This is a genomic window from Streptomyces lasalocidi, assembly GCF_005280215.1.
Taxonomy (GTDB): Bacteria; Actinomycetota; Actinomycetes; order Streptomycetales; family Streptomycetaceae; genus Streptomyces; species Streptomyces longwoodensis.
This window is the reverse complement of sequence record NZ_SZNQ01000001.1, coordinates 5,069,273-5,124,660: the sequence shown is the minus strand read 5'-3', so window position 1 is coordinate 5,124,660 and position 55,388 is coordinate 5,069,273. Positions and strand designations below refer to the sequence as shown.

The following is a 55,388-nucleotide window of genomic DNA, read 5'->3' as shown; positions in this document are numbered from 1 at the left end:
TCACCGACGGCACCGACCCCTGCGTGAAGCTGCAGGGCGTCGACGGCGGTGACGGGGGCGCCCACCTCGACCTCTGCGCCGAGGACGTGCCGGGGCTCGTCGAGCGGGCCCGGGCACTGGGGGCGCGGCCGGTCGCCCCGCACGACGACTGGACCGTCCTCGCCTCACCGGGTGGGCAGTTGTTCTGCGCGGTGCCGTGGCTCGGGGAGGCGGTACGGCCGCCGGTGGTGGCCGGCAGCCGCCTGGACCAGGTCTGCCTGGACGTCCCGCCGTCCGCCTACGACGCCGAAGTCGCCTTCTGGAGCAGCCTGTTGCCCGACTGGACGTCCCGGGCGGGGTCCCGGCCCGAGTTCCACGTGGTCGCGCCGCCCGCCGGACTGCCCGTGCGGCTGCTGCTCCAGCGGCTGGACGCCGAGCGCCCGGCCTCCGCCCACCTGGACCTGGCCTGCGGCGCGGACGTCGCGGGCGTACGGGCCCAGCACGAGCGGCTCGGCGCGGTCCTCGTCGCCGAGCAGCCGCACTGGACCGTGATGCGGGACCCGACGGGCGGCACCTACTGCCTGACCGGCCGCGACCCGGAGACCGGCGGCCTGCCGGCCGCCTCCTAGGGGGTGTCTTGTCGATCAGGCTGGATCAGGGAGCGGCGTCTGGTGCCGTGCATCGCAAGGCGGAGGAGGGCGGCGATGCGGAGCGGTGGGGGCCCCTCCCGCTCGAGCGGAGCCGAGAGCGGGGGAAACCGACGACAACGCGGCGAGGTGCGGTGCCAGACGCCGCGAGCCCGGCGTGATCGGCAAGACACTCCCTAGGGCCGGCCCGGCGGGGGTGCGCCCGCGGTCAGTGCCAGTCCTCCACCTCGACCACGGCGCCGACCGGGATCGGCCCGTAGACGTGCGGGAACTCCTCACCACCCGGCTCCACGGCCTCGTACACCAGCGGGACGTCCAGCCGGGCCGGGTCGACGACCAGCACCACCAGGTCGTCGGGCGCGTCCGGGGCGCCGTACAGGAAGGCGGCGACGCGCGGGAGCTGGGCGCGGGTGGAGCAGTGGATGAAGCCCTCCTCCTCCAGGGTGCGGCCCCGGGTGGACCACGTGTAGTCGCCCCGGTCGCGGGCCGCCTCCCAGAGCCGGCGCTCGGTGATGTGCAGGACGGGGGGCTCTTCGCTGGTCATGGGCGCACGCTACCGCGCGGGACGCGCACCGGGCGCCCGGGGCGGAACGGCACCGCGGCCGGTCAGGACCGCCCCGCCGCCTCCCCGTACGCCTCGGGCTCCACGGGCGGGTCCGGCTCCTCGGCACCCACGGGCCTGCGCTCCGGCTCGGTGTGCGGGGTGTGCGTGGCGTGCGGGGCGTCCTCGCCGTCCTCCGCCCGGTACGCCTCGCACCCGGGGTTGCGACACGGGCCGGGACCCCAGCGCGGCACCCAGGCGCCGAGGGTCTTGTACCGCCGCACGACCGTCTCGACGGACTGTCCGCAGGCCGGACAGACGCGCTCTTCCCTGTCCATGGCCCCAGCGTAGGACGGCCCGCGCCTCAGCGCTTCCTGCGGTACGTCCGCACCAGCGCGCCGTTGCCGAACGTGCGCACCCCGTCCAGCGCGAACGCGGTGGCGTCGACGCCGGACGTGCCGAACATCGGCATCCCGCGGCCGTAGACCAGGGGGTACGTCTTGATGACCAACTCGTCCACCTCGCCGAGCAGTTCACCGGCGAGCCGGGAACCGCCGCAGAGGTAGATGCCCAGGGCGCCCTCCTCCGCCTTCAGCGCGCGGACCGTGCCGACCACGTCGTCCGCGACGACTTCCACGGCCGGGTCGGGCGAGACGCCCAGCGTGCGGGAGGCGACGTACTGGCGGAGGTGGGCGTAGGGGCTGGTGATCCCCTCCTTCAGCCCGACCTCGTAGCTGCCGCGTCCCTGGATGACCGTGTCGAACCGCTCGTTCGGCCGGTCGTCGATGCCGAAGGCCCGCCGGGCGGCGGTGGGCAGGGTGTCCGGCGCCTCCGTGCGCAGGTACTGCAGGAACTCCTCGTCGAGGAAGGACATCATCGCCGTGGCGTCACCGTCGGGGTCACCGATGAACCCGTCGAGCGAACAGGCGACGAAGTAGGTGAGCTTTCGCAAGCGGATCTCGTTTCGTAGGCCGCACCCACAACCACTGCGGTTGTAGTGCTTCAGTTATAGTACTTCAGATGTAGTGGTGGCAAGGGCTGGGACGATGTTCCCCGCACGCACGAGATGAGGGGTGCCGCATGGCGGGCAATCCGGAGCGCAGGGCGGCCTTGGTGGACGCCGGGATCACGGTGCTCGCGCAGGAAGGGGCGCGCGGGCTGACGTTCCGCGCGGTGGACACGGCGGGCGGGGTGCCGGTCGGCACGGCCTCCAACTACTTCGCCTCGCGCGACGACCTGCTGCGCCAGATCGACGCCCGCCTGCACGCACGGCTCGCGCCGGACCCCGACGTGCTCGGGGAGCTGATGACCAGGCCCCGGGACCGCTCCCTGGTCACCGCGCTGATGCGGGACCTGATGTCCCGGGTGGTGCGGGACCGCACCGGCTACCTCGCCCTGCTGGAGATGCGCCTGGAGGCCACCCGACGCCCCGAACTGCGGACCTCGTTCACCGCGTCGGTGCGCGGGGAGGTGGACTTCGGCATCGCCTTCCACCGTGACGCGGGGCTGCCCGGCGGCGACGGCACGGTCGTCGTCCTCTACCTGGCCATGCTGGGGCTGATCCTGGAGCACCTGACCCTGCCGGGGGTGCTCGACGGGGTACTGCCCGGGGTGGAGGTGCCCGAGGGGTTGGTGGAGCGGATCGTGGCGACGGTGGTGCCGGAGGGCTGAGGTCCAGGACCCGCAAGCAGGGCTGAGCCCGGTGAGCCCCGCGACCGATGGGGATGCGCGGGACCCGCCGGTCCGGGTTCCCGGTGGCCGTGCGGTGTCAGGGCCGCACCGCACCGGAGGCCCGGGGTCGGGTGCCGGGCGTCAGACGCTGCGCCGGGTCACGAACTCCGCGAGGGCCAGCAGGCCGCCCGCCGTCTCCGGCTCCGGGATCGCCCGGGTCAGCTCGTACACCGCGCGGGCCATGCGGTCGGCGGCCTGGGCCTGCGCCCAGTCGCGGCCCCCCGCCCGCTCGACGGCCAGCACCGTGCGCTCCAGGTCCGCGGCCGCGTACGGCCGGGCGTACAGCTCGGCGAGTTCGGCCGCCGCCGGGGTGCCGGAGGTCAGCGCGGCCACCACTGGCAGGGACTTCTTGCGGACGGCGAGGTCGGCGCCGGCCGGCTTGCCCGTGTGCCGGGGGTCGCCCCATATGCCGATCACGTCGTCGATGAGCTGGAAGGCGAGCCCCGCTTCACGGCCGAACGCGTCCAGCGCGTCCACGTCCCCGGGCGCCGCCCCCGCGTACAGCGCGCCCACGGCGCAGGCGCAGCCCAGCAGCGCGCCGGTCTTGGCCTCGGCCAGGGTGAGCACCTCGTCGAGGGTGACCTCGCCGGGGTGGCGCTGCTCCAGGGCGGTGTCGACCTGCTGGCCCTCGCACAGCTCGACCACGCAGGCCGCGAGCCGTGCGACGGCCGCCGCGGACGCCGGGTGCGGATCGGCGGCGAGCAGTCCGAGGGCCCGGGCGTGCAGGGCGTCGCCGGCCAGGATCGCGTCGGGGACGCCGAACACCGTCCAGGCGGTGGGCCGGTGTCTGCGGGTGGTGTCCCGGTCCATCACGTCGTCGTGCAACAGCGTGAAGTTGTGCACGAGTTCGACCGCCGCGGCCGCCCGCGCGGCCGCCGCACGGGCCGCGGGACCGCCGAGCGCGGCCGCCGCGGTGAGGACCAGCGCGGGCCGGACGGCCTTGCCGGCGTTTCCCGTCGCCACGGTGCCGTCCGCGTGCTCCCAGCCGAAGTGGTAGCGCGCGACCCTGCGCATCCCGGTGGGCAGCGCGTCGAGCGCCGCGCGCAGCTCCGGGTCGACCGCGGTCCGGGCGCCGACCAGGATCGCGGTGGCTTCCTGTCCGTCCCAGGGGCTCGTCGGTCTGCTCTCCGAGACGAAGTCGGTCACGTGGTCTCCCTCGCAGGGTCCGCGGGCGGTGGCGCGGGCGGCGCCGGGGTACGGCACGGGCACCCGCGGTGCCCCCGCCCGGGGGGCGGGAGCGGGGCGCGCGGGCCGCGGGGGTCAGCGCCAGCGGCCCACCTCGACGTTCTCCAGGACGCCGAGGGCGTCCGGGACCAGGACGGCGGCCGAGTAGTACGCCGTGACCAGGTAGTTGATGACGGCCTGTTCGTTGATGCCCATGAACCGCACCGACAGGCTCGGCTCGATCTCGTCCGGGATGCCGGACTGCCGCAGGCCGATGACGCCCTGGTCCTGCTCGCCGAGGCGCATCGCGATGATCGAGGTGGTCCGGGCCTCGGTGACCGGGATCTTGTTGCACGGGTAGAGGGGCACGCCGCGCCAGGTCGGGATCCGGTTGCCGCCGACGTCGATGGTCTCCGGGACCAGTCCGCGCTTGTTGAGCTCGCGGCCGAACGCGGCGATCGCGCGCGGGTGGGCGAGGAAGAGCTTGGTGCCGCGCCGGCGGCTGAGCAGCTCGTCCATGTCGTCGGGGCTGGGCACGCCGTCGTGCGGCTGGATCCGCTGGTCGTACTCGCAGTTGTGCAGCAGGCCGAACTCGCGGTTGTTGACCAGCTCGTGCTCCTGGCGCTCCTTCAGCGCCTCGACCGTGAGCCGCAGCTGCTGCTCGGTCTGGTTCATCGGCTGGTTGTAGAGGTCGGCCACCCGCGTGTGGATGCGCAGCACGGTCTGGGCGATGCTCAGCTCGTACTCGCGCGGCCGGGCCTCGTAGTCCACGAAGGTATGCGGGAGATCGGGCTCGCCGGAGTGGCCGGAGGCGAGGGCGACCTCCTTCTCGCCGTGGCGGTTGGTGCGCTGCTCCGGGATCGAGCGCTGCCGCTGGACGTGCTCCCGCAGCGAGTCCGCGCGCTCCTGGACCTGTTCGAAGTCGCTGCGGGACAGGGTGAGCACGGTGCAGGCGGTGGCCGCGCGGGCGGTGTACTCCCAGATGGCGTCGGCGTCGAGGAGCGCCTGGTCGCCGAAGTGGGCGCCGTCGGCGAGGACGCCGAGCACCTGGTCGTCGCCGTAGGGGCCGGTGCCGACCTTCTCGACCCGGCCGTGGGCCAGCAGGTACACCTCGTCGGTCGGGCTGCCGAAGGAGGCGATGACCTCGCCGGGGCCGACCTCCCGCTGCCGGCAGCGCTGGGCGAGCTCGCCGAGGACGTCGATGTCGTCGTAGGAACGCAGCGCGGGGAGTTCGCCCAGCTCCGCGGGGATCACCTCGACGCGGTCCCCGGTCTTCACGAAGGTGATGCGGCCGTCGCCGACCGCGTACGTCAGGCGCCGGTTCACCCGGTAGGCGCCGCCGTGGACGTCGACCCAGGGCAGCATCCGCAGCAGCCAGCGGGAGCTGATCTCCTGCATCTGCGGTACGGACTTGGTGGTGGTGGCCAGGTTCCGCGCGGCCGCGGTGCCGAGGCTCTGCTGCGGCCTGCCCTGCTCCGTGCGGACCTCTTCGCCTACCGACATAGAGAACTGCCCTCCCGTGACGCACCTTCGCACCGGGGCCGTGCTGCGCCCGGTATCGATCTCCCCCTCAGCGTTCCAGCACGCACGGTGCCGGTGCTATTACACGAAAGAGCGGGGTTGGGCCGTCCGCCGACTGGGAAGACAGGAGGACCCGCCCTCTCCGCGGGCCCTTCCCCGGGCCGCTGGAACCCCCTCCGGCCTGCACGGATGCCGAGACTGTCCGTATCGGACCGGACCTGACCGAGCGAGGTGCCCGCCCCGGGCCGTCTCCGGTAGAAGCGCTACCAGGCGGCCGCGTCCCGCGGCCGCCGTGGGAACGGCACGAAGGAGGCGGCATGGCCACTCCCCTGTCCGCGGACGACTTCCTGCACCGGCTGAGGGCCGAGGGTGTCGACGTCGTCGAGGTCGGCGACTGGCGACACCACAACCGCAACCACAAGGGCCCCTGGGGGCCCGTCCACGGCGTGATGATCCACCACACGGTGACCCACGGATCCGCGCGGACGGTGGGGCTGTGCCGCACCGGGTACGACGACCTGCCGGGGCCACTGTGCCACGGCGTGATCACCAAGGACGGCACCGTCCACCTCGTCGGCCACGGCCGCGCCAACCACGCCGGGCTCGGCGACGACGACGTCCTGCGCGCGGTGATCGCGGAGAGGGGGCTGCCGCCGGACAACGAGGCGAACACCGACGGCAACCGCTACTTCTACGGCTTCGAGTGCGAGAACCTCGGCGACGGCGAGGACCCCTGGCCGCCGGCGCAGCTGGAGGCGGTCGAGCGGGCCGCGGCGGCGGTGTGCCGCCACCACGGCTGGACGGAGCGGTCGGTCATCGGCCACCGGGAGTGGCAGCCCGGCAAGGTGGACCCGCGGGGCTTCTCCATGACGTGGCTGCGCGAGCGGATCCGGGCCCGGCTGAAGTGACGCGGCCGGGACGGGGGACGCCCGTGGCCCGTCCCCGCCCCCGCGAGGGCGCGCCACAATGGGTGCGTGACCAGCGTCGACTCCCTCGCCCCGCGGCTGCCGTCCCCCTTGGAGGAGGTGGCCGACGAGCGGTTCGCGCGGCGCGGGGTGCGGCTGCTGCTGAAGCGGGACGACCTGATCCACCCGGACCTCGTCGGCAACAAGTGGCGCAAGCTCGTCCCCAACCTGCGGGCCGCGGCGGGCCGCCCGCTGCTCACCTTCGGCGGCGCCTACTCCAACCACCTGCGGGCCACCGCCGCCGCGGGCCGCCTCCTCGGGCTGCCCACGGTGGGGGTGGTGCGCGGCGAGGAGCTGGCCGGCCGTCCCCTCAACCCCTCCCTGGCCCGCTGCGCGGCCGACGGCATGCGGCTGCACTTCGTCGACAGGTCGACGTATCGCCACAAGCACGAGCCGGACGCGCTCGCCGCGATCCTGCGCTCGGCGAATGCCGGGGACGCCCACGTGATCCCGGAGGGCGGCAGCAACGCGGCGGCGGTGCGCGGCTGCACCGCGCTCGGTGAGGAACTGCGCGACCACGCCGACGTGGCCGCCGTCGCCTGCGGCACGGGCGGCACGCTGGCCGGACTCGCGGCCGGCCTCGGCCCCGGCCGGCGGGCGCTCGGCATCCCGGTCCTCAAGGGCGGCTTCCTCGCAGGGGAGATACGGGCGCTGCAGGCCGACGCATTCGGCGGTCCGCGCGGCGCGTGGAGCCTGGACGAGCGCTTCCACTGCGGCGGTTACGCGCGCACCACGCCCGCGCTCGCGTCGTTCGCCGCGGACTTCGGCCGGCGCCACGGCCTGCCCGTCGAGCCCGTCTACGTCGCCAAGCTGCTGTACGCCCTGCTGGTCCTCACCGAGGAGGGCGCCTTCGCCCCCGGCACGACGGTGGCGGCCGTGGTCACCGGGGCGCCCTTCACCGGCTGAGCGACGGCGCCGTCACCGCACGGGCCGGGCTACGTCGTCTCGCGGTACGCCGCCGCCTCCTCCAGGTCCAGCCTGCGCAGCAACGTGCGCAGCATCTCGTCGTCGATGTAGCGGCCGTCGCGCAGGCGGACGAAGACCGCGCGCTCGGCGCTGATCATCTCCCGGGACAGGCGGCGGTAGGTGTCGTCGACCGTCTCGCCGGTGACCGGGTTGGTCTGCCCGAGGCGCTCCCATACGGCGTTGCGGCGGCGCTCCAGGACCGTGCGCAGCCGGTCGGCGAGCGGGGGCGGCAGGGCGTTGCGCTCGTCGGACAGGAGTTCGCCGAGGTGCTGTTCGGCGGCCAGGGACGCCTGGGCCTGGGCGTTGGCCTCGGCGAGGGTCTCGGCCTGCCGGTCGCGGCCGGGGAACTTCAGCAGGTGGATCAGCGGGATCAGGGTCAGCCCCTGCACCACCAGGGTGCCGATCACGGTGGTGAAGGTCAGGAACAGGATGAGGTTGCGGTGCGGGAAGGCGCCCTCGCCGTGGTCCACGGTCAGCGGGATGGAGAAGGCGATGGCCAGCGACACCACGCCCCGCATGCCGGCCCATGAGATGACGACCGGTGCCCGCCAGGTCGGGTTCTCCTCGCGCGCGCGGATGCGTGCCGACAGCAGCCGGGGCAGGAAGGTGGCCGGGTACACCCAGGCGAAGCGCACCGCGACGACGACCAGGAACAGCACGACCGCGTACCAGGCGGCGTCCAGGCCCTCGTAGGCGCCGAGGCCCCGCAGGACGACCGGCAGCTGCAGGCCGATCAGGGCGAAGACCGCCGACTCCAGGACGAAGGCGACCATCTTCCACACGGCCTCCTCCTGCAGGCGCGTGGCGAAGTCGACCTCCCACGCGCGGTGGCCGAGGTAGAGCGCGACGACGACCACGGCGAGCACCCCGGAGGCGTGGAACTGCTCGGCGGTCGCATAGGCGACGAACGGGATGAGCAGCGAGAGGGTGTTCTGCATCAGCGCCTCGCGCAGGTGCGTGCGCAGCCAGTGCAGCGGTGCCATGAGGACCAGGCCCACGGCCACGCCGCCGACTGCGGCGATCAGGAACTCCTCGATGCCGCCCGCCCAGGACGCCCCCTCCCCCACCGCGGCAGCGACGGCCACCTTGTACGCGGTGATCGCGGTGGCGTCGTTCAGCAGGGACTCGCCCTGGAGGATCGTGGTGATCCGCGACGGCAGCCCGACCCGGCGGGCCACCGCCGTCGCCGCGACCGCGTCGGGCGGCGCCACCACGGCGCCCAGCACCAGTGCCGCGGTCAGCGGCAGCCCCGGCACGATCAGGTAGGCCGCCGCGCCGACGACGAGGGTGGCGAACAGCACGTACCCGACGGACAGCAGGGCCACCGGCCGGGTCTGGGCGCGCAGGTCGAGGTAGGAGCTGTCGACGGCCGACGTGTACAGCAGGGGCGGCAGCAGCAGCGGCAGCACGACCTCGGGGTCGAGGGTGTAGTCGGGCACTCCGGGCAGGTACGACACCGCCAGTCCGACCGCGACCAGCAGCAGGGGCGCCGGCACCGGGGTGCGCCGGGCCCCGGCGGCGATCGCCGCGCTCGCCGCCACCAGCAGAAGCAGTGGCATCACGTCCATGTCCAGCCCACCCTCGTTTTCCGCGCGGTCCTCCGCACGACCGTCGTAATCTGGCAATCATGAAACAGTGCACGCACATCGACGCGCTGCCGCACCCCGAGCCCGCACCGCTGAGCGAGACGTGCCCGGAGTGCCTGCGGGACGGTACCCACCCGGTGCAGTTGCGGCTGTGTCTGACGTGCGGGCACGTCGGATGCTGCGACTCCTCGCCCAACCGGCACGCCACCGGGCACCACGCCGAGACCGGCCACCCGGTGATGCGGACCTTCGAGCCCGGGGAGAGCTGGCGCTGGTGCTTCGAGGACCACGTCCTCGTGTGAGCGGAAGCGGCCGCACCGGGTACGGTTCGAGCGTCTGACGCCTGGGTACGTCAACCCGGCGCGCGCCATTCCCATTTGGGCCCGCAGACCCCCTAGACACGGAGCGTGTCCACAGCTTTACTGTGAGTGACACCAAGGGGTCGGGGTCCCGGGGACAGTACGGTCGGGAGCGCGATAGCGTCACGGCTGTACCACACTTCGCGTTACCCGGGGGGCGACCCCCGGCCCCGAACAGCTTGTACCACCTTGGAGGTGAGGGTGTCCCAGATCGCAGGCGAGCCCGTGGCGAACCAGGACTTCGTGGAAGTCCGGCTGCCGGCTGCGGGTGCCTACCTGTCGGTGCTGCGGACGGCCACGGCCGGCCTCGCGGCCCGTTTGGACTTCACCCTGGACGAGATCGAGGACCTGCGCATCGCGGTGGACGAGGCCTGCGCGATCCTGCTCCAGCAGGCCGTGCCCGGCTCGGTGCTCAGTTGTGTGTTCCGGCTCGTGGACGACTCGCTCGAGGTCACCGTCTCGGCCCCGACCACGGACGGGCACGCCCCTTCGCGCGACACCTTCGCCTGGACGGTGCTGTCGGCCCTCGCCGGCAAGGTGTCGTCGGCCGTCGACGAGGACCGGACCGTGTCGATCAGCCTGTACAAACAGCGCGGCGCCGGACCCGGCCCGGCGTGAGGGACGGGGACGGTCCGGTGCGGGACGAGGAGCGCGGCACACGGGAGCTGCCGGCCGCGGAGGAGACGGTCCCTCCGGGCGGTTCCCGACGCATGGCGGACGGCATCGACGGCATCCCCGAGCAGGCCCGGCCGCATCCGGAGGACACCTCCGCGCAGGCCGGAACCCCGGACCCGGACGCGCGGCACGAACGGCGGGGTGCCGTGCGGGCCGCGCCCCGGGACGGAGCAGACGGGGACGCCCCCGGCCGGTCGGGGGCGACGGCTCGACAGAGGGCGACGGGCGGGACGATGAGCGAGCACGAGCGAGACGACGAACCGGTGGTGCCGGGCACCCGGCACGAGCCTCACGATCGCAGCGGGGCGCGGGCACTGTTCGTCGAGCTGCGCGCGCTGAAGGAGGGCAGCGCGGAGTACGCGGAGCTGCGCAACCAGCTGGTCCGCATGCACCTGCCGCTCGTGGAGCACCTCGCGCGCCGCTTCCGCAACCGCGGTGAGCCGCTGGACGACCTCACCCAGGTCGCCACCATCGGCCTGATCAAGTCGGTCGACCGCTTCGACCCGGACCGCGGGGTGGAGTTCTCCACGTACGCGACCCCGACGGTCGTGGGCGAGATCAAGCGCCACTTCCGCGACAAGGGCTGGGCGGTCCGCGTGCCGCGGCGCCTCCAGGAGCTGCGGTTGGCGCTGACCACGGCCACCGCCGAGCTGTCCCAGCTGCACGGCCGCTCCCCGACCGTGCACGAGCTCGCCGAGAAGCTGGCCATCTCGGAGGAGGAGGTCCTGGAGGGCCTGGAGTCGGCGAACGCCTACTCCACGCTGTCGCTGGACGTCCCCGACACCGACGACGAGTCCCCCGCGGTCGCCGACACCCTCGGCGCGGAGGACGAGGCGCTGGAGGGCGTGGAGTACCGGGAGTCGCTCAAGCCGCTTCTGGAGGACCTGCCCCCGCGCGAGAAGCGGATCCTGCTGCTGCGCTTCTTCGGCAACATGACCCAGTCGCAGATCGCGCAGGAGGTCGGCATCTCGCAGATGCACGTCTCCCGGCTGCTGGCCCGCACGCTGGCCCAGCTGCGGGAGAAGCTGCTGGTGGAGGAGTAGGTCCCCCGCCCGGCAGCCGGGCGGGAGGGTGTCCGGGCCGGCCGGTGGGCCGGCCCTCGCGCGGCCTACTTGCGGCCCGCGCTCCTCTGCTGTCCGGCCGGCGGCTCCTCGTCCTGCGCCCGGCCCGGCCCCCGGATCCCCAGGGCCCGGGTCGTCTCGCGGTTGATGAGCAGGACCAGCGCCGCGATCGCCACCACCCCGAGGACGATGCCGGCCGGGATGGCCACGCTGTCGGCCTGGAGCAGGTTGTAGGCGACGGGCAACGCCATGATCTGGGTGATGACGGCCGGCCCCCGGCTCCAGCTGCGCAGGGCCAGCAGGCCCCGCGCGGCGAGCAGCGGCAGCAGCGCCAGCACGACGAGGGTGATGCCCCCGGTGACGGCCTGCTGCCGGTCGTCCGAGTTACCGGCGACGCCGAGCACCAGCATCCACAGCCCGGCGACGACCAGCGCCAGCCCTTCCAGGGCGACGAGCGCGGCGGCGTACGTCAGGCGGCGCGGGCGCTCTCCCGCGACGGGCGCGGTGGGCTCGGCGGGCGCGGTCCCGGGGGTCTGCGCGGGCGGGCCGGACCGCGCGGCGCGGCCGGTGCGCGGGGCGTCGGGGGTCTGCTCACTGGTCACCCTTGAAGGGTAGCCCTCGGCCCGCCAGGCCCCCAGGGCCCGGTGCCGTGCACCTCAGGGCCCGGTGCCGTGCACCTCAGGGCCCGGTGCCGTGCACCCCACTGCTCGACGCCGTGCGCCCCCGGCACCCGGCATCCTCGTGCGCTGAGCCCCCGTGTCGAGGGTCACGGCCCTATCTCTTACCCGTTCCCTACCCGGCCTGTGCCGGGTACCCCCCAGTAGGTACGCTGCCCTGCATGCGTGCACTTCTCGTGGTCAACCCGGCGGCAACCACTACGAGTGCCCGCACGCGCGACGTCCTCATCCACGCGCTGGCGAGCGAGATGAAGCTCGAGGCGGTCACCACGGAGTACCGCGGACACGCGCGCGACCTGGGCCGGCTGGCGGCGCAGAGCGACGACATCGACCTGGTGGTGGCGCTCGGCGGCGACGGCACGGTGAACGAGGTCGTCAACGGCCTGCTGCACGCCGGCCCCGACCCCGACCACCTGCCCGGCCTCGCCGTGGTGCCCGGCGGTTCCACCAACGTCTTCGCCCGCGCCCTCGGTCTGCCCAACGACCCCGTCGAGGCGACCGGCGCCCTGCTGGACGCGCTGCGCGACGGGCGGGAGCGCACGGTCGGGCTCGGTCTGACCTCGGGCACGCCGGGCACGGAGGACGAGGCGGTGCCCTCCCGCTGGTTCCTGTTCAACGCGGGGCTGGGCTTCGACGCCGGGGTGGTGGGGCGGGTGGAGCAGCACCGGGAGCGGGGGAAGCGCTCCACGCACGCGCTCTACGTCCGCCAGGCGATGCGCCAGTTCCTCGGCGATCCGCACCGCCGGCACGGGACGATCGTCCTGGAGCGGGACGGCGCCGAGCCGGTCACCGATCTGGTGCTGTCCATAGTCTGCAATACCGTTCCGTGGACCTATCTGGGCAATCGCCCGGTGTACGCGTCACCTAAGGCCTCGTTCGACACGGGTCTCGACGTACTCGCCCTCAGCCGCCTCTCCACCCCCGCGGTTGCCCGCTATGTGACCCAGTTGCTCCTTTCGTCCCCCGAGCGGGGACCCCAGGGCAGACATGCGGTGTCCCTGCACGACCTGACCCGCTTCACCTTGCATTCGAAGGTCCCCCTACCTCTCCAGATGGACGGAGACCACCTGGGACTGCGCACCAGCGTGACGTTCACAGGCGTACGCCGTGCACTGCGTGTGATTGTGTGAGCAGAAGGGGCGAAAGTCCTTTCACTCGAACGTTTAGACCAGGATCCACCCCATGGAAGTACGGCTGTGACCTAGTCGACACCGAGGAATCAAAAAAAACTTTCCGGAAGGGGTTGTATCCGCCGCTGAGGTTTGCGAGTCTCTACGTGGCGATCGGGACGGCCCGCAACACCGGCCTCCACTGATCACCGGAACCCCTCTTCACACACAGGACCACGCCGGGGAAGACTCGGCGGTCGGCCCTTCACTTGTTGAGGGATTCGTGAAAGCGTTCACATTCACAAGCTAACCTGCACAGTCATACCAAGGAGAGGTAGCAGCCATGGACTGGCGTCACAACGCCGTTTGCCGCGAGGAAGACCCCGAGCTCTTCTTCCCCATCGGCAACACCGGTCCTGCGCTGCTGCAGATCGAGGAAGCCAAGGCCGTCTGCCGCCGCTGCCCCGTCATGGAGCAGTGCCTGCAGTGGGCGCTCGAGTCCGGTCAGGACTCCGGCGTCTGGGGTGGTCTCAGCGAGGACGAGCGCCGCGCGATGAAGCGCCGCGCCGCCCGCAACCGGGCCCGTCAGGCCTCCGCCTGACACCCGCCCCGCACACAGCCTGAGCTTGGCGGCGCGTACACCGCGTACGCATCTCCCGCCCCCGAGCCGCAGCGCGCAGTACCCCCGAAGCGCTGAGTAACAGCAGCAGGGAGCACTAGCCCTGGACCTCACGGTCCGGGGCTCTTTGCTGTCCGGACGCAGGCGCGACGGGCGGTCCCGCCGGACCGCCCGGCCGCTGGGCCGCTCGCGCGCCGGGCCTCGGCCGCCGGGCCGCTCGGCCGCTACTTCTGCGCCCGCACCGGGACGTCGAGGACCACCTGCGTGCCCCGCTCCGGCGCCGGGACCATGTCGAAGGTGCCCCCCAACTCGCCCTCCACCAGCGTCCGGACGATCTGCAGGCCGAGGTTGCCGGAGGTGTGCGGGTCGAAGCCCTCGGGCAGGCCGACGCCGTCGTCCTGGACGGTGACCAGCAGCCGGGCCTCCTTGCTGGTGCCGCCGCGCACCGCCGAGACCTCGACCGTGCCCGTCTCCCCCTCGCGGAAGCCGTGTTCGAGCGCGTTCTGCAGGATCTCGGTGAGGACCATGGACAGCGGGGTGGCCACCTCCGCGTCGAGGATGCCGAACCGCCCGGTGCGCCGGCCGGTCACCTTGCCCGGGGAGATCTCGGCGACCATCGCGAGCACCCGGTCGGCGATCTCGTCGAACTCCACGCGCTCGTCCAGGTTCTGGGACAGCGTCTCGTGGACGATGGCGATGGAGCCGACCCGGCGCACGGCCTCCTCCAGGGCCTCCCGGCCCCGCTCGGAGTCGATGCGGCGGGCCTGCAGGCGCAACAGCGCGGCCACCGTCTGGAGATTGTTCTTCACCCGGTGGTGGATCTCCCGGATGGTCGCGTCCTTGGTGATCAACTCGCGCTCGCGCCGGCGCAGTTCGGTGACGTCGCGGAGCAGGACCAGCGAACCGATGCGGGTGCCCTTGGGTTTGAGCGGGATCGCCCGGAACTGGATGACCCCGTCGTGCGCCTCGATCTCGAACTCCCGGGGCGCCCAGCCGCTCGCGACCTTGGCCAGCGCCTCGTCCACCGGCCCCCGGGTGGGGGCGAGTTCGGCGGTGGTCACCCCCAGGTGCTGGCCGACCAGGTCGGAGGCGAGGCCGAGGCGGTGGTAGGCGGACAGCGCGTTCGGGGAGGCGTACTGGACGACGCCGTCCGCGTCGAGGCGGAGCAGGCCGTCGCCGACGCGCGGCGAGGCGTCCATGTCGACCTGCTGGTCGGGGAACGGGAACGACCCGGCCGCGATCATCTGCGCCAGGTCGGACGCGCTCTGCAGGTAGGTCAGCTCCAGCCGGCTCGGGGTGCGCACGGTGAGCAGGTTGGTGTTGCGGGCGATGACGCCGAGGACCCGGCCGTCGCGCCGGACCGGGATGGACTCCACCCGGACGGGGACCTCCTCGCGCCACTCCGGGTCGCCCTCGCGCACGATCCGGCCCTCGTCGAGCGCGGCGTCCAGCAGGGGGCGGCGACCGCGGGGCACCAGGTGGCCGACCATGTCGTCCTGGTAGGAGGTGGGGCCGGTGTTGGGACGCATCTGGGCGACGGAGACGTACCGCGTGCCGTCCCGGGTGGGCACCCACAGGACCAGGTCGGCGAAGGACAGGTCGGAGAGCAGCTGCCACTCCGACACCAGCAGGTGCAGCCACTCGAGGTCGGAGTCGTCGAGCGCGGTGTGCTGGCGTACGAGTTCGTTCATGGAGGGCACGTGGCGAGCGTACCCGGCGGTTCTCGGACGGCCGAAAAAACACCCGCGGGCCGCGGCGCCTGGGAGGGACCCTCAACCCTCCCGGCACCGCAGCCCGGAGCATTATCGGCCGTGGGGTGTGCGGTCCCGGTCGGCCGACGGTGAGGAGCCGGGGCAGTCAGGGCAGAGAGTCCCGGTCCCTCGGTCCGCCTTCCTGTGCGGGGAAGACGGAAGCTGTGCGGTTCACCGTGCGGTTCCCCTCCCTCGATTGTGGACTAGACCACTGTGCGTGTCCATGGAGAGAGAGGTGTTCGTTGTGTCAACGCAGCCTAACCCGTGCGGGTTCCCGTCCGGGCCCGCTCGGCGGCTCAATTTCGGGGACGCCGGCCGCCCGCCCCGGCGCCGAGGGCCCGAAATCTGGGAGGGGAGGCCCGATTCTGTTAGATTGGTCTACACCACATGACTCTCCCAGAACGGCAGGCCCAGCGTGGAAGTTGTCATCGTTCCGGACGCCGCGGCGGGTGGCGAGATCGTCGCCGAGGCCATGGCACGGCTGCTGCGGCGCAAGCCCGGCGCCGTGCTCGGCGTGGCCACCGGCTCCACCCCGCTGCCCGTCTACGAGGCCCTGGCCACGAAGGTGCGCTCCGGCGCCGTGGACGTCTCCCGGGCGCGGATCGCCCAGCTGGACGAATACGTCGGGCTGCCCGCCGACCACCCGGAGTCCTACCGCTCGGTGCTGCGCCGCGAGGTGCTGGAGCCGCTGGGCGTCGGCATGGACCAGTTCCTGGGGCCGGACGGCACGGCGGACGACGTGCAGGGGGCCTGCGAGGCGTACGACGCGGCGCTGGCCGCGGCCGGCGGGGTGGACCTGCAACTGCTGGGGATCGGCACGGACGGGCACATCGGGTTCAACGAGCCCTGCTCGTCGCTGGCCTCGCGCACGCGGATCAAGACGCTGACCGAGCAGACCCGGGTGGACAACGCGCGCTTCTTCGACGGCGACATCGAACAGGTGCCCCACCACGTCATCACCCAGGGCATCGGCACCATCCTGGAGGCGCGCCACCTGGTGCTGCTGGCGACGGGCGAGGGCAAGGCCGACGCGGTCGCCGCGAGCGTGGAGGGGCCGGTCGCCTCGGTGTGCCCGGCGTCCGCGCTCCAGCTGCACCCGCACGCCACGGTCGTGGTCGACGAGGCCGCCGCGTCCAAGCTGAAGCTGGCGGACTACTTCCGGCACACCTACGCCAACAAGCCCGACTGGCAGGGCATCTGAGCGACGGGGCGCGTCCCCCGCACGAACGGCAGGCGCCGGTGGCCATGGGGCCACCGGCGCCTGCCGTTCGTCGTACCGGCTAGCGGGCGGTCAGGACCTCCGCCGCCGCCTGGGCGCACACCCGGGCCGCGCCGTGCGTCGCCACGTGCAGGGCGCCGCGGGCGGGGGCCCGCGGGACGCCCATCTCGATGACGACCGTGTCGGGGCGGGCGGCGAGCAGGGTGTCCAGGGAAGCCGCCATCCAGGGGTGGCGGTGCTCGTCGCGGACCACGGCCACGACCCGGCGCTCCCCCGCCGCCGCCAGGGCCCCCGCCCCCGCGTCCGGGCCGGAGAAGTGGCCGCTCTCGGTGCCGGGCAGCGTCCGGGCCAGGTCGGCCGCCACGCCCCAGGGGGTCTCGTCGCCCACGGCGATGTTCGCGACCGGGGCGAACAGGGCGACGTACGGCGCCTCGGTGAGCGGGGTGAAGGTGCCGGCGCCGGTGACCCGCAGCGCGCGACGGGCGGCGGTGAGGCCGATGTCGGCGTTGCCCGCCGCACCGTCCGCCGAGGGGGCCTGCGCGGCCGCCCACCGGGCCAGGGTCCGTACGCGCTCGGCCGCGTCGGCGAGCCGCTCCTCGGGCAGATCGCCCGCGCGCACGGCGGCCACCAGGGCGTCGCGCAGCAGCCGTACGGTGCCCTCGTCGTGGAGGCCGCCGCCCACGCAGATGGCGTCCGCGCCGGCCGCGATGGCGAGGACGCTGCCCCGCTCGATGCCGTAGGTGGCGGCGATGGCCTGCATCTCCATGCCGTCGGTGACGATCAGGCCCTGGTAGCCCAGCTCGCCGCGCAGCAGGTCGGTGAGGATGCGGCGGGACAACGTTGCCGGGCGGTCCGGGTCCAGCGCGGGGACCAGGATGTGCGCGCTCATCACCGCGAGGCTGCCGGCCGCGATCGCCGCACGGAACGGCGTGAGGTCGCGTGCGGAGAGCACCTCGGTGTCGACGTCGATGCGGGGCAGGGCGAGGTGGGAGTCGACGGCGGTGTCGCCGTGGCCCGGGAAGTGCTTGGTGCAGGCGGCGACGCCGGCCGCCTGGAGCCCGGTGACGTAGGCGGCCGTGTGCCGGGCGACCAGGTCGGGTTCGGTGCCGAAGGAGCGGACGCCGATCACGGGGTTGCGCGGGTTGGCGTTGACGTCGGCCGAGGGGGCCCAGTTGAAGTTGACCCCGCACTCCTTGAGGCGGCGGCCCAGCTCGTGCGCCACCTGCCCGGTCAGCTCGGTGTCGTCCACCGCGCCCAGGGCGTGGTTGCCGGGGAACGAGGAGCCGGTGCGCACCTCGAGGCGGGTGACGTCGCCGCCCTCCTCGTCGATCGCGACCAGGACGTCGTCGCGTTCGGCGCGCAGCTGGGCGGTGAGCGCGGCCAGTTGCCCGGGTGAGGCGATGTTGCGGCCGAAGAGTCCGACCGAGGCCAAGCCGTCGCCGAGGTGGCGCAGCAGCCAGTCGGGGGCGGTGGTCCCGGGGAAGCCGGGCTGCAGGACGGTCAGGGCGTCCCGGGTGAGTTCGTCCTTGGCGTTGGACCCGGTGGTGCCGCTGGCGAATGTCGTCATCGGGTGGCGTTATCCCTTCACGGCGCCCGCGGTCAGACCCGCGGCCATCTTGCGCTGGACGAGGAGGAAGAGGACGACGATCGGGACGGCCATCATGGTGGCGCCGGCCATCATCGGGGCGTACTCGGTGCCGTGCTTGGTGCTGAAGTTGCTGAGCCACACGGTCGCCGTCTGGTGCTGCTGGCTGAGCAGCATCAGGGCGTAGAGGTACTCGTTCCACGCCTGGATGAAGGCGTAGACGGAGGTGGCCACCATGCCCGGGGCGAGCAGCGGGAAGACCACCCGCATGAAGGCGCCGGTGCGGGAGCAGCCGTCGACCATGGCCGCCTCCTCCAGCTCCTTGGGGATGTTGACGATGAAGCCGCGCAGCGTCCAGACCGTGAAGGGCAGGATGAAGGTCAGGTACGTGATGACCAGACCGGTGAGCTTGTCGTACTGCTTCAGGTCGTTGAGCAGCAGGAACACCGGGATGATCATGGCGACGAGCGGGATCATCTGGACCGCGAGGATGCCGACGATCACGACCTTGCGGCCGCGGAAGGCGAAGCGGGAGATCGCGAGGGCCGCCAGCATGCCGACCACGATGCCGATCAGCACGACCGACAGGGACACGACCAGGCTGCGGCCGACCGGGCCCCAGAAGTCGGCGATGTCCAGCGCGCGGCGGAAGTTGTCGAAGGTCAGGCCCGTCGGGAACAGGCTGGGGTCGGGGTCGATGGCGTCCTTGGCCGGCTTGAACGCGGTGTTGAGCATCCAGTAGACGGGGAAGCCGGCGGTGGCGAACACCAGCAGGCCGAGGAGGTTCCAGCCCGCCTTGGTGCGCTTGCGCGCAGCGGGCGCGCTCGTGCTGCTCGTGGTGCTCACTCGACCTCTCCGATCTTCAGCATCTGACGCATGTACACGGCGACCACGCCCAGCAGGAGCACCACGGTGATCAGCGCGATCGCCGAGCCCTGTCCGTAGTCGTTGACGACGAAGGCGCGGTCGTAGGAGTAGGTCGTCAGCAGCTGGAACTCGGCCTCGGGGTGGCCGTTGCGCATGACGAAGACCTGGGGGAAGACGCCCATGTCCCAGATGACCGACAGGGTCGTGAGCATCACGATGATCGGCTTGAGGATGGGCAGGGTGACGAACCGGAAGACGCCCCAGGCACCGGCGCCGTCGAGGCGGGCGGCCTCCTCCAGCTCCTTGGGCACCTGGGTGAGGCCGGCGCTGAGCGTGATGACCACGAAGGGCACGGCGCCCCAGACCACCAGGAGCATGATCACGGCGAGGCCCTGCGGTCCGCTCGCGAACCAGTTGTGGCCGATCAGGTCGACCCCGGGCAGCTTGCTGAGCACCGCGTTGAGGACGCCGTAGTCGGAGTCGAACAGCCACTTGAAGACGGTGGTGGCGACGATGACCGGCATGCCCCAGCTGGCCACCAGCGCGATGTTGATCAGGGTGCGCACCCAGCCGGAGACCCGCTGCAGCAGCAGCGCGATCAGCATGCCGAGCACCATCGTGAAGATCACCGAGCCGGCGGCGAAGACGATCGTGCGCAGCACGACCTGCCAGAACTCGCCGTCCGAGAGCACCTTGGTGAAGTTGCCGAACCCGGTCGACTCGGCCGGCTGGAAGCCCCACAGCTGCGACTGGCCGAACTTCTGGAAGGACAGGGTGACCAGGCGCACCAGCGGGTAGCCCATCACCACGGCGAGGACCAGCAGACAGGGCGCGAGCAGCAGCCAGGGCGTGCCGGCGGCGCCCTTCGCGCGGGGTCTGCGGGGTGTGTCCGGGGCGGCCGGGGGCGGCGCCTGCCGTGGCGGCGGCACCTTGGCAGGGGTGGTCGTGTCTGCGGCACTCATCGCGCGCTCCTCAGCGGTACCTCAGGTCGTACGAAGGCTTCGGTCCCGTACGGCGAGAGCGCACGGGACGCAGGGCCCCGCGCCCGGACTCCTCCCGGGGTCGCGGGGCCCTGCGGTCGGGTCACTTGGTGTTGATGACCTTGTCGATCGCGGCGTCCGCTTCCTTCGCGGCGGCCTCGACCGACTTCTTGCCGGTGCCGATGGACTGCAGCATCGTCTGCAGGACCTGGGCCTTCTCGACCTGGCCCCAGCCGGGGGCCATCGGGACGAACCAGTTGGACTCGGCCGCGGTGGCCGGGACCGCCGTCGCGGGGTCGTTCTTCAGGGTCGCGAGGTCGGTCTTGTTGTTCGGCAGGTTGCCCTTGGCCATCAGGCCCTTCTGGCCGGCCGGACCGGTGAACGCGTTGATCCACTCGGCGGCCAGGTCCTTGGCGCCGGACTTGACCGGGACGGCCAGGTCCGAACCGCCCAGGAACACCGGGATGTTCTTGCCGGACGGGCCGGGCATCACGAAGTTCTCGAGGTTGTCCTTGAGCTTGCCGGTCTTGTCGTTCTTCGGGTCGGCGGCGGTCGCGCCCTCCCAGGCCGCACCGAAGATCATGCCGGACTTGCCCTGGCCGTAGACGATGTACCGGTCGGACTCGTCCTTGGTCTTGTCGCCGTGCATGTACTTGTCGACGACGTCCTTGTACGCGGTGAGGCCCTTGACCGACTCGGGCGAGGAGAGGTTGGCCTTCCACCGGCCGCCCTCCTCCTTCGCGATGGAGCCGCCGGCGTCGTAGACGAAGGACATGGCCGCGTACCAGTCACGGGTGGGCTGGTACCAGGCGTTGAAGGAGTTGCCCTGCTTCTTCTGCACCTTGTCCAGGGCGGCGGTGAGCTCCGCGTAGGTCTTCGGGGCGCTCTTGACGCCGGCCGCGGCGAAGACGTCCTTGCGGTAGTTGCCGACCCGGCCGCCCGCGTAGTACGGCACGCCGTAGGTCTTGTCCTCGTAGGTCACGGACGCCTTCAGGCCGTCCAGCCACGCGGAGGAGTTGTCGAACTTGGCGGCGTCGAGCGGCGCGAAGGCACCCTTGACCATGTAGCCGAGCATCTCGGTGTTGCCCATCTCGACCACGTCCGGCGCCTTGTCGGTCGCGAGGACGGCGTCGAGCTTGGTGTTCTTGTCGGGCCAGCCGTAGTACTCGTGCTTGATCTTGACGCCGGGGTGCTTCTTGACCACCGCGTCGTCGGCCGCCTTGACCAGATCCGGCCAGTTGTTCTGCGCGTCGACGGTGAGCCAGACGGTCAGCTCCTTGGCCTCGGAGCCGCCCGATCCGTTGCCCTTGTCGTCGCTGTCCCCGCACGCCGCGATGGAGACCATCATGCCCGCGATACCGATCGCGGCTATCAGCTTGCGCTTCACGCCAACCCTCCTCAGGGATGCCACACAACCCCCCTGCCTCCCCGCGGTTGAGCGTCAACGCGTACCGCCCATGGGGCCGGGACTGGACCAATGGTGTAGACCAGTACCGCGGAGCTTGGCTCAGACCAATAGGCCTGTCAAGGGTGTGCGAGTAGCCTCCTACCAGCCGTTATGGGACCTACATATGCAGGAACCTTTAAGTAAGAACCCCTCAATAACAGGGGGTGGATGCGAGACACTTCGGGTAGACCACTTGGAGGCGATGGACTAGACCAAAACCGGAAGCCGACGGTATACAGAGGTGATCACGGCACGCGCGGGAGACCGCGCGAGGGCCCCGGAGCCGGGAAGGCGGAGCATGAGCACCGACGTCAGCAGTGCGGAGAACGAGGGTGGGGCGACCGTCCGTACCGCGCGCGTGCCCAAGTACTACCGCCTGAAGAAGCACCTGCTCGACATGACGCAGACCCAGGCGCCCGGCACGCCGGTCCCGCCCGAGCGGACGCTCGCGGCCGAGTTCGACACCTCGCGCACCACCGTCCGCCAGGCGCTGCAGGAACTGGTCGTCGAGGGCCGCCTGGAACGCATCCAGGGCAAGGGCACCTTCGTCGCCAAGCCCAAGGTCTCCCAGGCGCTGCAACTCACCTCGTACACCGAGGACATGCGGGCCCAGGGCCTGGAGCCCACCTCCCAGCTGCTGGACATCGGGTACATCACCGCCGACGACCGGCTGGCCGGCCTGCTGGACATCACGGCCGGCGGCCGGGTGCTGCGCATCGAGCGCCTGCGCATGGCCAACGCCGAGCCGATGGCCATCGAGACCACCCATCTGTCCGCCAAGCGCTTCCCCGCGCTGCGCCGCAGCCTCGCCAAGTACACCTCCCTCTACACCGCGCTCGCCGAGGTCTACGACGTCCACCTCGCCGAGGCCGAGGAGACCATCGAGACCTCGCTGGCCACCCCGCGCGAGGCCGGTCTGCTCGGCACCGACGTGGGCCTGCCGATGCTGATGCTGTCCCGGCACTCGCTGGACCGGCACGGGGACCCGGTGGAGTGGGTGCGGTCGGTGTACCGCGGGGACCGCTACAAGTTCGTCGCGCGGCTGAAGCGTCCGCAGGACTGATCCGGGACTGATCCGGGACCCTCCGGGGCATTGATCCCTCGTCGGCGTGATCGATATGCGGACGAGGTCTTCCGCTTGGCTTTATCCGTCACCTACATTGCCTGCGCGTTACACGTGATCACAGGTGATCGTGAGGGGACGGAGCACCACATGTCAGACACACCCCAAGCCCCAGCGGGGCCGGTGGTGACGCCGTTGCGCGTCGTCATCGCCCTCTGCCTGCTCGCGCCCTTCGTGGCGATGCTGTGGGTGGGCTCGTACGCGAAAGTGGACCCCACGTTCATCGGGATCCCCTTCTTCTACTGGTACCAGATGCTGTGGGTGCTGATCTCCACCGCGCTCACGATGATCGCCCACCAGCTGTGGCGCCGTGACCAGCGCGCCCGCTCGACCACGAAGGGCGGTGCGGCGCGGTGAACGACGGCGTCAACGGCGTCGCGCTCGGCGTCTTCATCTTCTTCTTCCTGGCCGTCACGGTCCTGGGCTTCCTGGCCGCCCGCTGGCGCCGGGCCGACAACGAGCACAGCCTCGACGAATGGGGCCTGGGCGGACGGTCGTTCGGCACCTGGATCACCTGGTTCCTGCTGGGCGGCGACCTCTACACGGCGTACACCTTCGTCGCCGTCCCGGCGGCCATCTACGCGGCCGGCGCGGCCGGGTTCTTCGCGGTGCCCTACACGATCCTGGTGTACCCGCTGATCTTCACGTTCCTGCCGCGCCTGTGGTCGGTCTCGCACCGGCACGGCTACGTAACCACCTCGGACTTCGTGCGCGGCCGGTTCGGGTCCAAGGGCCTGTCCCTGGCGGTGGCCGTGACCGGCATCCTCGCCACCATGCCGTACATCGCGCTCCAGCTCGTCGGCATCCAGGCGGTGCTGGACGTGATGGGCGTGGGCGGCGGCGAGAACACCAACTGGTTCGTCAAGGACCTGCCGCTGCTGATCGCCTTCGGCGTGCTGGCGGCGTACACCTACTCGTCCGGCCTGCGGGCGCCCGCGCTGATCGCGTTCGTGAAGGACGCGCTGATCTACATCGTCATCGCGGTGGCCATCATCTACATCCCGATCAAGCTGGGCGGCTTCGACGACGTCTTCGCCAAGGCGGGCGACGCGTTCAGCCAGACCAACCCGGCCACCGGCAAGCCGCGCGGGGCGCTCGTCCCGGCGGAGGCCGGCCAGTGGACCTACGCCACCCTGGCGCTGGGCTCCGCACTGGCGCTGTTCATGTACCCGCACTCGATCACCGCGACGCTGTCGTCCAAGAGCCGTGAGGTGATCCGCCGCAACACCACGATCCTGCCGCTGTACTCCCTGATGCTCGGTCTGCTGGCGCTGCTGGGCTTCATGGCGATCGCGGCCGGGGTGAAGGTCACCAACGGCCAGCTGGCGATCCCGCAGCTGTTCGAGAACATGTTCCCGGACTGGTTCGCGGGCGTGGCCTTCGCGGCGATCGGCATCGGCGCGCTGGTGCCGGCGGCCATCATGTCGATCGCGGCGGCGAACCTGTTCACCCGCAACATCTACAAGGACTTCATCAAGCCGGACGCGACGCCGAAGGAGGAGACCCGGGTCTCCAAGATTGTGTCCCTGCTGGTGAAGGTGGGCGCGCTGGTCTTCGTCCTCACCATGGACAAGACCGTCGCGATCAACTTCCAGCTGCTGGGCGGCATCTGGATCCTGCAGACCTTCCCGGCGCTGGTCGGCGGCCTGTTCACGCGCTGGTTCCACCGCTGGGCGCTGCTCGCGGGCTGGGCGGTCGGCATGGTCTACGGCACGGTCGCGGCCTACGGCGTGGCCTCCCCGACCCAGAAGCACTTCGGCGGCTCCTCGAAGGAGATCCCGGGCATCGGGGAGATCGGCTACATCGGTCTCACGGCGTTCGTGCTGAACCTGGTGGTCGCGGTGGTCCTGACGTTCGTCCTGAAGGCCGTCAAGGCCCCCGAGGGCATCGACGAGACCAGCCCCGCCGACTACACGGCGGACGCGGGCGACCCGGGCGTGCAGACCGAACTCCCCCCGGCCACCGCGGGGTCGGCGCACTGAGCCGACGGGCCCCTTGGCAGGGGCCCCGCATGACGGCGGGCCGCCGGAGCGATCCGGCGGCCCGCCGTCGTGTCCGGCCCGGATGTCCGGCGGCCCGTCGCCGTGTCCGGCCCGGACGTCCGGCGGCCCGTCGCAGTGACCGGCCCGGACGTCCGGCGGCCCGCCGCCGTCCGCCGGGGCGGCCCGCCGTCGCGTCACACCGCCGGGGCCACCCGCCGTCACGGCCACCGCCGGAACCCGGCGGCCCGTCGCCGTGACCGGCCCGGACGTCCGGCGGCCCGTCGACGTCCGCCGGGGCGGCCCGCCGTCGCGTCACACGGGCCATCCGCCGTCACGGTTGCCGCCGGAACCCGGCGGCCCGTCGCCGTGACCGGCCCGGACGTCCGGCGGCCCGTCGACGTCCGCCGGGGCGGCCCGCCGTCGCGTCACACGGGCCATCCGCCGTCACGGTTGCCGCCGGAACCCGGCGGCCCGTCGCAGTGACCGGCCCGGACGTCCGGCGGCCCGCCGTCGCAGCCGCCGGGTCACCGTCCGTCGCGGCCGCCGCCCCCGTCCAGCGCCCGTCGTCGGGTCGCCGGAGAAATACGGGGGCCCCGCGCCCCGCCCGTCCGGCACACTCGCCGCATGGACACCGTGATCCGGGTCGCCCGGTCCGAGGAGTACGCCGCCCTCGGTGAGTTGACCGCCCGCGCCTACCTCGACGACGGCCTCCTCGACTTCGGCGAGGACGACGAGTACCTGCCGGTGCTGAAGGACGTCGCCCGCCGGGCCGCCGCCGCCGAGGTTCTGGTGGCGGTCGGGGGTGACCGGCTGCTCGGCGGGGTCGCCTTCGTGGCGGGGCCCGGGCCGGCCGCCGACATCGCGCGTCCCGGCGAGGCGGAGATACGGGCGCTCGCGGTGGTGCGCGAGGCCCGCGGCCGGGGTGTCGGCGAGGCGCTCGTGCGGGCCTGCGTGGACCGCGCCCACGCCACCCCGGGCTGCGTCCGGCTGGTGCTGTCCAGCCAGCGCTCCATGCACAGCGCCCACCGCCTCTACGAGCGGCTCGGCTTCGAGCGCACCCCCGACCGCGACTGGAACCCCGTCCCGCACCTGGACGACCTCACGCTGCTCACCTACGGGCTGACGCTCCGCCACAAGACCTGAGGGGCGCCCCGGACCCGCGCGCGACACAACATCTGGGGGTGGCGTGCCGAGCGGGCACAAGATGTATGCTCGTGCTCGCTGTCGCCGCAGGGGAATCCGGTGCGAATCCGGAACTGTCCCGCAACGGTGTACCCGTGCGCACCCGCACGGGCGTCAGTCCGAGGACCTGCCGACAGCGCGCCCAGGCCGACCCGGCCCGGGCGCCGACGTCCGGGCCTCGTGGAATGGGCCGGTGGACGCGACGCCGTGTGCGCGCGTGCGCTGCCCCCTGCCCTCCGTGAGGCCCCAGCCGAGCGAGGGAGAGCCCCACGTGACCATCGCGCCAGCCGATCCGGCCCCAGCACAGACGCAGCCGGAGGACGACGGTCCCGGTGCCGCGCTGCTGCGCACCCTGACCGAGCTGACCGCCGACCTCCCCGACGCCGACCCCGGCCGGGTCGCCGCCGCCGCGCTGCGCGGCCGCTCCGCCCGCGCGGACGAGGCGGAGCTGCGGGAGCTGGCCACGGAGGCCGCCGCCGGGCTCATCTCCGAGGACCCCGACTACTCCCGGCTGGCCGCCCGGCTGCTGACCCTCACCGTCCGCGCCGAGGCCGCCTCCCAGGGCGTCACCTCGTTCACCGGCTCGGTCGCCACCGGGCACCGCGAGGGCCTGATCGCCGACCGCACGGCCGCGTTCGTGCGCGGGCACGCCGAGCGGCTCGACGCGCTGGTCGACCCGGCCGCCGACGACCGCTTCGGCTACTTCGGACTGCGCACCCTGCACAGCCGCTACCTGCTGCGCCACCCCCTGACCCGGCGGGTGATCGAGACGCCCCAGCACTTCCTGCTGCGGGTGGCCGCCGGACTCGCCGAGGACGACACCGCCCGGTCGGTCGACGAAGTGGCCGCGCTGTACCGCCTGATGAGCCGCCTCGACTACCTGCCCTCCTCCCCCACGCTGTTCAACTCCGGCACCCGGCACCCCCAGATGTCGTCCTGCTACCTCCTCGACTCCCCGCAGGACGAGCTGGACTCCATCTACGAGCGGTACCAGCAGGTCGCCCGGCTGTCCAAGCACGCCGGCGGCATCGGCCTGTCCTACTCCCGCATCCGCTCCCGGGGTTCGCTGATCCGCGGCACCAACGGGCACTCCAACGGCATCGTGCCGTTCCTGAAGACGCTGGACGCGAGCGTCGCCGCGGTGAACCAGGGCGGGCGGCGCAAGGGCGCGGCCGCGGTGTACCTGGAGACCTGGCACTCGGACATCGAGGAGTTCCTGGAGCTGCGCGACAACACCGGTGAGGACGCCCGCCGCACGCACAACCTGAACCTGGCGCACTGGGTGCCGGACGAGTTCATGCGCCGGGTGAACGCCGACGCCGACTGGTCGCTGTTCTCCCCGGCGGACGTGCCCGAGCTGGTCGACCTGTGGGGCGAGGAGTTCGACGCGGCGTACCGCGCGGCGGAGGCGGCGGGGCTCGCCCGCAGGACCCTGCCGGCCCGTGAGCTGTACGGCCGGATGATGCGCACGCTCGCGCAGACCGGCAACGGCTGGATGACCTTCAAGGACGCCGCCAACCGCACCGCCAACCAGACGGCGCTGCCCGGCCACGTGGTCCACTCCTCCAACCTGTGCACGGAGATCCTCGAGGTCACCGACGACGGGGAGACGGCCGTGTGCAACCTCGGCTCGGTCAACCTGGGCGCGTTCGTCGACGGCGACGGCGGCGAAGGCGGCGACGGCATCGACTGGGAGCGGCTGGACGAGACGGTCCGCACCGCCGTGACCTTCCTGGACCGCGTCGTCGACATCAACTTCTACCCGACCGAACAGGCGGGCCGCTCCAACGCCAAGTGGCGGCCCGTGGGCCTGGGCGCGATGGGGCTTCAGGACGTCTTCTTCAAGCTGCGGCTGCCGTTCGACTCGCCCGAGGCGAAGGCGCTGTCCACGCGGATCGCCGAACGGATCATGCTCGTCGCCTACGAGGCGTCCGCGGACCTCGCCGAGCGCAACGGGCCGCTGCCCGCCTGGGAGAAGACCCGCACCGCCCGGGGCGTGCTGCACCCCGACCACTACGCGGTGGACCTCACCTGGCCGGAGCGCTGGGCCGCGCTGCGGGCCCGGATCGCCGAAGTGGGCCTGCGCAACAGCCTCCTGCTCGCCATCGCGCCCACCGCCACCATCGCCTCGATCGCCGGTGTGTACGAGTGCATCGAGCCGCAGGTGTCGAACCTGTTCAAGCGCGAGACGCTGTCCGGTGAGTTCCTCCAGGTCAACTCCTACCTGGTGCGCGACCTGAAGTCGCTCGGCGTGTGGGACGCCCGCACCCGGGAGGCGCTGCGCGAGTCGAGCGGCTCGGTGCAGGACTTCGCCTGGATCCCGGAGGAGCTCCGGCGGCTGTACCGCACGGCGTGGGAGATCCCGCAGCGGGGCCTGATCGACATGGCCGCGGCCCGCACGCCGTTCCTGGACCAGGCCCAGTCCCTGAACCTGTTCCTGGAGACGCCGACCATCGGCAAGCTCTCCTCGATGTACGCCTACGCCTGGAAGTCGGGCCTGAAGACGACGTACTACCTGCGCTCGCGCCCCGCGACGAGGATCGCCCGCGCGGCCCGCGCCGCCGTCCCCGCGCAGGTCGCCCCCGACCCCGAAGCGGTCGCCTGCTCCCTTGAGAACCCCGAGTCCTGCGAGGCCTGCCAGTGATGTCCAGCCGTACCCAGAACCTGCTCGACCCCGGCTTCGAGCTGACCCTGCGCCCGATGCGCTACCCCGACTTCTACGAGCGCTACCGGGACGCCATCAAGAACACCTGGACCGTGGAGGAGGTCGACCTCCACTCCGACGTCGCCGATCTCGCGAAGCTCACCCCGGCCGAGCAGCACCTCATCGGGCGCCTGGTGGCGTTCTTCGCCACCGGCGACTCGATCGTGGCGAACAACCTGGTGCTGACGCTGTACAAGCACATCAACTCCCCCGAGGCGCGGCTGTACTTGTCCCGCCAGCTCTTCGAGGAGGCCGTGCACGTCCAGTTCTACCTGACCCTGCTGGACACCTACCTGCCCGACCCGGAGGACCGGGCGGCGGCGTTCGCGGCGGTGGAGAACATCCCGTCCATCCGGGAGAAGGCCGCGTTCTGCTTCCGCTGGATGGACTCGGTGGAGAACATGGACCGCCTGGAGAGCAGGGCGGACCGCCGGCGCTTCCTGCTGAACCTGATCTGCTTCGCCGCCTGCATCGAGGGCCTGTTCTTCTACGGCGCCTTCGCGTACGTCTACTGGTTCCGCAGCCGGGGCCTGCTGCACGGCCTCGCCACGGGCACCAACTGGGTGTTCCGCGACGAGACCATGCACATGTCGTTCGCGTTCGACGTGGTCGACACCGTCCGCAAGGAGGAGCCGGACCTCTTCGACGAGGCACTGCGCCAGGAGGTCACCGACATGCTGCGGGAGGCCGTCGAGGCCGAGCTGCAGTTCGCGCGCGACCTGTGCGGTGACGGCCTCCCGGGCATGAACACCGACTCCATGCGGCAGTACCTGGAGTGCGTCGCCGACCAGCGGCTGACGCGTCTGGGCTTCGCGCCGGTGTACGGCTCCGAGAACCCCTTCTCCTTCATGGAGTTGCAGGGGGTTCAGGAACTCACCAACTTCTTCGAGCGCCGTCCCTCCGCGTACCAGGTCGCGGTGGAGGGCACGGTGGACCTCGACGAGGACTTCTGATCCTCGCGGGCCGTACGGCTGCCCCGTTCCTCCCGGGCCTCCTGGGCCTCCCGGATCTGCCGGTCGATCCGCCGGTCGCGGATGACGCCGAGCGCGGACGGGAGGGCCAGGAGGACGAGGATCGCGACGACGACGGTCATTCCGATCAGGGCTTCTGTCTGTTCCGTAGTCATGACACCACTGTCGCTCCGGATACTCCTTACCGGCAGTGGCAGGACTGCCGTGGACCCTCGAATTACTGCCAGATCCGAGGCACACTGGCAGCATGCTGAACAACGTGGCCTGCGTCCTGCTGGACGGTGTGCACCCCTTCGAACTCGGCGTGGTCTCCGAGATCTTCGGCCTCGACCGCAGCGACGAGGGGCTGCCGGTGTACGACTTCGCGGTCGTGTCCGCCGAGGGACCGCACCTGAGCACCCATGTCCCCGGCCTCACCGTGTCGACGCCCCACGGCCTCGACCGCCTCGAGGAGGCGGACCTGATCGCGGTGCCGGCCTCGGACCGCAACATCACCCGGGAGTACCCGCCCGAGCTGCTCGACGCCCTGCGCCGGGCCGCGGAGCGGGGCACCCGGGTGCTCAGCGTCTGCTCCGGGGTGTTCGTGCTGGGCGCGGCCGGCCTGCTGGACGGGCGCCGCTGCGCCGTGCACTGGCGCCACGCGGACCTGCTGGCCCGGCAGTACCCGCGCGCGGTCGTCGAGCCGGACGTCCTCTACGTCGACGAGGACCCGGTGATCACCTCGGCCGGCACCGCCGCCGGCATCGACGCCTGTCTGCACATCCTGCGCAAGGAGCAGGGCCCCGAGGTCGCCAACCGGATCGCCCGGCGCATGGTGGTCCCGCCGCACCGCGACGGCGGCCAGGCCCAGTACGTCGAACGGCCGCTGCCCCGCAGCACCTGCGACACGGTCGGCGAGGTCCTGGTGTGGATGGAGCAGAACCTCCACGAGGAGGTCACCGTGGAGCAGCTCGCCGAGCGCGCCCACATGTCGCCGCGCACCTTCGCCCGCCGCTTCCAGCAGGAGACCGGCACGACCCCGTACCGGTGGATCCTGCGCCAGCGCGTGCTGCTGGCGCAGGACCTGCTGGAGGCGACGGACGAGACGGTGGACGCGATCGCCTGGCGCACCGGCTTCGGCACGGCGGCGGCCCTGCGGCACCAGTTCTACCGGGCGCTGGGCACGACGCCGAACGCCTACCGCCGCGCCTTCCGCGGCCCCCAGGCCGCCTGACGGCGCCCGCCGCTCACCGCGGGCGGGGGTTCAGCCGCAGCCGGCGGGGGCGCAGCGTGATGCCGATGCGCGGCCGGGAGTCCGAGCCGGGCGCCTCCTCGAACGTGAGGGCGGACGCGACCGCGGCGGTGATCAGCGTCAGCTCGGCCATCGAGAAGTGGTCGCTCGGGCACTTGCGGTTGCCGACGCTGAAGGGGCTCATCGCGTACTTGGGCACCTCCTCGGACCCGCCGGGCAGCCAGCGGTCGGGGTCGAACTCCTCGTGCCGCGCGAAGGAGCGCGGATCGCGCTGGATCGCGTAGGGGCTGTAGACGATGTCGGCGCCCGCGGGAATGCGGTACCCGCCGAGCGCGGTGTCGGTCACCGCGCGCCGGGTCAATATCCATACGGCGGGATACAGACGCATTGTCTCCACGACCACATTCGCGGTGTACGTCAGCTTCCGCACGTCGTCGAATGCGACCGGCCGGTCGCCCACGACGGCTTTCACCTCGTCCCGGACGCGGTCCGCGAGTTCGGGATGCTGGGTGAGCACCTGGAGCAGCGACATGAGCGTCGAGCCGACGGTTTCGGAGCCCGGGGTGACTATCGCGATGACCTGGTCGTGGATCTCCTGCTCCCCGATGGGCTCGCCATTGTCGTCCGTCGCGTCCAGCAAAGCCGTCAGCAAATCGTCCGGCTTTTGACCGGATGCGCGTCGGTCGGCGACGATCTCGTCGACCAGGAGATGCAAATCGGCCAAGGCCCGGTTGAATTCCCGGTTGGCCGGAAGCGGTACCCGGTACAGCGGTCCGAGGGGCACCACCATGCGCTGGTACATACCGCTGAACAGGGTGGCGAGGTCGGCGCAGATGCGCTCGGCCCGGTCGTCCATGTAGCTGCCGCGCATCAGGCAGCGGGCGGCGATGCGGACGGCGGCCCGGAAGGACTCGGTGGTGACGTCGAGGGTGCCGGCGCCGCGCCAGCGCTCCACGAGCGCGTGCGCTTCCTCCTCCATGATCGGGCCGTAGCCGGGGACGGCGTCGAGCCGGAAGGCGGGCTGGATGGTGCGCCGCTGGCGCCGGTGCAGGGGGCCGTTGGCCGTGGCCACGCCCTCCTTGCCGAGCAGGCTCTCCAGGGACTCCCACAAGGGGCCGGCGATGATGTAGTCGGGACTGAGGGCCACGGCGCCGGTGAGCTCCGGGGTGGTGACGGCGTACACCGTCTTGGGGCCGAGCCGGAGCTTGACGACGTCGCCGTGGTCGCGCAGCTGCTCGAAGAAGGCCAGGGGGTCACGGGCCAGTTTCCAGCCGTGGCCGAGGAGCGGAATGCCGCCACCGGCCGGCGGGGGCTCGCGCAGTTCGGAGGGCCCGGACGTCGTGGGCTGCGCCGCGTCGACGGTCATTTCTCTCCTGCCGCTTCGTTGTTGACGTACGGGGGCGTGGACCGGTCGTCCCAGCTGTCGACCATGTAGCGGCCGGACTCGTGGTGGAACCAGTAGACGGAACTGAACCAGTTGCGCATATTGCCGAGGCAGACCCGGACGGCCTCGCCGATTTCCTTTCCGCACACCGTCCCGTCGTCCAGGCACTCGGCGAGCCGTAGGACGTCCCGTTCCACGAGGAGGAATTCCGCTATGCAGTCCTCGACGCGTCGGCGAATTTCGTCGACGGCCTCTTCGAGTGTCATGTGCTCGTGGGTGATGAGGGAGATACCGAGATTGTGGACCTCGTCGCCCGCTATTTCCTTGGGGAGTGAGCAGAGGTCGTTGTACCAGGCGGCGAATTCCTGGCTCAGCAGCGCGGCCCGGCGGAAGGCCGGGTCCTTGCGCACCCCGTCCGGGAGTTGTCTGCCTGCACCGAGCTCCAGCAGGTCCGTCCAGATCCAGTGCGCGAAGGTGAGCCGCCGCAGTGCCAGGTACTCCTCCACGGAGGGCACCCGCGCGGCGACCCGGTTGCGGAACTCCCGGTCGTAGGCCTCGATCACCTCGTGGAAGTGGCGGGTGAACCGGGCGTTCCACGTCCCCGGCAGGAACGCGAACAGCCGGCCCACGCTGTCGGCGAGTCCGGCGACCAGCGGGTCCTCGTGGTGGAGGTGGTCCGCCGGCGCGTCCAGGGCGCGGTGCAGCCCGGACCTCAGCCGCTGCCAGGCCCCCGTACGGCCGTGCACGATGTCGCGGTCGTGCCGGTCGTCCCAGACGAAGAACCAGGCGCTGAAGTCGGCGATGGCCTGCAGCACCTCGTCCGGGGCGCCCAGGTAGTAGCCCGCCATCAGGTCGGTGTAGCACAGTCCGTCGGCATATTCCGCGACCTTCTCCGCCGGCATGAGCCGTTTTTCCAGCAGCCAGGCACGGGTCTTGTCCTGCAACCGCGGCCAATACGGGTGCAGTCGCCGGGGAAACACGGCCTCGATGACCGGGAGGGAGAGCGACGGTGGAACCGCGACCGCCGTCGCCGTGGAGGTACCGCGGTATGTGGTGCTGTATGGGAAAGCTGGCACGAACAACCCCTCTCAGCCGCCAGTGACGCACGCCCCTCCCGCTGTGCCGGGCGTGCGCCGTTGCGTATCCCCGCACTTCCATTCAGCACTACAACTGACCGTTCTGGGAACGGATTTGCTCCATTCACTACCCCAACCTGCCGAAAAACAGCAGCGCCCGGCCGGGAGGGATCCCGGCCGGGCGCCGTGAACGCGCAGGTGTGGGTCAGTCGTTGGGGACCACGGGGTAGCGCGGCTCGTTCTCGGCCATCTGCCGCAGCGCGTCCTTGCGCTCGCGCTTGGAGAGTCGGTCGATGTACAGCGAGCCGTACAGGTGGTCGGTCTCGTGCTGCAAACACCGGGCGAAGTAGCCGGTGCCGCGCACCTTGACCGGGTTGCCCTGCTCGTCCTGCCCGGTCAGCTCGGCGTAGTCCGGGCGGGCCAGCGGCGCGTACGCCGTCGGCACCGACAGGCAGCCCTCGTTGCTGTCGTCCAGCCGGCGCCGCTCGGCGGGCAGTTCGACCAGCTTGGGGTTGCACACCACGCCGACGTGCCGCACGCCCTCGTCGTCCGGGCAGTCGTAGACGAAGACCTTCAGGTCGACGCCGATCTGGTTGGCGGCCAGGCCCACGCCCTCGGCGGTGCGCTGCGAGGCGAACATGTCCGCGACCAGCTGCCTCAGTTCGTCGTCGAACTCGGTGACGTCCTTGCACTCCTTGTGGAGCACGGGATTGCCGACGACGGTGATGGGCCGTGAGGTGCCGGCCTCGCGCCACGCCAGCTCGCGCTCCTCCGTGTCCTCGGTGTCGATGACGAATCCCTCGTCGTCCACGGGGAGCACGCCCGCGTGCTGCTGATCGGTGTCCTGCTGCGCCATGACCGACGTGTGCCTTCCTGGGGGTCGGAGATCGTCCGGGGGAAAACGATTGCGGAGTACAGCCTAATCGCGCGGCCGCCGTCGCTCAGCAGACCTCTTCCAGGTCCCGCCAGTCGCGGGAGTCGGGTGCGTCCGCCACCCAGCCGTCGAGCAGGCCCCGCACCAGCGACGCCGGCGCGGCCACCCCGCACTCGCGCTCCGGCACCCACAGCTGCCCGTCGGTGCGGTGCCCGAGCGGCCCGGGGTGCCCCGGCTCGCTGTGGTCGTGCGGGTCCAGGTGCACCCCGTCGCCCTCGTCGCTCGGCATGCGGGACTCCGAGCACATCCGGCACAGCAGCCGCACCGACGACGACCAGTCCTCGGCGGCGAACCCGGCGTCCGCGGCCAGCTGTTCCAGGGCGTCCCGGTCGGCCTCGGTGGCCGCCTCCAGCAGCACCACCCAGGTCGGCACGGGCGACGGCGCCCACAGCTCTATCTCGTCGAAGACCGGGTAGGAGTGCCCGCTGGACGTGGTCCGCTCACCGTGCGGGACCCCGTCGTGCAGCACGACCTCGCCCCAGCGCCGCCCGGACGACGGCAACGGGATGGACAGCACCTCGATCCGCGCCGGGTCCAGCCGCCGCCCCCACACCACCTCGGCCTCGCCCTCGGGCGACAGCCGCACGGCCGCGCTGCCCAGGTCCATGCCGGCCGGCTCCCCGGAGGCGGTCGCACCGCCCGGCACGTGCAGCCCGTACGCCTGCCAGGCCCGGCGGGCCAGCGCCCAGTCCTGCAGCGCGGTGGCGGCGATGCCGACGTTCCACCAGTCGGGCGCCCCGGCCTCGCGGTCCAGCAGCGCCACCGCGCGCAGCCCGGCGGTCCTGGCCTGCTCCCAGTCGTGGCGGAACTTGTGCAGCAGGGCGAGGTTGAACCAGGACTCCGACAGCCAGGGCTCCAGGTCCGCGGCACGGGTCAGCAGCGCGCCCGCGTCCTCGTACCGCCCGTCGCCGATCAGCGTGAACGCGCGATCGGTGGCCTGCCGCCACGAGGCGGAGGGCCGGTGCCGTCCCTTGCCGAAGATCCTCACGATTCCCGCCTGCCAGTTCCGTGGAGTGGGCCGGCTGCGCCCCCTGACAGCCTCTCGAAGACCCTCTCCCTTCGCATCCAACCACGTGCGGCTGGAAGGGCGCTCATTACCCATGGGTTACCCACCGGCGGCCAGGGTCAGACTGGCCCGCGCCAACACCCGGGCCAGCGCCTCGACCACCTCGGGCGCGTACTCCCCGGCCGCGGCCAGCCGCAGCTCCTCCAGGGCGGTGAGCGGTCCGCCCGGCCCGGCGCCGTGCACCTTCTCGTCGTAGGCGTTCACCACGCGGACGATCCGCGCGGCCACCGGCTGCTCCGCGCAGGGGTCGGCCTGCCGTTCCACCACGGCGGCGACCTGTTCGCCCGCCCCGGTCTGCCGTACGACGGCCCCGCCGAGCAGGGCGATGCGGCGCTGTTCGCGCGCGGGCAGCGGGGCGGTGGCCCCGGCCGGCACCGGGTCGACCAGGCTGAGCTGCCCGATGTCGTGCATCAGCGCCGCGTACTCCAGCACGGTGAGCTCCGGCCCGGACAGCCCCAGGTCGCGTCCCACGGCCACGCCCAGCGCGGCCACCCGGCGGGCGTGCCCGGGCGGCGTGTACCCGGCGATCTCGGTGGCGCGGGCCAGGGAGGCGATGGTCTGCCGGGAGGTGGCGCGGACGGCCGCGTACCGGCGCAGCGCCAGCTGGGTGAGCAGCAGCGGCAGCGAGAACAGCGGCAGCGCCCACAGGCCGACCACGGCGACCGCGAGCGCGATCACCGCGCCGGTGGCGCACACCGCCGACCCGATCCCGGGCACCGCCCGCAGCTCGTCGCGCAGCAGCGGGCCGTACGGCCAGCCGGTGCGGGCGTGGGCGAGCCCGGCGGCGAGCACGACGTCGCACAGGACACCGAGGACGAGCAGCGCGAACAGCAGCAGCGCGTGGGCGGGGCCGCCGAAGCGGTCGAGGACGCCCCCGTCGTGCAGTGGCTGGAAGCAGACCGCGGCGAAGGCCACGGTGAGCACCCGCCGGGCCAGGTGGTCAAGGACCGGCCCCCGGCCGCGCGCCACGTGCGGCACGCACCCGAGCAGCGAGGCCCCGGCGACCACCGCGACGACCTGCGCGGCCCCGTGCTGGGTGGGGTGCCCGGCGTTCTCGCCGAGCAGCGCGAACGCCAGCGCCCCGGCGGCCCCGAGCGGCGCGGCCTCCCGCACCCCGGCCCCGCTCCAGCGGCTCAGCTCCCCCACCGCGACGAACACGCCGAAGGCCAGCGCGAGCGGCCGCTCCAGCACCCCGCTGCGCACGGTGACGGCCAGCGCGACGGCGACGGTGAGTCCGGCGGCCGTGTGGATGAACACCAGCGGGTGCCGGTGGTGCGCGGGCCGCCGGCCGGCCGCGCGGCCGCGGGCGCCCGCGCCGGGCACGGCGGCCGACGTCACCGCGTCACCCCGCGCCGGTCGCCCGGGGACGCGGGTGCGGGCAGCGCGGGCGCGCTCTCGTCGGCGGTCACTACGGGGTGCCAGCCGTGGCGGTCCAGGGCGCGGACGAGGGCGCCGACCATGCGCGGGTCGAACTGGGTGCCCGCGCACCGCCCGAGCTCCTCCAGGGCGACGGCGACCGGCCGGGCCCTGCTGTAGGAGCGGGTCGAGGTCATCGCGTCGAAGGCGTCGGCGACGGCCACCACGCGCGCGGGCTCGGGGATCTGACGGCCCACCAGCCCGTAGGGGTAGCCGCTGCCGTCCAGCCGTTCGTGGTGGTGCAGGATCGCCGAGCGGGCCTCGCCGAGGAAGGTGATGCCCCGGGTGATCTCGTGGCCGTACTCGGGGTGCAGTTCGATGACGCACCGCTCCTCGGGGGTCAGCGGGCCGTCCTTGCGCAGCAGCCGGGTCGGCACGCCCAGCTTGCCCACGTCGTGCAGGATCCCGGCGAAGCGCAGCACCTCGATGCGCCGCTCGTCCATGCCGAGTTCCCGGGCGATCATCATGGAGGCCTGGCCGACCCGCTCGCTGTGGCCGCGGGTGTAGCCGTCCTTGATGTCGACGGCCTGCACCAGCGCCCGGATCGTCGCGTGGTGCGCGGCGCGCTCCCGGTGGTACTGCGCGAACACCCACCAGGCCACGCCCATGGGGAACAGCACGAGCAGCGCGGCGACCGGCCCGTAGGGGCTGTGCCACAGCACCGCCATCATCAGCCCGGCCAGCCCGTGCACGACGAGCGGCGCGAGCGAGCGGGAGAACCGCCCGCGCCAGGCCCGGCGGGCCGGGACGCGTTCGGCGAGCACGCGGATGCCGCCGTCCAGCAGCGCGAGCACCGCGCAGTAGACGAGCACGGCGGCCGCGGCGGGCAGCAGTGCCCGCGGGACGGCGCAGGCGGCGACGGTGTCCCGGCCGCCGAGCGCCCCGTGCACGCGGGCCGCGGCCCACACGGCCGGCACGCACTGCGCGGCCCGCCACAGCCGCCGGACGCCGGCCGGGCGCTGCTCCACGCGGGCCAGCAGGATGCCGGGCAGCGGGACGAGGGCCGCGGCGGGCGGCGGCAGCAGGAACGCCCCGGCGAGCAGCACGGGGTGGAAGACGGGAGCCACGGGCGACGGGGCCGGCAGGGACCCGGGGAACCGGGTGCGCGCGGCCCGGCGGCCCGCCGCGTACAGCGCGGCGAGCAGGATCACGGCCCACGAGGACGAGTCGGCCCTCAGCAGGCCGGCGGCCCACCGGGACGGGTCCGTGACGGGCGTACCCGCGAGGGCCGGTACGGGGGCCAGGCAGACGAGGGCGATGAGGGCGACGCAGCCGACGTAGAGCCGGGCCCCCCCGGGAATCGCCTCCATGCCGCCTCCCCCAGCCCGTAGGTGTCCGGGCTGGGAGCCTAGGACCGGGCGGGGAGGGGGACGGGCGTATCACCCGCTGATTAGCACGTTCGAGTGACGACCGCTCGTTCACGGGCCGCACCCCGTCACGGGGGGCCCGTGAACGGGCGGCGGTCAGGACTCCTGGGGGGTGCCCGGGGAGGCGGCGCTCACGTCGTGCTCGGGCACGGTCTGGCCGGAGCGGATCAATTCCAGCCGCCCCATGACCTTGGCGCGCAGGTCCACGGGCACGTCGTCATGACCGCAGCACCGCTTGACCAGCTTCTTCACGGCCTGCTCGAGGCCGTACTTCTCCAGGCACGGCGAGCACTCCTTGAAGTGCTGCTGGAACTTGTCGCGGTCGACGTCCGGCATCTCGCTGTCGAGGAACTCGTACAGGTGGTCGAGGACCTCGGAGCAGTCCGTCTCGTGCGGCTCTCCGCAGCTCATGAGCCCGAGCCTTTCGCTTCGTTCGACTCTCCGGCGCCGGCCGGGACCAGCCCGCGCTCACGGGCGTAGTCCTCGAGCATGCCGCGCAGTTGACGGCGGCCCCGGTGCAGCCGGGACATCACCGTACCGATGGGTGTCCCCATGATGTCCGCGATCTCCTTGTACGCAAAGCCCTCGACGTCCGCGAGGTACACGGCGATGCGGAACTCCTCGGGGATCGCCTGGAGCGCTTCCTTCACGTCCGAGTCGGGCAGGTGGTCGAGCGCCTGCGACTCGGCGGAGCGCAGACCCGTCGACATGTGCGACTCGGCACGGGCGAGCTGCCAGTCCTCGATCTCCTCGGCTGCGCTGCGCTGGGGTTCGCGCTGCTTCTTGCGGTAGGAGTTGATGAAGGTGTTGGTGAGGATCCGGTACAGCCACGCCTTGAGGTTGGTGCCCTCACGGAACTGGTGGAAGGACGCGTACGCCTTGGCGTACGTCTCCTGCACCAGGTCCTCCGCGTCGGCGGGGTTGCGCGTCATGCGCAGTGCGGCCGAATACATCTGGTCGAGGAATTCCAGCGCGTCCCGCTCGAAGCGCGCGCTGCGCTCCGTGGTCGACTCGGGGATCGCCCCCGCGTCCGCGCCCACGCCGATGCCCTGGCCCTCGGGCAGCTCCGCCTGGCCGTCGTCGGTCCCTGCGTCGGTACCGGGAACCGGACCCACCTCCTCAAGATTCCGGGCAGGACCGAGACCGATCCCACCAGAATCGGAGGATAGAACACGACCCGTCCCCGCCGCCGCTCGAATAGGAGCGGTCTTGGCCGCGTGCAGCACCGTCCAGTCCAGGTCGGCGCGGTTGCCACGGCTGGGGCAGATGGTCGAACCCATGCGGCGAACTTCCTCTCCCACGACGTCCGTACTGGCTGTCCAGCACGTCTGTCCCGCACAACAGTGGCCGGGAGCGCGGCATTCCCCCCCGCCGTTCCCCCGTGACGCGCCCCACCCGCGGCGCCGCCCGGCTGGCGGGGTGACGCGGGGTGATGTGCCCCACGCGGGACCCCGGCCGGGGTCCCGCTCGGTGTCGTGCCCGGTGTCGTGCCGGTCAGGGAAGTGACGCGGTCCACTCCACGACCGCCGCCGTGATGACCGCGAGCGCCTGTTCCTGGGTGATGTCCGCCCGCTTCGGCACGGCGAACCCGTGGTCGCCGTGGGGCACCGTGACGAGCTCGTGGTCCCCGTCGGGGAACTCCTCGGGCCGGCCGAAGGGGTCGTTGCCGCCCTGGACGACGAGGGTGGGCACGCCCGCGCCCAGCAGTTCGGCGGCGCGGGAGCGGTCCGGCCGGCCCGGCGGGTGCAGCGGGAAGCTCAGCGCGAGGACGGCGGCGGCGCCCAGCTCGGTCGCCGTGCGGCAGGCGACGCGGGCACCCGCGGAGCGCCCGCCGGCGACCACCGGCAGCCCGGTCGCGGCGAGGGCCGGCCAGATCCCGCGCCAGCCCGCGTCCAGGGTCTTCGGCGCCGGCGCCAGCTTCTTGCCCGCCACCCGCCAGGGCTGCTCCACCAGGGCGACCGTGACACCGTGCGCGGGCAGCTCGTCGGCGAGCGCCCGGAGGTCGCGCGCCTCGATGCCACCGCCGGCGCCGTGGCTGACGGCCAGGACGAGGCGGGCCGCGCGCGGGGCCCGGTGCCAGGTGATCCGGGCGTCGCCGGTCTCGGTGGGCACGGTCTGGGCCGGGGCGGCCCCGGTGTGGGGGGTCCCGGTGGGCGCGGGCTCCGTGGGGGTGCCGGAGGCGGGCGGGCCGTCGGCGGGGACCCGCCCGGTGGTGTCGTTCGTCACGTCAGAAGAGTGTGCCCTCCTCGGGACCCGCCAGCTCCTTCAGCAGCTCCGGGCCGTTGTTGCGGACGTTGCTGACGGCGGTGGAGACCGGGTGGGCGCGCAGGAGCCCGGGCGGCGGCGGGGCGAGCAGCGACCGCAGTTCCCCGGGGTCGGTGCGGGACGGGTCGAGCCAGGCGTCCCAGCGGTCCGGGGTGAGCATCAGCGGCATCCGGGGGTGGATGTCGGCGAGCGTGCGGGGTCCCTCGGCGGGGGCGACGGCGAGCGGGGTGGTCTCGGCCTCGGTGGTGATGACCGAGCAGGTCGCCCACCAGGCCCGCGGGTGGTCGTCCGGCAGGGTCCGGTCCCGCCAGAACTCGTACAGCCCGGCCATCGCGAACACCGAGCCGTCCGCCGGGAGCACGAAGTACGGCTGCTTGCGCGGGCGTTTGCGCCGGCCCTCGACCTCCAGCTCCCGCTCCTCGGTGCCGGTGACCCACTCGTAGTAGCCGTCGGCGGGCACGATGCAGCGCCGGGCGGCGAAGGCCCGCCGGTACGACGGCTTCTCGTGCACCGTCTCCGCGCGGGCGTTGATCATGCGGGCGGCGCCCTCCGGCGACTTCGCCCAGGACGGGACCAGGCCCCACCTGAGGGTGCGCAGCTGGCGAACCGGCCGCGGGTCGTCCGCGTCCTTCACGGGACGGTCCAGGACGACGTGGACCTCCTTGGTCGGGGCCACGTTGTAGTCGGGCTCCAGGGTCTCGGCCGGCTCCCACTTCTCGATCCCGAAGACCGCCGCGAGATCCTCGGGCCCCCGACTGGCTGCATACCGTCCGCACATGCGTGCCACACTGCCAGATCCGTCCGACGGAAAGGGAGCCACCGCCCTCCATGAACAGCTTGGTCAGCTTGGACAGCACGCACAGCCTCGCCGCCCTCGCGCTGCCCGACCTCTGGGGCCGGCTCACCGGGACCCAGTCCGACCCCGACCTGTGGGTGGTGTGCGCCACCCTGGCCGCCGCGCTGGCCGTCGTGGTGCCGCACCCGCTGTGGCGCCTGTCGCGCAACGCGATCACCATCGCCCACGAGGGCGGCCACGGCCTGGTCGCGCTGCTGACCGGCCGCACCCTGACCGGCATACGGCTGCACTCCGACACCAGCGGCCTCACCCTGAGCCGCGGCAAGCCGTACGGCCTCGGCATGATCCTCACGGCGGCGGCCGGTTACACCGCTCCCCCGCTGCTGGGCCTCGGCGGCGCCGCCCTGCTGGGTGCCGGGCGCATCACGCTGTTGCTGTGGGTCGCGACGGCCCTGCTGCTGGTGATGCTGGTGATGATCCGCAACGCCTACGGCGCGCTGACGGTGCTGCTCACCGGCGGCACGTTCCTGCTGGTGTCCTGGCTGGCCGGGCCCCAGGTGCAGGCCGCGTTCGCCTACGCGGTGGTGTGGTTCCTGCTGCTGGGGGGCGTGCGCCCGGCCTTCGAGCTCCAGGCCAAGCGCCGGCACGCGGGCGCGGGCGACTCGGACGCCGACCAGCTGTCCCGGTTGACGCACGTGCCGGCGGGGCTGTGGCTGTTCCTGTTCCACGCGGTGTCGCTGTGCTCCCTGACGGGAGGCGGCCGGTGGTTGCTGGGGCTCTGACGGACCGTCCGGTCACCCGTCACGGCGGACCCGCCGGAAGCCGTCCGGCGAAGGGGGTCCCCCCGTCCGGCGCGGACCCCGCGCGAGCCGCCCGACGGGGTGGCGCGGCCGACCTGCGGCGAACCGTTTCACCAGCCACGACGGCGCGGAACCCGGCGCCCTGCGGACGGTCCGGGAGACCGCCCTCCTTATAGAGTGGGCCCCATGGCCCCAACCCCCGCACCCACCGCCCTCTGGCCCGCGCCGCACGCGAGCGGAGCCGTCGACGCGACGGTCCACGTGCCCGGGTCCAAGTCGGTCACCAACCGCGCCCTCGTCCTCGCCGCCCTCGCCTCGGAGCCGGGCTGGCTGCGCCGTCCGCTGCGCTCGCGCGACACCCTGCTGATGGCGGACGCCCTGCGTGCGATGGGCATCGAGATCGAGGAGGGCGTGGGTCCCGACGGCACCGGCGAGGCGTGGCGGGTGCTGCCGACGGGCCTGCGCGGCCCGGCCACCGTGGACGTCGGCAACGCCGGCACCGTGATGCGGTTCCTGCCCCCGGTCGCCACGCTGGCCGACGGGCCCGTCCACTTCGACGGCGACCCGCGGTCGCACGAGCGTCCCCTGCACGGGGTGATCGACGCGCTGCGGGCGCTCGGCGCGCGGATCGACGACGACGGCCGCGGCGCGCTGCCCCTGACGGTGCACGGCGTGGGCGCGCTGGACGGCGGCCCGGTCGAGGTCGACGCCTCGTCGTCGTCCCAGTTCGTCTCCGCGCTGCTGCTGTCGGGGCCGCGCTTCAACCAGGGGGTGGAGGTCCGCCACACCGGCTCCACCCTGCCCTCGCTGCCGCACATCCAGATGACCGTGGACATGCTGCGCACGGTCGGCGCCCAGGTGGACACCCCCGAGTCGGGCGGCGAGCCCGGCGTCTGGCGGGTCACGCCCGGTGCGCTGCTCGGCCGTGACCTGACGGTCGAGCCGGACCTGTCCAACGCCCAGCCGTTCCTGGCCGCGGCGCTGGTCACCGGGGGCCGGGTCGTGGTCCCGGACTGGCCGGCCCGCACCACCCAGCCGGGTGACCGGCTGCGGGAGATCTTCACCGAGATGGGCGGTTCCTGCGAGCTGACCGACTACGGCCTGGAGTTCACCGGCTCCGGTGCCGTCCACGGCATCGACGTCGACCTCGGCGACGTCGGCGAGCTGACCCCGGGCATCGCGGCGGTGGCGGCCCTCGCCGACTCCCCCTCGACCCTGCGGGGCGTGGCCCACCTGCGGCTGCACGAGACGGACCGGCTGGCCGCGCTGACCAAGGAGATCAACGAGCTCGGCGGCGACGTCACCGAGACGGCCGACGGCCTGCACATCCGCCCCCGCCCGCTGCACGGCGGTGTCTTCCACACCTACGAGGACCACCGCATGGCGACCGCCGGTGCGATCATCGGCCTCGCGGTCGAGGGCGTACGCATCGAGAACGTGGCGACCACCGCGAAGACCCTGCCGGACTTCCCGGACCTGTGGACCGCGATGCTCGGGGCGGCGTAGGGACGCGGGGAACAGTCATGCGCCGCTACGGCAAGCACACCGACGAGGACGACATCCGCAGCCGCCCCAACCGCAAGGGCAACCGGCCGCGGACCAACATCCGGCCCAAGCACGAGGACGCCGCCGAGGGCCTGGTCCTGACCGTCGACCGGGGCCGGCTGACGTGCCTGGTCGACGGCCGGCCGGTGCTGGCGATGAAGGCCCGCGAACTGGGCCGCAAGGCGGCCGTGGTCGGCGACCGGGTCGCACTGGTCGGCGACCTGTCCGGCGCGAAGGACACGCTGGCCCGGATCGTCCGCATCGAGGAGCGCACCTCGGTGCTGCGCCGCACCGCCGACGACGACGATCCCTACGAGCGGGTGGTGGTGGCCAACGCCGACCAGCTGGCCGTGGTCACGGCCCTCGCCGACCCGGAGCCCCGCCCGCGCCTGATCGACCGCTGTCTGGTCGCGGCGTTCGACGGCGGCCTCGAACCGCTGCTGGTGCTGACCAAGTCCGACCTCGCCCCGCCGGACAAGATGCTGGAGCTCTACGGCGACCTGGACATCCCGTACGTGGTGACCAGCCGCGAGGAACTGGAGGACGGCACCGCGGCGGACCGGGTGCGCGAGCAACTGGCGGGACGCGTCACGGCGTTCGTCGGTCACTCCGGCGTCGGCAAGACGACGCTGGTGAACGCGCTGGTGCCCGAGGAGCGGCGGCGCCTGACCGGCCACGTCAACGCGGTGACCGGCCGCGGCCGGCACACCACCACCTCCGCGCTGGCACTCCCGCTGGACGGCGCGGAGGGCTGGGTGATCGACACCCCGGGCGTGCGGTCCTTCGGTCTCGCGCACGTCGACCCGTCCCGCGTGATCCACGCCTTCCCCGACCTCGAACCGGGCACGGAGGGCTGCCCGCGCGCGTGCAGCCACGACGAGCCGGACTGCGCGCTGGACGCGTGGGTGGCCGAGGGGCACGCCGACCCGGCACGGCTGTACTCGCTGCGCCGGCTGCTGTCGACGCGTGAGCGCACAGAAGGCGACTAGCGCCCGCGTTGTTTGGTGGGGCCGGACCCCGGTAAGTGCATAATCGCACCGAGCGGTGATCCGGTACCTACGGGAGGACAGCACATGGCGTGGCTGCTGGTCATGGTGGCCGGACTGCTCGAGACCGGCTTCGCCGTGTGTCTGAAGCTCTCCCACGGGTTCACCCGGCTCTGGCCGACGATCGCCTTCTGCGTGTTCGCCCTCGGCAGCTTCGGCCTGCTGACCCTGTCCCTGCGCAAGCTGGACGTGGGCCCGGCGTACGCGGTGTGGACCGGCATCGGCGCGGCCGGCACGGCGATCTACGGCATGGTCTTCCTCGGTGACCTGGTGTCGACCCTGAAGATCGTGTCGATCAGCCTGGTCATCATCGGGGTCATCGGCCTCCAGCTGTCCGGCTCGACGCACTGACGCGACGGCGGCGCGCTCAGGCCGCCGGGCGGTGCAGCGCGCCGCGCACCAGGTCCGCGAGGCCGCCCTCGCCCGGGGGCGCGGCCACGCAGGACAGGGCGATGCGGACGACCAGTTCGCAGGAGCGGGCCAGCTCGGCGGTGTCCGGTTTGGCGACGGGCCCGGCCAGCACCGACACGGCGCGGTCGCGTACCAGGGCCACGAAGTCGCCGGGCGAGGGCAGCGGGCCGTCCGCCCGCCGCTGCGCCGGTACGGCGGCGGAGGCCGGGGCGGGCCGCAGCACGGGGGTCGGCAGGCGCTCGCTCCAGCAGCCGGTGAGCAGGGCGCGGACCAGCGCGTTGTCGTGGGCGGCGGTCACGGTCCACTCGGCGGTGGCGGTCAGCCGCTCCCGGGCGTCGCCGTGCACGGCGAGGGCCCGTTCCACCCCGGCGAGGTAGCCGTCGGCCTCGCGGCGCACCAGGGCGCGGGCGAGGCCGTCCTTGCTGCCGAACTCGTTGTACAGCGTCTGCCGGGACACCCCGGCCGCCGCGGCGACGTCGACCATGCGCACCGTGGACCACGGCCGCCGCGTCAGGGCCGCGAAGGCGGCGTCCAGCAGTGATTCCCGCGCACCCGGCATCCTCGCCTCCCTGCGACGGCACTGCGCCCAGATTTGACGGGCTTGTCCGCACTGTCAAGGGGTCGCGGAGGGGGCGGATCGCGGCATCCCGCCCGGCCGCCGCGGGCGGGGCGTCCACCGGGCCCCCGGAGCCCGGTGGCCCCGCCCCCGCCGGGACGGATACCGTTCGTCACATGCCGGACTACCTCGACGACCTGCGGCTGGCCCACGTCCTCGCGGACGCCGCCGACGCCGCCACCACGGCCCGCTTCAAGGCCCTCGACCTCAAGGTGGAGACGAAGCCGGACATGACCCCGGTGAGCGAGGCGGACAAGGCGGCCGAGGAGATCATCCGCGGCCATCTCCAGCGCGCCCGCCCCCGGGACGCGATCCTCGGCGAGGAGTACGGGGTGGAGGGCACCGGCCCGCGCCGCTGGGTGGTCGACCCGATCGACGGCACCAAGAACTACGTCCGCGGCGTTCCGGTCTGGGCGACGCTGATCGCCCTCATGGAGGCGGGCGAGGGCGGCTACCAGCCGGTCGTCGGGGTCGTCTCCGCTCCCGCGCTCGGCCGCCGCTGGTGGGCCGCGAAGGGGCACGGCGCCTACTCCGGGCGCAGCCTGTCCGCCGCCACCCGGCTGCACGTCTCGCGGGTCGCGGACCTCGCGGACGCCTCCTTCGCCTACTCGTCCCTGTCCGGCTGGGAGGAGCAGGGCCGCCTGGACGGCTTCCTCGACCTCACCCGCCGGGTCTGGCGGACGCGCGCGTACGGGGACTTCTGGCCGTACATGATGGTCGCCGAGGGGGCGGTCGACCTGTGTGCCGAGCCGGAGCTGTCGCTGTGGGACATGGCCGCCACCGCGATCGTCGTGACGGAGGCGGGCGGCACCTTCACCGGCCTGGACGGCCGTCCCGGCCCGCACAGCGGCAACGCGGCCGCCTCGAACGGCCTGTTGCACGACGAACTCCTGGACCACCTGAACCCGCGCGGGTGAACTGACGCCACGTCCGGCGCACGCGCACCGGCCACACATGAGCGCGTGCGCCCTCAACCGGCCGCACGCGCCCTCTTGTTGACCCCCTTTTTGCCTGTCACTCTGAGAGTCCCCCCACTTGTGCGTTTGTGAAACGCCGAACAAAGGGCTGCACAAGGCAGGAAGGGCGGGGACACCCAGGCGGGACACACCAGGAGGTGGCTCGACATGCTCGTCCGTGACGCCATGAGCACCGTGGTCCTCATCATCGGCCCCCATCACACCCTTCGGCAGGCAGCGGCGCTGATGTCCGCCCGCCGGGTCGGCGCGGCCGTCGTGCACGACCCCGACGCCGGGGGGATCGGCATCCTCACCGAGCGCGACATCCTCAACTCGGTCGGCCTCGGCCAGAACCCCGACACCGAGCGCACCCAGGACCACACGACCACCGACGTGGTGTTCGCGGCCCCGGGCTGGACCCTGGAGGAGGCGGCCCGTTCCATGACGCACGGCGGCTTCCGCCACCTGGTCGTCCTCGACAGCGGCGACGTCACGGGCGTCGTCTCGGTCCGCGACATCATCCGCTGCTGGGCCCCGGACCGGCAGCAGGTGCCGGTCTGAGGCGCGGCCCGGCCGCCGGCCCCGTACGGTCCGGGCGTACGAGCGGGCCGGACCCCCCTCGACGAAGGGGGCCGGCCCGTCCCCGGCAAGCGGTCCAGTGCTGGTGATCAGCCGCGCAGGGCCTGGACCGCGGCCTCCAGCCGCTTGCCGAAGTCGTCGTCCGCCCGGCGGAAGTTCTCCACCGCCCGCTCGACGATGTCGTCGCGCGAGACGCCCGCCAGCGCGCCCGAGAGGTTGGCGACCAGGCGCTCCTTCTCGTCCTCGCGCATCAGCCGGTAGAGGTTGCCGGCCTGCACGAAGTCGTCGTCCTCGGCGTGCCGGGGCGTCGGGTGGGTGCCGGTGCCGCCGGTGACGGCGTCGAACGGCTGCCACAGCGCACGGCCCGTCTGGTACGGCCCGCCGAAGCTGTTCGGCTCGTAGTTCTTCTCGCCGCCGTGCCGGCCGTCGTACAGGTGGCCGTCACGGGAGTGGGTGTGCGCCTCGGTGGCGTGCGGGCGGTTCACCGGCAGGTGGTCGGCGTTGATGCCGACGCGGTAGCGGTGCGCGTCACCGTAGGCGAACAGGCGGCCCTGGAGCATCTTGTCGGGCGAGGGACCGATGCCCGGCACGAAGTGGGCCGGCGAGAAGATGCTCTGCTCGACCTCGGCGAAGACGTTGCGGGGGTTGCGGTTGAGCTCCAGCTTGCCGAACTCGATCACCGGGTAGTCCGCGTGCGGCCACACCTTGGTCAGGTCGAACGGGTTGAAGCGGTACGTCGCCGCGTCCGCCGCCGGCATGATCTGCACGCCCACGGTCCAGCTCGGGAACTCGCCGCGCTCGATCGCCTCGCGCAGGTCGCGCTGGTGGGAGTCGGGGTCCTTGCCCGCGAGGACGTCGGCCTCCTCGGCGGTCAGGTTCCTGATCCCCTGGTCGGTCTTGAAGTGGTACTTGACCCAGAAGGCCTCGCCCTCCGCGTTGTTCCACTGGTAGGTGTGCGAGCCGAAGCCGTCCATGTGCCGGTACGAGGCCGGGATGCCGCGGTCGCCGAACAGCCAGGTCACCTGGTGCGTGGACTCCGGCGACAGGGACCAGAAGTCCCACACGTTGTCGGGCTCGGTCGAGCCCGTGTACGGGTCGCGCTTCTGGGTGTGGATGAAGTCCGGGAACTTGATCGCGTCCCGGATGAAGAACACCGGGGTGTTGTTGCCGACGAGGTCGTAGTTGCCCTCCTCGGTGTAGAACTTCAGCGCGAAGCCCCGCGGGTCGCGCACGGCGTCCGCGGCACCGAGGTTGCCGGCCACGGTCGAGAAGCGCAGGAAGACCTCGGTCTCCTTGCCCACCGCGGAGAGGAAGGCGGCGCGCGTGTACGGCGTGACGTCGCCGGTCACCGTGAAGGTGCCGTAGGCGCCGGCGCCGCGGGCGTGCACCACGCGCTCCGGGATGCGCTCCCGGTTGAAGTGGGCCAGCTTCTCCAGCAGGAGCTGGTCCTGCAGGAGGACCGGGCCGCCGACGCCCGCGGTCTCGCTGTTCTGGTTGTCGGCCACCGGTGCACCGGCCTCCGTGGTGAGCGGTCCCTGCGTCACGTACGCCTCCTGCGTGTTCTTGTTGCTCGGCCAAAGCCAGTCTCGATCCTACATTGGACTCAGTCCAAGTCAAATGAAGGTCCAAAGTCACACCTATTCGGAAACTGGTCCGGTTGCTGTTACGCTGGCCGGTATGAGCGACCTACTGGAACGGCTGCGCGGACGCGGATGGCGGATGACCGCGCAGAGGCGTGTCGTGGCCGAGGTCCTGGACGGCGAGCACGTCCACCTCACGGCCGACGAGGTCCATGCACGGGCCGTCGCCAAACTGCCGGAGATCTCCCGGGCGACCGTGTACAACACACTCGGCGAGCTGGTCACCCTCGGCGAGGTGCTCGAGGTCAGCACCGATCAGCGCGCCAAGCGGTACGACCCGAACGCCCACCACCCCCACCACCACCTGGTGTGCGCGCGGTGCGGCGCGATCCGCGACGTGCACCCGTCGGGCAACCCGCTGGCCGACCTCCCCGACTCCGAGCGCTTCGGCTTCACGGTGTCGGACGTCGAGGTCACCTACCGCGGCGTCTGCCCCAACTGCGCGGCCGCGTGAGCCTCTAGGGCCGTACAGACACACGTGAGGGCACCGCACTCCCCCTGACCGGGGAGTGCGGTGCCCTTTGCGCGTGGTGCCGTGTCCCGGCGCCTCAGAACGCCGTCAGGGTGAGGGTGAAGCCCGTGGGCTTGGTGTCCTGGACGTAGGAGGCGAAGTCGGCCACGTCGTCGAAGGCGAAGCCGTAGGCCTTGCCGTCCACGGTGGCCGCGTGGACGGCCCGCGCGTAGTGGTTGGTCAGCGCGCCCCGGTAGAAGACCGCCGGGTCGGTGGTCGGCTGCGCGGGGTGGCTGATCAGGGTGGAGCGGTTGAAGGCCGCGCCCAGCACCGCGGCCACCGGGCCGGTCGTCCCGTCGTTGGGGGCGGCGAGGTTGCCGTCGCAGAAGAGGACGTCACGGGTGGAGGGCTTCGCGAACGACACCGCCGCCGGCCCGTCGAAGGTGAGGCGCTCGCCGCGCACGCGGCCGGTGAACGTCCCCGCGTTCGTGGTGACCGTGAGGTCCTTGCCGGTGTACGTGCTCCACACCTCGTCGATGTACGGGGCGAAGTAGTCCTTGGCGAACAGGCCCGCGTCCAGGCCGTGGCCCGGGGCGATGATCCGGGTGTCGTCCACGACCAGCGGGGCGAACTCCTCCACCTGCCGCAGTGCGGCGAAGGCCGCGGCGCGGCCGCCGTCGCGCACGGCGCCCGTCGTCTGGTCCTTCTCCCCGGTGAGCCGGATGCTCATCGGGACGCTGAACATGTCGACCATCGTGGTGTTGCAGAACATGCCGTCCGCGTTGTGGGTGAACTCCGCGCAGTCGTGCAGGATCCCGTAGTTGGGGTCCGAGGCGACCCAGCCGGCCGGGTACTGCAAGGCGGCGTTGCCGTTGCCGTCGGTCACGGCCTTGAACTTGAGCTTCGCGCCCAGCGAGACGTAGATGCGGCCCGACATGTGGGGCAGGGACAGTGTGGTCGCGCCGCTGCCCGCGAGCGGTATCGCGTAGTCGGTGAAGCCGTCGGCGCCGTTGTCCGAGAGCGCGATGGGGGCGAGGGTGCCGTCCGGGGTGAGCCGCACCTGCTTGCCGTCGGCGTTGCCGACGACGTACAGGTGCACCGAACCGTTGCCGAACGACCCGCTGTTGTTGACCACGGTGACGGGGAGCGCGCCGGCCGCCGCGGTCGCGGACCCGCCGCTCTGCCCGGCGAGGGCGTGCGGGGCGATGGCGGCGATCGCCGGGACGCCCACGGCGGCGCCCCCGAGGGCGAACAGCATCTTGCGGCGGGTCAGGCTGCGCTGGTGACGAGGTGCCATGAGGGGTGCTCCTTGGGGAGTGCGGCGGTGGGGGCGCCGCGGAGGAGGGTCGTGGGGGGGGTGACGTGGGGGGGGTGATGTGAGGGTGACGCAGGGGCGTCAGACCAGGGACCACTTCTGGTTGGCGTTGCCGGAGCAGGTCCAGGTCTGCAGGCGGGTGCCGTCGGCGGAGGAGTTGCCCTTGGCGTCGAGGCACTTGCCGGCGCCGACGTTGGTCAGGTCACGGGCCGCCGTGTACGTCCACCGCTGGGCCGGGGTGCCGTTGCAGGTGTAGAGCTGGACGACCGCGCCGTCGGCGTGCGAACCGCCCTGCACGTCCAGGCACTTGCCCAGGGCGCGTACGGTGCCGTCGCTGCCGAGGGTCCAGCGCTGGGCGTCGTTGCCGGTGCACGTGTGCAGCTGGACGGGGGTGCCGTCGGCGGTGCCGGCGCCGGCCACGTCCACGCACATGTCGCCGATCCCCTTGAGGGCGCCGACCCGGGTGGCGGTGCCCGGGCCGGTGCCCGCGCCGGTACCGGAGGAGTCGGAGGTGGTGACGTGGACGTAGTCGACGGTCATCGTCTGCGGGAAGGCGGTGCCGGCGTCCGGGCTGCCGGGCCAGTCACCGCCGACCGCGAAGTTCAGGATGAGGAAGAACGGATGGTCGTAGACCCACTTGTTGCCGCCCACGTCGGCGGGGGTGCGGGTCTCGTAGGCCTTGCCGTCCACGGACCAGGTGATGGCCGTGGGGCTCCAGTCGACGGCGAAGACGTGGAAGTCGTCGGCGAACGAGGCGCCGTTCGGGAGGGTGTACCCGGCGCCGATGCCGCCCGCGCCCGAGTAGCCGGGGCCGTGGATCGTGCCGTGCACGGTGCCGGGCTCCTTGCCGACGTTCTCCATGATGTCGATCTCGCCACTGGCGGGCCATCCCGCGCTGCCGAGGTCGTCACCGAGTATCCAGAACGCCGGCCACACACCCTGGCCCCGCGGGACCTTGATCCGGGACTCGAAGTGGCCGTACTTCTGGGTGAAGGTCCTCGCCGTGTTCAGCCGTGCCGAGGTGTACTGGCACGTGCCGTACCAGCACTTCAGGCCGGCGTCCGTGTTCTTGCGGGCGGTGATGACCAGGTGGCCGTTGCCGTCGAGGGCGGCGTTGCCGGTGCTGTTCGTGTAGTACTGCAGCTCGTGGTTGCCGTTGCCGCCGCCGCCCGTCTCCAGGGTCCACTTCGCGGCGCTGGGCGCGCTGCCCGCGCTGCCGTCGAAGTCGTCGGACCAGGTCGTGGTGGCGGTGGCGGCGCTCGCGCGGTTGGTCGCCGAGTCCGAGGTGTTGAGGAGGAGGGCGGCGGCGAGGGCGGCGAGCGTCAGCAGCGCCAGCCCTCCGAACGACCATCTGCGTGCGCGATGAGCGGCCATGGGGTGAACACACCTTGTCGTCGGGGAGGGTCTTCCTGGCCGACGCGCGCATCCTGAGAGCGCTCTCACGCTGCGCGGACGGCGCCGTCGGCGAAGCCAGACGATACGCAGGAAGGTTGCCTCTGCCAACCGGAACGCACATCCCCGAATTGCCCTCTGACCTGCGATTACTTCAGGTAACGCACGCAATCCGAAGCAGGCTTAATCCGCGTTTAAACCACACTTAAGGAGAGTCGCGGGGAACGGAGGGGCGGAGCCAGTCATACGACGAGGGCCGGAACCCTTTCGGATCCCGGCCCTCGTCGATCAGTAGCGGGGACAGGATTTGAACCTGCGACCTCTGGGTTATGAGCCCAGCGAGCTACCGAGCTGCTCCACCCCGCGTCGGTGAATGCAACGTTACGTCAAGGAGGAGGACGGAGGCAAATCAGTATCCGGGGCGCCTGCGCTCCCCCTGTCCGACGCCCCTCTCACGCCTGTCTCACGCCGTCAGCTCCTGCCGCAGCGCGTCCCGCAGCCGCGCCGCCCGCTCGGCCACCTCGGCCGGCCCCAGCGTCACCGCCCGGTCCGCCCACCGCTGCCCCTCGTCCAGCTCGCCCCGACGCGCGTAGACCAGGGCCAGCCGCAGTGCCGCCCGCCCGTGCCCCTCCCGTGCCGCCCGCGTCCACCACACCACCGCCTCGGGCTCGCTGCCCTCCCGCACGAGCAGCAGCCCCAGGTTGAACGCGCCGTTGCGCGAGCCCGCCTCGGCGGCCAGCCGGTACCACCGCGCCGCCTCGACGACGTCACCGCGCGCGGCGGCCAGCATGCCGACCCGCACCTGGGCCCGGCGGTGGCCCTGCGACGCGGCGCGCTCGTACCACTCCTCGCACTCCGTCTTCTCGTGCACCACCTCACCGAGCTCGTGCGCGGACGGCCGGGGCCGCCGCGCGTCCAGCACGGTGGCGAGCCGGTACGCGGCCTCCGCGCTCCCCCCGCCCGCGGCGCACCGCAGGTGCAGCTCGGCGTCCTGCTCGTCCCCGTCCCGCAGGCGTGCGATCCCGACCTGGAGGGCCGCCTCGGTGTGCCCCGCGGCGGCCGCCCGCTCGTACCACCGCAGCGCCGCCGCGTCCTCGCCGCGCCCGGCGTACAGGATCCCCAGGTTGAACGCGGCGTCCACGCTCCCGGCCTCGGCGGCCTTGGAGAACCACGGCTCGGCCCCGGTGGTGTCGCCGCCCTGGAGCAGCAGGATCGCGAGCGCGTTCGCCGCCTCCCGGTGCCCGGCGTAGGCGGCGTGCCGGTACCACTGCTCGGCCTGCGGGGTCCGCCCCTGCTCGGCGCAGAGCAGCCCGAGGTTGTACGCGCCGTTGACGTCACCGGCGTCCAGGGCGGCCCGGTACCAGCGCTCGGCGGTCTGCGGCTGTCCGCGCTCGGCGTGCAGCGCGCCCAGCGCGTTGGCCGCGTTGCCGTCGCCGTCCTGGGCGGCGCGCAGCCACCAGACGGCGGCGTTCTCGGTGTCGCCGGCGTCACGCAGCAGGAACCCGAGCGCGCAGGCGGCCCGCGCCTCGCCGTCCTTGGCGGAGGTCAGGTACCAGCGCCCGGCCTCCTTCAGCTCGCCGCGGCGCTCCAGGATCGCCCCGAGGTGCAGGGCGGCCCGGCGGTGGCCGCGCGCGGCGGCCTGGCGGTACCACTGCTCGGCCTCCTCGGCCGGCGGGACACCGAGGCCCGTGCCGGACCGCGGCCCGGCGTCGCGCACGGCGCCGGTGCGCCGGCCGGCCGCGGTCCGGTCAGCGGCGCCCGTGGCACCGGTCCCGGCGCCGGGCGTCCCGGCAGTCCGTCCCGCGCGGCCCGGCTCGGCGCTGTCGGCGGCGCCCCGCTCGAGCGCGCCGCGCTCGGCCGCCCGGCGGTCCAGCGCGCGGGCGAGCCGGTAGGCGGCCTCGCGGTGCCCGCGCTCGGCCGCGACCCGCATCCACTGCTCGGCCCCGTCGTCGCCGCGGTGCTCCAGCAGGTCGGCGAGCGCGTACGCACCGAGCACGTGTCCCTGCTCGGCGGACTGCCGCAGCCAGTACTCGGCGGCCGGCTCGTCGCCGCGCTCGCGGTGGTGCCGCCCGAGCGCGTGCGCGGCCGCCGCGGAACCGGCGACGGCGGCGATCCGCCACCACCCGGCGGCCTCGTCGGCGTAGCCGCGCTGGTGGAGCAGGACACCCAGGTTGTTGGCGGCGGCGCGGTCACCGGCCGCGGTGGCGGCACGCAGGTGGGGCTCGGCCCCGTCGAGGTCGGCGCGGCGCAGCAGCAGGGCGCCGAGGACGCTGGCCGCCTCGACGTCGCCCGCGTCGGCGGCGAGCCGGAGGCGCACCTCCTCAGCGGCTTCCCCCGTCTCGTCGACGTCCGGGTCCGCTTCCGCCTCCTCACCGGAGGGCTGCACAAATCGCCCTGTCTCGAACAGAGTTGCCTTGTCCCCCATAACGTCCATCGTCGCACCACCTGCAACCCGGGTACACCTGGTATACCGCAGCCAGTGAGGTCACTTCAGCGTTTTGTCGACATGCCCACAGAGAGACAAGTCAAACACAGGTCACCCCAACTCACCGTGGCGGCGCGGCCGTACGCCCCCTCGGCACATGCGTTCGCACATGGCGAAGGCCCGGATCCCTGAGAGGAATCCGGGCCTTCGTCGTGCAGTAGCGGGGACAGGATTTGAACCTGCGACCTCTGGGTTATGAGCCCAGCGAGCTACCGAGCTGCTCCACCCCGCGCCGTGTTCCATCACCGTATCACGGCACGGAGGGGAGCCCGCTCGGCCCGCTCGGCAGCTCAGCCGCAGGTCTCAGCCACCGGCACCGGCCGTGGGGGTGGGACTGCCGGTGGGCTTGCCGCTCGCGCCGGCGCTCGGACTGCTGCCCGGTGTGCTGCTCGGGCTGCTGCTCGCCTTGCCGCCCGAACTCCCGGCGCCGCCGCTGCCCTTGCCGGCGGCCTGCGCGTCCTCGGCCCGCTGGAGTGCGTCCTGCAGGTCCTTCTGGGCCTTGCCGTACGCCTCCCAGTCACCCTTCTTCAGCGCCTCCTGACCCGCGTCGAAGGCCTTCTGGGCGTCCTGGAGCGCCTGTTGGACGGTGGCGTTGCCGGTTGACGGCGGCGGCTTGGTGCCGGAGTCCGGTGGCCGGGGCGTGCTGCTCTCGGCCCCGAAGACCTTGTCGAGCGCCTGGTCCAGCGTGTCCTCGAAGGCCGTGTTGCCGCCGTAGGTCACCAACACCTTGCGCAGCAGCGGGTACTTCAGTCCGCCACCGCGTACGTAGACCGGCTCCACGTAGAGCAGTCCGTCGTCGAGCGGCACCGTCAGCAGGTTGCCGTACTCCACCTCCGAGTCGCCGCCCCGCAGCAGCCTGATCGACTCGGCGATGTTCTGTTCGGAGTTGAACTGGCTCTGCACCTGTTTGGGGCCGTCGACCGTCGTGCTCGTCGGCAGCTTCAGGATCCGGATCTTCCCGTAGTCCTGGGTGCCCGCCTCGGAGTCGACGGCCATGAACGCGCTGAGGTTGTCCCGGCCGTTGGGCGTGAACGTCGTCGTCAGCGAGAACGCCTGGGCCTGCTGGTCGGGCATCTTCATGCTCAGGTAGTACGGCGGCACCGCGTCGCCCGACTTGTTGGTCGGGTCGTCCGGCACCTGCCACACCTCGCTGCCGCTGAGGAACGTCTGCGCGTCCTTCACGTGGTAGCGGGAGAGCAGCTCGCG

Annotated in this window: 53 protein-coding genes, 2 tRNA genes and 1 riboswitch (2 of these 56 running past the window's edge); of the genes, 24 read left to right on the top strand and 31 right to left on the bottom strand. The window is 72.5% G+C overall.

The window, feature by feature from the left end; translation table 11 throughout:
- A protein-coding gene (locus E4U91_RS23230) for a VOC family protein (RefSeq protein ID WP_174867854.1) crosses the window boundary here: on the top strand, positions 1-608 show its 3' portion. The gene continues 154 nt to the left of window position 1, outside the view; only the last 608 of its 762 coding nucleotides appear in the window; the start codon falls outside the window, past its left edge; its stop codon occupies positions 606-608.
- A 226-nt stretch (positions 609-834) separates the two neighbouring features.
- Here the strand turns inward: E4U91_RS23230 and E4U91_RS23225 are convergent, their stop codons facing one another.
- The 3 genes from E4U91_RS23225 to E4U91_RS23215 all read right to left on the bottom strand — a co-directional run bounded on the left by E4U91_RS23225 (position 835) and on the right by E4U91_RS23215 (position 2,119).
- The gene (locus E4U91_RS23225; protein ID WP_137308624.1) at positions 835-1,170 is read right to left on the bottom strand and encodes a DUF952 domain-containing protein; all 336 of its coding nucleotides are present in this window, start codon (positions 1,168-1,170) and stop codon (positions 835-837) included.
- Positions 1,171-1,232: 62 nt separating this feature from the next.
- Positions 1,233-1,505 carry a hypothetical protein gene (locus E4U91_RS23220; RefSeq protein WP_137308623.1) on the bottom strand — a complete coding sequence of 91 codons (273 nt, stop codon included), beginning with the start codon at positions 1,503-1,505 and terminating at the stop codon, positions 1,233-1,235.
- A gap of 26 nt (positions 1,506-1,531) precedes the next feature.
- Positions 1,532-2,119 carry a dihydrofolate reductase family protein gene (locus E4U91_RS23215; protein WP_137308622.1) on the bottom strand — a complete coding sequence of 196 codons (588 nt, stop codon included), beginning with the start codon at positions 2,117-2,119 and terminating at the stop codon, positions 1,532-1,534.
- Between the two features lie 128 nt (positions 2,120-2,247).
- Here E4U91_RS23215 and E4U91_RS23210 point away from each other — a divergent pair, with 128 nt between their 5' ends.
- Positions 2,248-2,838, top strand: coding sequence for a TetR/AcrR family transcriptional regulator (locus E4U91_RS23210; RefSeq protein WP_137308621.1), 591 nt, complete (start codon positions 2,248-2,250; stop codon positions 2,836-2,838).
- A gap of 141 nt (positions 2,839-2,979) precedes the next feature.
- On the opposite strand, the gene E4U91_RS23205 is transcribed toward E4U91_RS23210, so the two are convergent.
- Positions 2,980-4,044: a family 2 encapsulin nanocompartment cargo protein polyprenyl transferase gene (locus E4U91_RS23205; RefSeq protein ID WP_174867853.1), complete on the bottom strand. Its 1,065-nt coding sequence runs from the start codon at positions 4,042-4,044 to the stop codon at positions 2,980-2,982.
- Positions 4,045-4,158: 114 nt separating this feature from the next.
- The gene (locus tag E4U91_RS23200) at positions 4,159-5,565 is read right to left on the bottom strand and encodes a family 2B encapsulin nanocompartment shell protein (RefSeq protein ID WP_137308619.1); all 1,407 of its coding nucleotides are present in this window, start codon (positions 5,563-5,565) and stop codon (positions 4,159-4,161) included.
- A gap of 335 nt (positions 5,566-5,900) precedes the next feature.
- On the opposite strand from E4U91_RS23200, the gene E4U91_RS23195 reads away from it, so the two are divergent.
- Both E4U91_RS23195 and E4U91_RS23190 read left to right on the top strand, forming a co-directional pair.
- Positions 5,901-6,491: an N-acetylmuramoyl-L-alanine amidase gene (locus E4U91_RS23195; protein WP_137308618.1), complete on the top strand. Its 591-nt coding sequence runs from the start codon at positions 5,901-5,903 to the stop codon at positions 6,489-6,491.
- Positions 6,492-6,557: 66 nt separating this feature from the next.
- Entirely contained in the window at positions 6,558-7,454 is an 897-nt protein-coding gene (locus tag E4U91_RS23190; RefSeq protein ID WP_137308617.1) for a 1-aminocyclopropane-1-carboxylate deaminase/D-cysteine desulfhydrase, read from the top strand.
- A 29-nt stretch (positions 7,455-7,483) separates the two neighbouring features.
- Here E4U91_RS23190 and E4U91_RS23185 read toward each other — a convergent pair whose 3' ends face one another.
- Positions 7,484-9,082: a Na+/H+ antiporter gene (locus E4U91_RS23185; RefSeq protein ID WP_137308616.1), complete on the bottom strand. Its 1,599-nt coding sequence runs from the start codon at positions 9,080-9,082 to the stop codon at positions 7,484-7,486.
- A gap of 59 nt (positions 9,083-9,141) precedes the next feature.
- Here E4U91_RS23185 and E4U91_RS23180 point away from each other — a divergent pair, with 59 nt between their 5' ends.
- The 3 genes from E4U91_RS23180 to E4U91_RS23170 all read left to right on the top strand — a co-directional run bounded on the left by E4U91_RS23180 (position 9,142) and on the right by E4U91_RS23170 (position 11,177).
- A complete protein-coding gene (locus tag E4U91_RS23180; protein ID WP_137308615.1) occupies positions 9,142-9,402 on the top strand; it encodes a UBP-type zinc finger domain-containing protein in 261 nt (86 codons plus the stop codon).
- A gap of 258 nt (positions 9,403-9,660) precedes the next feature.
- Entirely contained in the window at positions 9,661-10,077 is a 417-nt protein-coding gene (locus E4U91_RS23175) for an ATP-binding protein (RefSeq protein WP_067236910.1), read from the top strand.
- The gene (locus E4U91_RS23170; RefSeq protein WP_137308614.1) at positions 10,074-11,177 is read left to right on the top strand and encodes an RNA polymerase sigma factor SigF; all 1,104 of its coding nucleotides are present in this window, start codon (positions 10,074-10,076) and stop codon (positions 11,175-11,177) included. Before E4U91_RS23175 ends, E4U91_RS23170 begins: the two co-directional genes overlap by 4 nt.
- Before the next feature lie 65 nt (positions 11,178-11,242).
- Here E4U91_RS23170 and E4U91_RS23165 read toward each other — a convergent pair whose 3' ends face one another.
- Positions 11,243-11,668 (bottom strand): hypothetical protein, encoded by a 426-nt coding sequence (locus tag E4U91_RS23165; RefSeq protein ID WP_137310968.1) that lies wholly within the window; start codon positions 11,666-11,668, stop codon positions 11,243-11,245.
- 365 nt (positions 11,669-12,033) lie between these two features.
- Between E4U91_RS23165 and E4U91_RS23160 the strand changes: the two genes are divergently transcribed.
- Both E4U91_RS23160 and E4U91_RS23155 read left to right on the top strand, forming a co-directional pair.
- The gene (locus tag E4U91_RS23160) at positions 12,034-13,002 is read left to right on the top strand and encodes a diacylglycerol/lipid kinase family protein (protein WP_137308613.1); all 969 of its coding nucleotides are present in this window, start codon (positions 12,034-12,036) and stop codon (positions 13,000-13,002) included.
- A gap of 322 nt (positions 13,003-13,324) precedes the next feature.
- On the top strand, positions 13,325-13,582 hold the full coding sequence (locus E4U91_RS23155) for a WhiB family transcriptional regulator (RefSeq protein WP_016639615.1): 258 nt from the start codon (positions 13,325-13,327) through the stop codon (positions 13,580-13,582).
- A 242-nt stretch (positions 13,583-13,824) separates the two neighbouring features.
- Here E4U91_RS23155 and E4U91_RS23150 read toward each other — a convergent pair whose 3' ends face one another.
- Positions 13,825-15,291, bottom strand: coding sequence for a sensor histidine kinase (locus tag E4U91_RS23150; protein WP_137310967.1), 1,467 nt, complete (start codon positions 15,289-15,291; stop codon positions 13,825-13,827).
- A gap of 475 nt (positions 15,292-15,766) precedes the next feature.
- Here E4U91_RS23150 and nagB point away from each other — a divergent pair, with 475 nt between their 5' ends.
- Positions 15,767-16,552 (top strand): glucosamine-6-phosphate deaminase, encoded by a 786-nt coding sequence (gene nagB / locus E4U91_RS23145; RefSeq protein ID WP_137308612.1) that lies wholly within the window; start codon positions 15,767-15,769, stop codon positions 16,550-16,552.
- Between the two features lie 79 nt (positions 16,553-16,631).
- Here nagB and E4U91_RS23140 read toward each other — a convergent pair whose 3' ends face one another.
- The 4 genes from E4U91_RS23140 to E4U91_RS23125 all read right to left on the bottom strand — a co-directional run bounded on the left by E4U91_RS23140 (position 16,632) and on the right by E4U91_RS23125 (position 21,389).
- Positions 16,632-18,137 carry a glycoside hydrolase family 3 protein gene (locus E4U91_RS23140; protein ID WP_137308611.1) on the bottom strand — a complete coding sequence of 502 codons (1,506 nt, stop codon included), beginning with the start codon at positions 18,135-18,137 and terminating at the stop codon, positions 16,632-16,634.
- Positions 18,138-18,146: 9 nt separating this feature from the next.
- On the bottom strand, positions 18,147-19,001 hold the full coding sequence (locus E4U91_RS23135) for a carbohydrate ABC transporter permease (protein ID WP_137308610.1): 855 nt from the start codon (positions 18,999-19,001) through the stop codon (positions 18,147-18,149).
- The gene (locus tag E4U91_RS23130; RefSeq protein ID WP_137308609.1) at positions 18,998-19,984 is read right to left on the bottom strand and encodes a carbohydrate ABC transporter permease; all 987 of its coding nucleotides are present in this window, start codon (positions 19,982-19,984) and stop codon (positions 18,998-19,000) included. The genes E4U91_RS23135 and E4U91_RS23130 overlap by 4 nt, the downstream gene beginning before the upstream one ends.
- Positions 19,985-20,105: 121 nt before the next feature.
- Positions 20,106-21,389 (bottom strand): extracellular solute-binding protein, encoded by a 1,284-nt coding sequence (locus tag E4U91_RS23125; RefSeq protein ID WP_137308608.1) that lies wholly within the window; start codon positions 21,387-21,389, stop codon positions 20,106-20,108.
- 358 nt (positions 21,390-21,747) lie between these two features.
- Here E4U91_RS23125 and E4U91_RS23120 point away from each other — a divergent pair, with 358 nt between their 5' ends.
- The 6 genes from E4U91_RS23120 (at position 21,748) to E4U91_RS23090 (ending at position 29,393) form a co-directional block, all read left to right on the top strand.
- Positions 21,748-22,512, top strand: a complete 765-nt coding sequence (locus E4U91_RS23120) for a GntR family transcriptional regulator (RefSeq protein WP_067236889.1) — start codon at positions 21,748-21,750, stop codon at positions 22,510-22,512.
- A 150-nt stretch (positions 22,513-22,662) separates the two neighbouring features.
- Positions 22,663-22,929: a DUF3311 domain-containing protein gene (locus tag E4U91_RS23115; protein WP_137308607.1), complete on the top strand. Its 267-nt coding sequence runs from the start codon at positions 22,663-22,665 to the stop codon at positions 22,927-22,929.
- On the top strand, positions 22,926-24,554 hold the full coding sequence (gene mctP, locus E4U91_RS23110; RefSeq protein ID WP_137308606.1) for a monocarboxylate uptake permease MctP: 1,629 nt from the start codon (positions 22,926-22,928) through the stop codon (positions 24,552-24,554). Before E4U91_RS23115 ends, mctP begins: the two co-directional genes overlap by 4 nt.
- 624 nt (positions 24,555-25,178) lie before the next feature.
- Positions 25,179-25,697 (top strand): GNAT family N-acetyltransferase, encoded by a 519-nt coding sequence (locus E4U91_RS23100; protein ID WP_137308605.1) that lies wholly within the window; start codon positions 25,179-25,181, stop codon positions 25,695-25,697.
- Between the two features lie 65 nt (positions 25,698-25,762).
- Positions 25,763-25,885: riboswitch (cobalamin riboswitch) on the top strand.
- A gap of 122 nt (positions 25,886-26,007) precedes the next feature.
- Complete coding sequence (locus E4U91_RS23095) at positions 26,008-28,380, top strand: ribonucleoside-diphosphate reductase subunit alpha (protein ID WP_137308604.1); 2,373 nt, start codon at positions 26,008-26,010, stop codon at positions 28,378-28,380.
- Positions 28,380-29,393 carry a ribonucleotide-diphosphate reductase subunit beta gene (locus E4U91_RS23090; RefSeq protein ID WP_067236876.1) on the top strand — a complete coding sequence of 338 codons (1,014 nt, stop codon included), beginning with the start codon at positions 28,380-28,382 and terminating at the stop codon, positions 29,391-29,393. The genes E4U91_RS23095 and E4U91_RS23090 overlap by 1 nt, the downstream gene beginning before the upstream one ends.
- Here the strand turns inward: E4U91_RS23090 and E4U91_RS23085 are convergent.
- Entirely contained in the window at positions 29,306-29,566 is a 261-nt protein-coding gene (locus E4U91_RS23085) for a hypothetical protein (protein WP_137308603.1), read from the bottom strand. The two genes, E4U91_RS23090 and E4U91_RS23085, sit on opposite strands and share 88 nt — an antisense overlap.
- A gap of 92 nt (positions 29,567-29,658) precedes the next feature.
- Between E4U91_RS23085 and E4U91_RS23080 the strand changes: the two genes are divergently transcribed.
- The gene (locus E4U91_RS23080; protein WP_137308602.1) at positions 29,659-30,624 is read left to right on the top strand and encodes a helix-turn-helix domain-containing protein; all 966 of its coding nucleotides are present in this window, start codon (positions 29,659-29,661) and stop codon (positions 30,622-30,624) included.
- 13 nt (positions 30,625-30,637) lie between these two features.
- Here E4U91_RS23080 and E4U91_RS23075 read toward each other — a convergent pair whose 3' ends face one another.
- The 10 genes from E4U91_RS23075 to E4U91_RS23025 form a co-directional block, all read right to left on the bottom strand.
- Complete coding sequence (locus E4U91_RS23075) at positions 30,638-32,008, bottom strand: bifunctional albaflavenone monooxygenase/terpene synthase (protein ID WP_137308601.1); 1,371 nt, start codon at positions 32,006-32,008, stop codon at positions 30,638-30,640.
- Positions 32,005-33,102, bottom strand: coding sequence for an epi-isozizaene synthase (gene cyc1, locus E4U91_RS23070; protein WP_137308600.1), 1,098 nt, complete (start codon positions 33,100-33,102; stop codon positions 32,005-32,007). The genes E4U91_RS23075 and cyc1 overlap by 4 nt, the downstream gene beginning before the upstream one ends.
- Before the next feature lie 205 nt (positions 33,103-33,307).
- Positions 33,308-33,958, bottom strand: a complete 651-nt coding sequence (def, locus tag E4U91_RS23065) for a peptide deformylase (protein WP_137308599.1) — start codon at positions 33,956-33,958, stop codon at positions 33,308-33,310.
- Positions 33,959-34,043: 85 nt separating this feature from the next.
- Positions 34,044-35,024: a tetratricopeptide repeat protein gene (locus E4U91_RS23060; protein ID WP_137308598.1), complete on the bottom strand. Its 981-nt coding sequence runs from the start codon at positions 35,022-35,024 to the stop codon at positions 34,044-34,046.
- A gap of 117 nt (positions 35,025-35,141) precedes the next feature.
- The gene (locus tag E4U91_RS23055) at positions 35,142-36,362 is read right to left on the bottom strand and encodes an HD-GYP domain-containing protein (RefSeq protein ID WP_137310966.1); all 1,221 of its coding nucleotides are present in this window, start codon (positions 36,360-36,362) and stop codon (positions 35,142-35,144) included.
- A 74-nt stretch (positions 36,363-36,436) separates the two neighbouring features.
- On the bottom strand, positions 36,437-37,828 hold the full coding sequence (locus E4U91_RS23050; RefSeq protein ID WP_137308597.1) for an HD-GYP domain-containing protein: 1,392 nt from the start codon (positions 37,826-37,828) through the stop codon (positions 36,437-36,439).
- A 153-nt stretch (positions 37,829-37,981) separates the two neighbouring features.
- Positions 37,982-38,296, bottom strand: a complete 315-nt coding sequence (rsrA, locus tag E4U91_RS23045; protein ID WP_137301897.1) for a mycothiol system anti-sigma-R factor — start codon at positions 38,294-38,296, stop codon at positions 37,982-37,984.
- Positions 38,293-39,000: a sigma-70 family RNA polymerase sigma factor gene (locus tag E4U91_RS23040; protein ID WP_067236858.1), complete on the bottom strand. Its 708-nt coding sequence runs from the start codon at positions 38,998-39,000 to the stop codon at positions 38,293-38,295. The genes rsrA and E4U91_RS23040 overlap by 4 nt, the downstream gene beginning before the upstream one ends.
- Before the next feature lie 379 nt (positions 39,001-39,379).
- The gene (locus E4U91_RS23035; protein ID WP_137310965.1) at positions 39,380-39,997 is read right to left on the bottom strand and encodes an alpha/beta hydrolase family protein; all 618 of its coding nucleotides are present in this window, start codon (positions 39,995-39,997) and stop codon (positions 39,380-39,382) included.
- A gap of 115 nt (positions 39,998-40,112) precedes the next feature.
- Positions 40,113-40,928, bottom strand: coding sequence for an SOS response-associated peptidase (locus tag E4U91_RS23025; RefSeq protein WP_137308595.1), 816 nt, complete (start codon positions 40,926-40,928; stop codon positions 40,113-40,115).
- A 50-nt stretch (positions 40,929-40,978) separates the two neighbouring features.
- Between E4U91_RS23025 and E4U91_RS23020 the strand changes: the two genes are divergently transcribed.
- From E4U91_RS23020 to E4U91_RS23005, 4 genes are all read left to right on the top strand, one after another.
- The gene (locus E4U91_RS23020) at positions 40,979-41,728 is read left to right on the top strand and encodes a M50 family metallopeptidase (RefSeq protein WP_137308594.1); all 750 of its coding nucleotides are present in this window, start codon (positions 40,979-40,981) and stop codon (positions 41,726-41,728) included.
- Positions 41,729-41,932: 204 nt separating this feature from the next.
- Positions 41,933-43,252: a 3-phosphoshikimate 1-carboxyvinyltransferase gene (gene aroA, locus E4U91_RS23015; RefSeq protein WP_137308593.1), complete on the top strand. Its 1,320-nt coding sequence runs from the start codon at positions 41,933-41,935 to the stop codon at positions 43,250-43,252.
- A 17-nt stretch (positions 43,253-43,269) separates the two neighbouring features.
- Complete coding sequence (gene rsgA, locus E4U91_RS23010; RefSeq protein ID WP_137308592.1) at positions 43,270-44,280, top strand: ribosome small subunit-dependent GTPase A; 1,011 nt, start codon at positions 43,270-43,272, stop codon at positions 44,278-44,280.
- Between the two features lie 84 nt (positions 44,281-44,364).
- The gene (locus E4U91_RS23005) at positions 44,365-44,688 is read left to right on the top strand and encodes a DMT family transporter (protein WP_137301903.1); all 324 of its coding nucleotides are present in this window, start codon (positions 44,365-44,367) and stop codon (positions 44,686-44,688) included.
- Positions 44,689-44,704: 16 nt separating this feature from the next.
- Here E4U91_RS23005 and E4U91_RS23000 read toward each other — a convergent pair whose 3' ends face one another.
- A complete protein-coding gene (locus tag E4U91_RS23000; RefSeq protein WP_137308591.1) occupies positions 44,705-45,307 on the bottom strand; it encodes a TetR/AcrR family transcriptional regulator in 603 nt (200 codons plus the stop codon).
- Between the two features lie 173 nt (positions 45,308-45,480).
- Here E4U91_RS23000 and hisN point away from each other — a divergent pair, with 173 nt between their 5' ends.
- Both hisN and E4U91_RS22990 read left to right on the top strand, forming a co-directional pair.
- A complete protein-coding gene (gene hisN, locus E4U91_RS22995) occupies positions 45,481-46,281 on the top strand; it encodes a histidinol-phosphatase (protein WP_137308590.1) in 801 nt (266 codons plus the stop codon).
- A gap of 207 nt (positions 46,282-46,488) precedes the next feature.
- On the top strand, positions 46,489-46,881 hold the full coding sequence (locus E4U91_RS22990; protein WP_137308589.1) for a CBS domain-containing protein: 393 nt from the start codon (positions 46,489-46,491) through the stop codon (positions 46,879-46,881).
- A gap of 107 nt (positions 46,882-46,988) precedes the next feature.
- Here E4U91_RS22990 and E4U91_RS22985 read toward each other — a convergent pair whose 3' ends face one another.
- Entirely contained in the window at positions 46,989-48,443 is a 1,455-nt protein-coding gene (locus E4U91_RS22985; RefSeq protein ID WP_137308588.1) for a catalase, read from the bottom strand.
- A 133-nt stretch (positions 48,444-48,576) separates the two neighbouring features.
- On the opposite strand from E4U91_RS22985, the gene E4U91_RS22980 reads away from it, so the two are divergent.
- Positions 48,577-48,993: a Fur family transcriptional regulator gene (locus E4U91_RS22980; RefSeq protein WP_137308587.1), complete on the top strand. Its 417-nt coding sequence runs from the start codon at positions 48,577-48,579 to the stop codon at positions 48,991-48,993.
- 94 nt (positions 48,994-49,087) lie between these two features.
- Here the strand turns inward: E4U91_RS22980 and E4U91_RS22975 are convergent, their stop codons facing one another.
- The 6 genes from E4U91_RS22975 to E4U91_RS22950 form a co-directional block, all read right to left on the bottom strand.
- Positions 49,088-50,287 carry a glycoside hydrolase family 64 protein gene (locus tag E4U91_RS22975; protein ID WP_137308586.1) on the bottom strand — a complete coding sequence of 400 codons (1,200 nt, stop codon included), beginning with the start codon at positions 50,285-50,287 and terminating at the stop codon, positions 49,088-49,090.
- A gap of 99 nt (positions 50,288-50,386) precedes the next feature.
- Positions 50,387-51,679 carry a glycoside hydrolase family 16 protein gene (locus E4U91_RS22970; RefSeq protein ID WP_137308585.1) on the bottom strand — a complete coding sequence of 431 codons (1,293 nt, stop codon included), beginning with the start codon at positions 51,677-51,679 and terminating at the stop codon, positions 50,387-50,389.
- Positions 51,680-51,989: 310 nt separating this feature from the next.
- Positions 51,990-52,063: transfer RNA gene (locus E4U91_RS22965), tRNA-Met, on the bottom strand.
- A 97-nt stretch (positions 52,064-52,160) separates the two neighbouring features.
- On the bottom strand, positions 52,161-54,131 hold the full coding sequence (locus E4U91_RS22960) for a tetratricopeptide repeat protein (RefSeq protein ID WP_137308584.1): 1,971 nt from the start codon (positions 54,129-54,131) through the stop codon (positions 52,161-52,163).
- A gap of 209 nt (positions 54,132-54,340) precedes the next feature.
- Positions 54,341-54,414 (bottom strand) — tRNA-Met (locus tag E4U91_RS22955).
- 71 nt (positions 54,415-54,485) lie between these two features.
- Positions 54,486-55,388 carry the end of a UPF0182 family membrane protein gene (locus E4U91_RS22950; protein WP_137310964.1) on the bottom strand. Its footprint extends 2,085 nt past the window's final position, so only the last 903 of its 2,988 coding nucleotides appear in the window; its start codon lies off the right edge, out of view; it ends in the stop codon at positions 54,486-54,488.

Excerpts from the sequence above, each read along its gene's own strand:
- E4U91_RS23225 (WP_137308624.1), bottom strand. The coding sequence starts at position 1,170 with ATGACCAGCGAAGAGCCCCCCGTCCTGCACATCACCGAGCGCCGGCTC.
- E4U91_RS23220 (WP_137308623.1), bottom strand. The coding sequence starts at position 1,505 with ATGGACAGGGAAGAGCGCGTCTGTCCGGCCTGCGGACAGTCCGTCGAG.
- E4U91_RS23210 (WP_137308621.1), top strand. The coding sequence starts at position 2,248 with ATGGCGGGCAATCCGGAGCGCAGGGCGGCCTTGGTGGACGCCGGGATC.
- E4U91_RS23200 (WP_137308619.1), bottom strand. The coding sequence starts at position 5,565 with ATGTCGGTAGGCGAAGAGGTCCGCACGGAGCAGGGCAGGCCGCAGCAG.
- E4U91_RS23195 (WP_137308618.1), top strand. The coding sequence starts at position 5,901 with ATGGCCACTCCCCTGTCCGCGGACGACTTCCTGCACCGGCTGAGGGCC.
- E4U91_RS23185 (WP_137308616.1), bottom strand. The coding sequence starts at position 9,082 with ATGGACGTGATGCCACTGCTTCTGCTGGTGGCGGCGAGCGCGGCGATC.
- E4U91_RS23180 (WP_137308615.1), top strand. The coding sequence starts at position 9,142 with ATGAAACAGTGCACGCACATCGACGCGCTGCCGCACCCCGAGCCCGCA.
- E4U91_RS23160 (WP_137308613.1), top strand. The coding sequence starts at position 12,034 with ATGCGTGCACTTCTCGTGGTCAACCCGGCGGCAACCACTACGAGTGCC.
- E4U91_RS23155 (WP_016639615.1), top strand. The coding sequence starts at position 13,325 with ATGGACTGGCGTCACAACGCCGTTTGCCGCGAGGAAGACCCCGAGCTC.
- E4U91_RS23150 (WP_137310967.1), bottom strand. The coding sequence starts at position 15,291 with ATGAACGAACTCGTACGCCAGCACACCGCGCTCGACGACTCCGACCTC.
- E4U91_RS23140 (WP_137308611.1), bottom strand. The coding sequence starts at position 18,137 with ATGACGACATTCGCCAGCGGCACCACCGGGTCCAACGCCAAGGACGAA.
- E4U91_RS23130 (WP_137308609.1), bottom strand. The coding sequence starts at position 19,984 with ATGAGTGCCGCAGACACGACCACCCCTGCCAAGGTGCCGCCGCCACGG.
- E4U91_RS23120 (WP_067236889.1), top strand. The coding sequence starts at position 21,748 with ATGAGCACCGACGTCAGCAGTGCGGAGAACGAGGGTGGGGCGACCGTC.
- E4U91_RS23115 (WP_137308607.1), top strand. The coding sequence starts at position 22,663 with ATGTCAGACACACCCCAAGCCCCAGCGGGGCCGGTGGTGACGCCGTTG.
- E4U91_RS23100 (WP_137308605.1), top strand. The coding sequence starts at position 25,179 with ATGGACACCGTGATCCGGGTCGCCCGGTCCGAGGAGTACGCCGCCCTC.
- E4U91_RS23090 (WP_067236876.1), top strand. The coding sequence starts at position 28,380 with ATGTCCAGCCGTACCCAGAACCTGCTCGACCCCGGCTTCGAGCTGACC.
- E4U91_RS23085 (WP_137308603.1), bottom strand. The coding sequence starts at position 29,566 with ATGACTACGGAACAGACAGAAGCCCTGATCGGAATGACCGTCGTCGTC.
- E4U91_RS23080 (WP_137308602.1), top strand. The coding sequence starts at position 29,659 with ATGCTGAACAACGTGGCCTGCGTCCTGCTGGACGGTGTGCACCCCTTC.
- E4U91_RS23075 (WP_137308601.1), bottom strand. The coding sequence starts at position 32,008 with ATGACCGTCGACGCGGCGCAGCCCACGACGTCCGGGCCCTCCGAACTG.
- def (WP_137308599.1), bottom strand. The coding sequence starts at position 33,958 with ATGGCGCAGCAGGACACCGATCAGCAGCACGCGGGCGTGCTCCCCGTG.
- E4U91_RS23050 (WP_137308597.1), bottom strand. The coding sequence starts at position 37,828 with ATGGAGGCGATTCCCGGGGGGGCCCGGCTCTACGTCGGCTGCGTCGCC.
- rsrA (WP_137301897.1), bottom strand. The coding sequence starts at position 38,296 with ATGAGCTGCGGAGAGCCGCACGAGACGGACTGCTCCGAGGTCCTCGAC.
- E4U91_RS23025 (WP_137308595.1), bottom strand. The coding sequence starts at position 40,928 with ATGTGCGGACGGTATGCAGCCAGTCGGGGGCCCGAGGATCTCGCGGCG.
- E4U91_RS23020 (WP_137308594.1), top strand. The coding sequence starts at position 40,979 with ATGAACAGCTTGGTCAGCTTGGACAGCACGCACAGCCTCGCCGCCCTC.
- aroA (WP_137308593.1), top strand. The coding sequence starts at position 41,933 with ATGGCCCCAACCCCCGCACCCACCGCCCTCTGGCCCGCGCCGCACGCG.
- rsgA (WP_137308592.1), top strand. The coding sequence starts at position 43,270 with ATGCGCCGCTACGGCAAGCACACCGACGAGGACGACATCCGCAGCCGC.
- E4U91_RS23005 (WP_137301903.1), top strand. The coding sequence starts at position 44,365 with ATGGCGTGGCTGCTGGTCATGGTGGCCGGACTGCTCGAGACCGGCTTC.
- E4U91_RS23000 (WP_137308591.1), bottom strand. The coding sequence starts at position 45,307 with ATGCCGGGTGCGCGGGAATCACTGCTGGACGCCGCCTTCGCGGCCCTG.
- hisN (WP_137308590.1), top strand. The coding sequence starts at position 45,481 with ATGCCGGACTACCTCGACGACCTGCGGCTGGCCCACGTCCTCGCGGAC.
- E4U91_RS22990 (WP_137308589.1), top strand. The coding sequence starts at position 46,489 with ATGCTCGTCCGTGACGCCATGAGCACCGTGGTCCTCATCATCGGCCCC.
- E4U91_RS22980 (WP_137308587.1), top strand. The coding sequence starts at position 48,577 with ATGAGCGACCTACTGGAACGGCTGCGCGGACGCGGATGGCGGATGACC.
- E4U91_RS22975 (WP_137308586.1), bottom strand. The coding sequence starts at position 50,287 with ATGGCACCTCGTCACCAGCGCAGCCTGACCCGCCGCAAGATGCTGTTC.
- E4U91_RS22970 (WP_137308585.1), bottom strand. The coding sequence starts at position 51,679 with ATGGCCGCTCATCGCGCACGCAGATGGTCGTTCGGAGGGCTGGCGCTG.
- E4U91_RS22960 (WP_137308584.1), bottom strand. The coding sequence starts at position 54,131 with ATGGACGTTATGGGGGACAAGGCAACTCTGTTCGAGACAGGGCGATTT.